This is a genomic window from Acinetobacter sp. CIP 101934 (genome assembly GCF_000369585.1).
Classification (GTDB): domain Bacteria; phylum Pseudomonadota; class Gammaproteobacteria; order Pseudomonadales; family Moraxellaceae; genus Acinetobacter; species Acinetobacter schindleri.
This window is the reverse complement of sequence record NZ_KB850094.1, coordinates 2,377,884-2,435,554: the sequence shown is the minus strand read 5'-3', so window position 1 is coordinate 2,435,554 and position 57,671 is coordinate 2,377,884. Positions and strand designations below refer to the sequence as shown.

Below are 57,671 nucleotides of genomic sequence, written 5' to 3'. Positions count from 1 at the left end.
CTTGATCCAGCAAGCGATTGAGCGTGGAGAAATCTATGCGGACTATAATTTTGAATTGATGCTGGACTGTTTGTACGGGCCGATTCACTACCAGATTATCTTTTTTAACAAAATGCCGGATGAGAATTATATTCGCGCGCTGGTTGCACTGAACCTACAGCCTGCAAGACCTCAGGCCTGATTTTAGAATTTTCTGTATATAGTTGGTTTTTATGTCTAGCACGACAGCTCCCTTATGGAATCGCTCATTTATTTTGTGCGTACTGAATAATTTATTTCTGTTTACCTATTATTTTGCCCTGATCGCGATTTTGCCAATCTACATCACCACGGATCTGGGTGGAACGGTGAAAGAAGCGGGCTTGGCGCTGACCTTATTTTTGGTGTCTTCTATTGCCATTCGTCCTTTTTCAGGTTTGATTATTGAGAAATTGGGTAAGAAACTGGCGATGCGTGGGGCAGGACTCCTATTTGCGCTGTTTGCCTTTAGTTATCTGCTGATTGATAGCATGAGTTCATTACTGATCGTGCGTTTTCTGCATGGTATCTGGTTCAGTATTTTGACTACGGTGACCGTACCGGTAGCCAATGACTTTATTCCGGATCAGCGTAAAGGGGAAGGTATGGGCTATTTCGTCATGTCGACCAATCTGGGCGTAGTATTTGGTCCGCTGATTGCTTTAACTACGATTCAGTTCACCAGCTTTCAGATGCTGTTTGGCATTCTCGCCGTCCTGATCAGTTTGGGATTGATTTTTAGTTTAATCTTGAATATTCGAGAGCTGCCTCAAGCGAAACTAAAAACCGCAGAAAAATCGCGATTAAGCTTGCAGGATATTATTGAAACTAAAGTCCTGGCTGTGAGCTTTGTAGCACTACTTACTGCATTTGCTTATTCCAGTATTACCAGCTTTATTACGGTCTTTGCAGAAACCAAGCAGCTGCTAGCCTATGTCAGCCTGTTCTTTATTGTCTTCGCGTTGTCCATGTTGCTGGTACGTCCTTGGGTCGGTAAGTTTTATGACAGTAAAGGTCCAGACGCCGTGATCTACCCATCATTGATCTTTTTTGCCTTAGGTCTGGTGCTGGTCACTTTAGTCAATAATCAATGGATGTTGTGGCTCTCCGCTGTTTTCATTGGGATTGGCTATGGTTCACTTTTCCCATGCCTGCAAACTCTGGCGATTCAGGCTGTGGAGAAACAGCGTATGGGACATGCCATCTCAACCTTCTTTACCTTGTTCGATCTTGGTTTGGCAGTCGGGTCTGTAATGATGGGTATTTTTATAGCGCATTGGGGGTATCAAACCACATATATGTTATGTGCGATGATCGTGATATTGACTCTGCTGGTCTATCGATACACCATATCCAAAAAACGAACAAAAGTAGCGATATAACAGGAATAAGAACATGGAACTTAGACATTTACGTTATTTTTGTATGGTTGCACGCGAACTCAACTTTACTCGTGCTGCGGAAAAGCTAAATACAGTGCAGCCTTCTCTTAGCCAGCAGATCAAAGATCTGGAACAGGAAGTTGGGGTCAAGCTATTAGAACGTTCTAACCGTAAAGTTGAGCTGATCGAAGCAGGAGAGGTATTTCTCAAAGAAGCTTTGCAGAGTCTGGAACATGCTGAACGGGCGATCCAATTGGCTCGCCAAGTCGCAGAAGTGGAAAAAGAGCATCTGGATATTGGTTTTGTACCTGTGGCAGAAATGAAAATTTTCCCTTACATCATGCCGAATATCCGTGCGCATTTTCCGGATTTAAAAGCCCAGTTCCATAGCTTGACCGATGCTGAACAGTTCTCATGGCTTCGCCAGGGGACAATTGATATCGCTTTTACCCGCTATCCAGATCCTTCAGCAGAATTTGAATCGATCAAGATTTTTGATGAGCCATTAACCTTGATCGTACCGCGCGACTCCGATGTAAGAGATATACCTGCCTTAAGTATCAAGAATTTTGCAGGACGTAACTTCGTGATCAGTGATGAACAGGCTTCACCTCAGCTCTTTAATATCATCCATGAATTTCTGAAGAATTCCGGTATTAAGGTCAATGTGGTACAGCATTCCACCAATATTTTGCTGAATGTGAATCTGGTCGGTATGGGAGTAGGCTGGAGTTTAGTACCGGCTTATGTCATTCCGTTATTAGGTGAAAATATTGTGGTGAAAAAGACCATCGAGCCGCTCCCGATGATTGGTTTGTATGCGACTTATCGCAAGGATCAAAAACATGAAGTGATTAACCTGATCCTGAAAGTGTTAAAAGAAAAATTCTGCCTGGATTTATTTTAATTTAGGGAGAGGGATCGGCTAGGGAAACCGACACAGATGAGGATGAAATGATTGGTAGCATATCCTCACTCATTACGCTCTAAAATAACGCTATAGTCAGGGAATAAAATAAACCATAGGTCCACGATTATGATGACCTTATATAATAATCCGCAGTCTCGCGGCCTGACTTTGTTGCCCTTGCTGAAAGAGCTGGAAATTGAAAATCAGCTTGAGCAGATTGAAATTGCTTATACTGAGATGCACCAGCCAGCTTATGAGCAGATTAATCCCATGGGCAAGGTTCCATGTCTAGTGGATAACGATATTGTCATTTCAGAAATGGCAGCAATTTATGTCTATCTGGCAGATAAATATCGGGAGAAAGGTCTGGCACCTGCACTAGATGACCCTAAACGCGGGGCTTATCTGAAATGGATGTTCTTCTGCCATGGTCCTTTGACTGAATATATTGATATCAAAAACCTCAAGGTACTTCAGACAGAGATCGAAAAGAATCGTAGAAGCCTGAGCTTTGGTCACGAAGATTCTGTGTTTAATTTCCTTAAGCAGGGAATACAGAAAGCGAATCCGTATTTACTTGGTGAAGAATGTTCGGCTGCAGATTTATATGTGGCTTATTGTTTAATCTTTGCTATTTCCTCCGAAATATTACCGCCTTTTGAGGAGTTCAAGCCTTTTTTACAGCAGATGGCGTACCGTGATTCACTCAAAGATATTCCATGGTTTCAGCGATACCGTACTTAGCTGAAACCTTATTTATTGTCATCCATACATAAAAAAAACCACGCCGTAGCGTGGTTTTTTAAGTCAGGTCAATTATTATTTAACATGAAGCTTGTTGAACAGCGCCTTGCTTGTGCTTTCCATAGATTGAGGAATGGCAAGAGCTGCTACGAAGCGGTCTGGACGCAGGATGACGATAGAATCTTGGGTCTTGCCAAACCATGTACGGATATCAGTGCCGATATCACCAATGGTAATAACATCTTCATATTGCTTACGCTGTTGATTAGACAGCTGAACCGCAGGAATGACCTGAATGAACTTCACGCCAAGTTTTTTCCATTGCTGCATTGATTCCTTGCTTAAGCCCCATTTCGGATCTACCCCCCAGGCAATGATGGCAAAGTCATTGCCAATGACTTCATCCAGTAATACAGTTTCACCAGATTCCAGTTTGACCTGTGGCTGAATGAACATTTTGCCAACTGGAGAATCTTTCTGAGCATTCGCCAGTAACGCACCATCATGATATTTCGGCATTGGTTTAAAGCGCATTTCCAGCAAGTACTGTTTGATTGGCTTAATATAGTTCAATGCATAGGCAATACCGTCACGCACAAAACCTTGCCATTTTTTCGGTGGCGCAAGCACATGGCCTGCCATGACTGAAAGATCGATCATCGCTTTGGCATGGTCCTTACGTTCTACCTGGTAAGAGTCCAGCAAGTCTGGGCCTGCTTTGCCTTGTACCACTAGAGCCACTTTCCAGGCTAGGTTAAAGGCATCACGCATACCGCTGTTATAGCCTTGACCTTGCCATACAGGCATGATGTGCGCAGCATCACCGGCAAGCAGAATACGGCCGGCACGGAATTTGTCCGCAATACGCGCATTATGGGTGTAAACACGCTGACGGATCACTTCAATACCATCAGTATTTGGCAGGACTTTAGACAATAGTTTGGCAATATTTTCTGGCTTGCTCAATTCTTCCTGCGTTTCACCTGGCATGACCATGAATTCAAAACGACGGATACCATGAGGCAGGGCAGCAGATACATAAGGACGCACCGGGTCACAGCACAGGTAAATATGCGGGGTTGCCAATGGGTCATTGTCAATATCGATCACAATCCACTGGTTTGGTGCAGTTTCCCCCTCAAATGGAATATTTAAAGTACGACGCACATAAGAGTTGCCGCCATCACATGCGATCAGGTATTGCGCGCGTACAACTTCCGAACCACCATCTTTGCTCTGAACATTTAGTGTTACGCCGTCAGCATCTTGGCTGAAATGAGTCAAGTGACGAGAGAACAGTACTTCAGTTTTCTTATACTTTTTTAGACCTTGCAGTAGAACATTGTCTACCTGTGGCTGAATAAATGCGTTACGGCGAGAGAAGCCAAACTCACGCGTCAATGGTTGAATATCCGCAAAACAGCGACCTTTCGGAGTCAGGAAACGCATCGCATGGTTGGGTGTGGTATGTGGAAGGACCTGATCCACCAGACCTAATGATTGAATCGTACGCAATGATTCATCATCAATGCCAATTGCACGAGGGTAATCAATCAGGCTGTCCAGCTGTTCAACTACAGTGACCTGTACGCCCTGTTTACTCAGGTAGTTGGCAATCGTCAGACCTACCGGACCTGCACCCAAAATGGCTACTTCAGTTGTGTAATTTGCATTGCTCATCGCAAGGTTCCTTAAATCCGTCCAGAATGAAGTTGATTAAGGGCTAAATCCAAAGTCTAAACAAGCTATGCCATAGTCGGTGCTACATAGTTATAATGCATGGTGAAAAAACAAATTTAATATTTATGTTATTGATAAACAATATAATTTATAAATATATCTCATAGTCTAGAGTGATTTAATAATCATCATTTATTATGATGGAAAGCAAAAAGAGCTTAGAAAAATGGCTGAATGCAAAGGTCTGCAATCAGCCATTTAAAGTTCCTGTAGAGTATGGACCATAAATCCACTGGAGAGTTACCCAACAGGAGCTATGAGTACCCGAATGAACGGCTACTCATTATCGGTAAAAGCAAAATTGCCTTATTGAGCAGAGGATGCTTTTGGTGTTTTAGTTGCAGGTTCAGCAGCTGCTTCTGAAGCTGGTTGTTCTGCAGTCGCCGGAGCAGTTGCAGCTTGAGTTTCAGGAAGCTCCTGAGTACTCACGACAACTTTTTCTTCTTCAGTTGTTGTTTTGCTATCTGTGGTTTTAGTTGCTGCGAAGCTAGTTGCCGCTGCTGCGCTGAGTGTGGTTGCAAGTAGAATTTGAGCATAGTTCATGTTTGGCATCCTTATAGGTTTTATTCACAAGTCATTTATTGCGTTGACCATCACATCAACACAACAGGGGCTTATGCTAGGGGCTGAAAATTCGTACCGCAATTGATTTAACAGAAGCTATAGAATAATGTGTACGTCCGGTATACAAAACTCAGGGTTATGTTTTATTTTTGTTAAATTTAACCCCAAAAAATCAATTAAAATGTTTTAAAACATTTCATAAATGGTTAAATTTTAAGCTTATGTCGGTGGTTGTCTACGCTGAAAATTGGTAAAAACTGACAGAATTGAAGTTTTGAGGAACTTAATAGTTACGTTAGTAAATTAACTCCCTGCAAGCCAAATGGCATTGTTATAATGTATCAATTTCCTCATTTTCATCGCTATGTGAGCTCGCCTTGAAACTCCTTTCTCCTTCATCTGCAGTGCCCGTGCACATTATTTCCGGTTTTTTAGGGGCAGGAAAAACCACATTGCTGAAACATTTGCTCAGTCAAAAGCCGGAAAATGAAGTCTGGGCAGTATTGATGAATGAGTTTGGTCAGATTGGCGTGGATCAAGCCTTATTACCACAAGATGAAGGCTACGCCGTCAAAGAGCTATTGGGTGGCTGTTTATGCTGTAGCAGTCAGTTGCCAATGCAGGTAGCATTGTCGCGATTATTATCCGAATCCAAGCCAGATCGCCTGTTTATTGAACCAACCGGGTTGGGGCATCCAGCGCAGTTATTGGAACAGCTCACAGAACCGCACTGGCAGACTCATCTGAAGATGCAGGCATTAATGACTGTCGTCGATGGTTCGCGTTTGCATGATCAGGTCTGGACGACCCAGAACCTGTATGCCGATCAGCTCAAGGCTGCCCATATTGTCATTGTGTCGCATACCGATTTAATGACTGCAGAAGATCAGGAAAGTTTGAAACAGCTACAGCAAGAGTACCAGGCTTATAACCAGGTCTGGTTATTTAGTGCAAATGGCCAGATTGATATTGAACAGCTCAAGCAGGACTATATCGGTTCTGTTCGTCAGATTCAGCCCTTGTTAAAACAGCAGCGTTCCCTTGGCGCAGATGCGGTTGCAGTGAAAATCCAGCAGCTACCTTATCATTATGTGGAATCCGCACAAGGTTATGCAGTGGCTGGTTGGAAGTTGCCAAAACGCTGGCAGTTTGATTTTTATGATCTGCTTGATTTGCTCTGTGAACAGCAGGACTGGCTACGTATCAAAGGGATTTTTAATACCAATCAGGGCTGGAAAAGCTTTAACTTTAATCCGGAGCAGTTTAACTATCAGTCAGCAGAAGAGGGTATTGATAACCGGGTCGAGATTATTTACCAGACTGAACGTGACTGGCTGAATTTTGAAACTGCGCTGATGCAATGCCGGATTGATGCGGAAGCAGGACATTCTGCTGGCTAAATTTTCTGGAATGGCGATAAATCTGTTCAGCAAAATCGATATAAATCTTATATGCTAGGCGCCAAATTTGAGGATTGTGTTATGGCGCTTAAAGCAACGATTTACAAGGCTGACCTGAATATTGCCGATATGGATAACCATCGTTATGAAGACTATCAGTTAACGATGGCATTGCATCCTTCGGAAACCATTGAACGTCTAATGGTGCGTGTTTTGGCTTATGCACGTTTTGCTGGTGAAGCGCTTGAATTTACTAAAGACCTGTTTGAAACTGATGAACCTGCTCTCTGGGAGAAAGACCTGACTGGTCAACTGATACAGTGGATCGAAGTCGGCTTGCCCGATGAAGATAAGGTCAAAAAGGCAAGTGCCCGTTGCAAGAAAGTTGCAGTCGTGGCTTATGGTACTTCTGTTGATGAATGGTACAAGCGCAGTTCTAAACTGAAGACCCTATCCAATGTGGAAGTGTGGAAGCTGTCTCCGGCCAGTACCGAAGCGGTACAACAACTGTGTGAACGCACTATGCAGTTGCAGCTAAACATCATGGATAGTGAATGGACTTTGATTGGCGATCAGGCACAGGCTGTAATTGAGTGGGAACAGTTACAATAACAACTCACAAGGATGCAAGTTTCGACTTGTATCCTCGCCCCAATATTTCGTATATCTGGAGAGAATAATAAGTTCCAGGGACGAAGCATGTATCATGAACTTTATGATTTGCTGTTAGCAGTCGTGATTGGTGCGGTTATTGGAGCAGAACGGGAATATCATAGTAAATCTGCCGGACTGCGTACAATGATCATGGTCAGTCTGAGTTCCTGTCTATTTACTATTATTTCCTTAAAAATCGGCGTCGCCAACCCCGACCGTCTGGCAGCCAATGTCTTAACTGGCCTGGGTTTTCTGGGAGCCGGAGTGATTTTAAAAGATGATAACCGGATTTCTGGTATTACCACTGCAACTACGATCTGGATGACAGCTGCACTGGGCATGGCAGTCGGTGCCGGCTATGAACTGTTAAGTGTCTGGGCAACGGTGATCGTGCTGATCGTACTGGTTCTACTGGTCTATGTACAACGTGGGATTGAGCATCTGAATCAAGAACGTAACTACGAAATTGTCTGTCCTTTTGAGCAGCATGAGCCGGATCATTATGAAAAACTGTTTAAACAATACAAATTAAAAGTCATTCATTCCAGCCAGCAAAAAATTGACCGGCGGATCACAGGCCGCTGGATCCTGATGGGTTCGGCTAAAAATCACCAGAAATTAACCCAGTATTTATTACAGGATAAGAAGATTCAGGAACTCAGCTTTTGATCCATTGCAGTTAAAGTCTGAGGAATTTGGCTCAATCGTGTTTATACTAGGGCTATTTGCAAAATGAAGGATATTGGCGATGACCAAAGAACTAGAAATTATTGACCTGGTGGTGGGTGAAGGTAAAGAAGCGGTAAAAGGTGCACTGATTACCACGCATTACACTGGCTGGCTGGAAGATGGAACCAAGTTTGATTCATCGCTGGATCGTGGTAATTATTTTGAGACGGTCATCGGCACTGGTCGTGTGATTAAAGGCTGGGATCAAGGCATTATGGGCATGAAAGTAGGGGGCAAACGTAAGCTGATCGTACCTGCTCATCTGGCTTACGGTGAACGTAAAATGGGGAACATTATCCCGGCAAATTCCAACCTGATTTTTGAAATCGAACTGTATGACGTTAAAACACGTGACTGATATTATGTGACTTTCTGAACAGTACAATATGTCAGGAATTCAGCAGCAGGATAGCTCGTCGGTTATCCTGCTTTTTTATATGAAAAATCATTGGCAATATCCAACATTCCACGTACATTAGAATTAATAACAGTAGCTACAGGATGGCCTTTTTGCTCAGGTTTAGGGAGATTATGCTGATATTGGCATCGTGGTTGATGCTGATATTTTTGATGGGGACTACACGGATCGTGTGGGCTCAATATGATGCTGCTCCAGAATCTTATTTCCTAGCTCATCAGAATGAGGTCACCGAACTAAAATTTGATGAAGATAGTACCACCTTGTTGCAAGGCAAATGGCAGTTCTATCCACGTCAGTTCATTGAGCAACCAGATCCTGAACTCGAATCACAAGTAGTTGAACTTCCAGCTTCATTCAAGACTCTCACCGGAACCAATGCCACTTATGGCACTTTTATTAGCCATTTTAAAATTCCCAAAAAATTTATCGGACAACGTTTAGCGATTCAGATTCCGAGTCAGTATGGTGCTTATAGCATTTATTTAAATGGGGATATCTTGCTGCGTCTTGGTAAAATCAGTAAAACCCCGACAGGGCAGGTGACTGAAAAGGCACCTAAGATCGCATCTTTTGTGCCACAGAATGAATATTTTACCTTAAGTATTCAGGTTTCCAACTATACTAATTTACATGGCGGACTAGAAAAGCCGCTGAAAATTGGCCCCTCTGCGACCATTAATCGACAGTTTATGCTGCAAATGATGAGTATCGCCGTGGTCTGTGGCACAGTGCTGGGTGTAGGACTATTTACCATTTTATTTTCCCTGTTTCGCGGATCTGTGGAGCGAAATAGCCGCAGTGTATTTATTTTTGGCTTATTTATTATTTTTTTGGCACTGCATAATCTGTTTTCTGCGCCGCATCCATACGCCATTGTGAGTAAAATCAGTTGGCTATGGGGTGCTCGTCTAGAATATCTGTTCACTTTTCTGGCGATCTTATTCTTCCTGAGCTACATGTACCTGTTTAAGCCGCGTTATATCCGACGTTCAATTTATTACGTAGGGGCGGGATTACTAATTTTTAATATCGCAGTAACCTTGTTTAGCACACCAGAAGTTTTTGAGCGTCTGGCTTTGTATAGCGTTATCTATGGTCTGGTGATACTGGGTAATTTTATTTACGGGTTTTATGTGACACTTTCTCAAGGAGATGAATATTCGTTCACTAACCTGTTTGCCATCATCTTTTTGTGTGTGACCTTTCTTAATGATTATCTGGTATTACTGAATGTAATTGAGAGCGTGCATCTGTCATTTATTTCGACCAGCCTGTATGTCTTGATCATTATGTTTCAACAATCTCGTAATTATGCCCATCAAACCTACTATACCGAGCGACTGAATAATAAATTAATGGTATTGAACAGTTCACTGGATCAGAAAGTTCGAGAAAGAACAGCACAGTTACATGAACTGAATACCAAACTGCAGTATCAGATTAATGTCGATGCATTGACTGGCGCCTATAACCGGCGTGCCTTAAATGAAGAAATCCAGCGCCTGTTTAATCAGACCATTCAACATCCTGAACAGACCTTGTCCTTTGCCATGATCGATGTGGACTACTTTAAAAAATATAATGATTACTATGGTCACTTAAAAGGTGATGAAGTATTGCAACGGCTGGTTCAGGTGATTCAGCAGGTTCTGCCTAAACAGGGATATCTAGCGCGTTACGGAGGGGAAGAATTCGCAATTCTGTTACATGATATGCCGATTGCGGAAGCCCGGGAAATTTTTGAAATTGTCCTGCTTGCAGTGCGGGCAGAGCAGTTAGAGCATGATAACCGCGGGGATGATAAAGATTATGTCACTGTGAGTATAGGGGTTGCCTATATGGATGCTCATCATCCTTATGCGGATATTCATACACTAATGAAAACAGCAGACCAGCATCTGTATGAAGCCAAACTTGCAGGTAGAGACCAAATCAAAAGCAAGGCTGTGGCAGCCTGATCAGAACTGAGGATAGGTGCTGGAAGATAAAGCTTTGAACAGGTGCAACGCAGGCTCATCCTGCATGTGGGGAGAAATATTCTGAAAACCAAGTTTAGTATAGTAGGGCAATGCAGTTCGTGTGGTTTCAATTTCGAGACGGTCAATTTTTTTAGGTGTCATAAAATCCAGCATGTAATAAAATAACTGTGTTCCATATCCCATGCGCTGCATACCGCTACTTACATAATGCATGCGGATTTCTCCCTGATCACTCACCATCAGAAAACCGACCACTCTGTCATGTACGGTATACACCCAGCAATCATTATATAGCATTTCCACAATCAGGGTGGAATGGGTAAATGCTTCAAGCCAGGTTTGTATACGGGTTTCCTCGCGTTGATGATCCATGACACAGGAGCGAATACTGTCATGAACAACGTGTACAATTTGAGGAATATCCTGAACCTTTCCTTCACGAATCATAAGGCAAATTTAACTAAACTAAATAATAACGAGTGTTTCATTTAGCAGCATCTAGAGTATGAATGAAAGTCTAGGATTGTTATATTTTTAGGGAATTTTCCGGCAAAAAAACTCTTTATACAGCGTTTCTGTGGCGCATTTGTGTGGCTTGTTTAAATTTTCAGACAGTGTGTATTGATTTTTATTCGCATTTCCATTAGAGCTAAATTCTTTAGTCAGGATAAAAAATATTTTAGAGGTATTAAAGAAATCATACTGTAGTGGGCAATATAAAGTTTTCGAAATATTTTGAAATGACTAAAGTTGGGTATTTTTCAATCAATATGTTATGGTTTGTAAATGAACTGTAATTGAGTAGATCTGTAGTTACAGATTGAAGATAAGAAAAATGAATAAGAGGCTTAGCCTATGGTCAAAGTAATGCTTATTATCTGTAGTGTTTTGGTGATGTATGTTGCCTGGATAATCGCCTTCAAAATCTATAAAGCCCGCTATCATGGTCAGCGCTTAAAGCCTGAAGCAGTGCAGCCGTCTTCCCAAGATCAAACGTCTATTTCTACTGCACAAAAGCCACATGAACTGGCTATGACGGTAGATGCTTATGAGCTAGAACTGTTCGATGATATCGCTAAAATGTTATTTAAGCAGCCCGCGATCATTACTGAGCGTACTCAGGCTCAAGGGTTACAGCAGAAATGGTTGAATCGAATGCCGTTGCAGACCAATAGTGTGATCCGAAAAATGGACTTGGGAGAGTGGTCTATTTACTGGAATTTTTATGGTCAATCCATCGAGTATTATGTGGGACGTTACGGAGTTTTCTATACGCATGTGGACCGGCATGGAGAAGAACATCGATATGAACATCGTTTCGAGTCAGACCATGCACATTGTGCCTAATAAAGTTTTGAATGAATACAGATAACTGTTCAGGTTGATGTAATCTGTTTGGTCTATAACTTTCTTAACTATTAATAGCCCTCATTCTTGTTTTTTGTCTATTGATGAAGCAGTGCATATATTCTATAGGATCGAGGTCCTCAGCTATATGTCACTGTGCAAATATCCCTCTCTGTTATTCGCAAGCAGTCAGCATGCTAAAATCTGCTTTTGTCAGGAGCACGACAATGCTGATTGACTTCCGGCAGGCCCAACTGGGTCTTTTTATCGAATTGGCATGGAAAATTCAGGCACAGCCGCAGCAGTATCTCCAGTTTGATTCGGTATCAGATTTTTATAAGGCTACCTGGTTGAATGATTTTCCGAAAGGTACGACCTGGTATACCTCTGGGCTGGATGATGGTGCAGATGAGTTTGAAGCTGTCATTTGCTATCCTGGAGCCAAGCTGATCATCAGTAGTGGAGTGAAAACTCAAGTGTGGTTAAAGGTGGATGATTGACTTATGTGCCTTAATTTACCTAAACACTGCATAATGACTCTGGATCAGAAATTCAGTTTAATACTGTCGATATACAGCAAAGTTATCTGATCCTAAATTTGGCTTTATAATAAGCTTCCCCAATACAAGCCACATCCACAATTTAAAAAATAAAAAGGAAAACCACATGGCACATCAATTTACTGTAAAGGCAAACATCAATGGTGTTTCTATTGATGAATTTAAACGTCTGGTCAGTGATATCAGCATGCACGAAGCGGTCTGTCGTCGTATTCCGGCGCAGAACATGGAGATTCTGATTTCTGAGAAACAGGGTGAAATCTATACCTTGAAACGTGCATATAACTTGGACGTGAATATTCCAGATATCGCAAAAAAACTGTTACGTGATGCTTTTCGTCTGCAACGTACCGACATCAGTAATCTGGAACATTTAACTTCTACAGTGGAGCTTGGTGCGAACCTGCCAATCGAAGCGACTTGCCAACGCGCAGTAAAAGGTGATGAACGTCAGATTGAGTTTCAACTGGACTGGACCGTAAAAGTAAAGGTGCCATTGGTCGGCGGCATGCTGGAAAAACATGCGGAAGGCGAAATCCGCAAATTTAGCCAGATTGAAATCAGTATCATTGAAGATGAAATCCGTAAAAGCCTGACTGCCTAAATGGCAAGAAGGTCAAAGAAAGAGCCCATATTTGGGCTCTTTTTTATCACAATATTTTATTGATCAGACTACCGATTTTTCAAATTTACTTCTGTAAATCAGGGCAGTGAACAGGGTCACCAGACATACAGTCCAGACATAGTACATTGCACCAATATTGCTATACAGGCTAAGCCATTGTACGAGTGGCAAGGTAATTCCGCCGGCAATGGCATACGCCAGATTGTAAGAGAAAGAAATCCCGGTAAAGCGGATCTGTGCCGGAAACATTTTCACCATGCTGTAAGACACCATCCCGACTGTACCGGAGCTTAAACCTAACAACATATACAGCATGAACACGGTTGACGGTGCAACATGGCCTAGGCTGTTATAGAAAATGCCCGCCATAGTCGCAACTAGAAGAGAACCAAACAGAATGACACGCCCAGCACCAAAACGATCGGCCAATATACCTGCCAGTACACAGCCCACCATTTGCATCACAATCGCCGCACTTTGCATTTTGAAAGCATCGGCACGTTCAAAACCAAAAGCACCAACCAGCAGGTTTGGCATCGCCAGAATCAGCACCACTACACAGCCCGTCAAGAACCAGGTAAAAAGCATTCCAATCACGACACCGGTTTTATGCTTTGCCAGAACCTGTTTCACCGGCAATTCTTTTGCCAGTTCTTTTTTGGCCTGCATGGCTTTAAATACCGGTGTTTCTTTCAGGTAACTCCGCAGGTACAACGCTACAAAACCAAAAATACCACCGAGGATAAAGGGAATACGCCATGCCCAGTCTTTAATTTCTGCTTCAGAGAACTGTAAGGAAATAAAGAGTGACATCAAGGCTCCCAGCAGAATCCCGAGTGACAGGCCTGCGGTAAGCACACCATTGGCAATCCCGATACGGCGTTCAGGGACATGTTCAGAAACAAAAGTCCAGGCAGCAGGAATTTCACCACCAATGGCAATTCCTTGTAGCACACGCATTAACAGCAACAGAATTGGCGCTGCATAACCAATGCTTTCAAAGGTCGGCATGACCCCGATCATCAGGGTAGGTAGTGCCATTAATAGAATTGACAGGCTAAACAGTCGTTTACGTCCAATTAGATCACCAAAATGTGCCATCACTACACCGCCCAATGGACGGAAGAAATAACCCGCAGCAAAAATGCCGTAAGTATTCAACATGGCCCAGAAAGGACTGAGTGTGCTGGGGAAGAACAGCTCTGAAATGAGCTTGGCATAAAACACATAGATGACAAAATCATAAAACTCGAGCGCGCCGCCCAGTGATGAAAATCCAAGAGTGCGTTTATCTGCTTGTGAGAGGCGCGGAGGTGCATCCATGCTGAAATCCTTAATCCATTGCTGAGTATTTATTTGATTTTAAAAGAAACATTTTTTATTGAATAATCAATCTTTCTTTGTTCAAAATAAACTAAAAGTTATAAAAAAAGATATTTATAAAATGCTTTGGAATAATAAAAGTTGAAATTGAGCAAAGAACTGAACTAAAAAATAGAGATGACTTATTTTAGTTCGTATTGATGTTCTTTGCTGATCAGGCTATTCGTTTAAACAGTTTTCAGTGATACAGATTACAAAAAAATCTGCTTTGGAAGGCGCTAAAACTGGTCTATAAAGAGTAGAGGGACTGCCTTAAATAAAGAGAGATTTGACATGACTGTGTTAACCGTGGCCAGGCAAGGTGAGGCAATTTTAGGACTCGTTGCAACTGCTGTGGCAGATTCGGAATTCGGCAGTGAGTGGCTGTATCAGCTCAATAAAGCCATGATGGATACCATGCTTGACCGTCAGGGGGTAGGTATTGCTGCCCCGCAAGTGCATATTTCCAAGCGGATCATTATTGTTGCTTCACGTCCAAACCTGCGTTATCCCGAGGCACCGTATATGGAAGCAGTGACAATGCTCAATCCGGAAATTGTACATGTTTCTGAAGCACAAGTTCTGGGTGAAGAAGGCTGTTTGAGTGTGCCGGATCAAAGAGGCAAAGTTGCCCGGGCACAAGATATTCGGGTGCGTTATTACACCATGGAAGGTGTGCAGGTTGATGCTGAATTTAGTGGCTTTGCTGCACGGATTGTGCAGCATGAAATCGATCATCTGAATGGAATATTATTCACTGAGAGACTTTGAATCTAAGACTTAAGGCTTTTTAATGGCAGTGCCATAAGCAAAGACTTCCACCATTCCACCTTGCATGCCCAGTTCTGTAGTACTCAAGCGTAATCCCATAATCTGAGTAGCACCGATTTTCTCAGCTTCACGCTTCAGGCGAACAACAGCTTCCCGGCGTGCACGTTCCACAATACTTTCATAGCTGACCAGACGTCCACCCAAAATGTTCTGAATATTGGCAATCACATATTTAAAATAATCATGGGAAATCACTACATTGGAGCTAATCAGCTGACCTTCAAATTCTGAAGTTGTAAAACGGTGAGTATCCAGCACAATATGAGCAAGCCGTACTTCCTGTTCCGCCAGCTCTTTTAGATGTTTTCGTTCATAATAACGACCAAAGCCAAAACCTACCGAAAACAGCAGGGCAAAAACGACAAACTGAAAAATCAGGTTATCCATAGCTTATCCTGCTGACGGGAAGGGATCTGGAAGCTTTGGAACATTCGGCTCCACTACCACCGCTGTACCATATACAAACAGTTCAGATGCACCTTGGGCGATGTTAGACGTTGAGAAACGAATGCCGACAATTGCATTGGCACCCATCTGACGAGCTTTTTCAATCATCCGGCTCATCGCTTCTTGGCGCGATTCTTCCAGAAGTTCGGTATAGGCAGTCAGCTCACCGCCAACAATATTTTTCAAACCTGCGAGCAAATCACGGCCAACGTGTTTACTACGTACCGTACTGCCATAGACCACATCGATTTGACGGCTAATAACATGTCCCGGGACGGATTCCAGATTACTGAGTAGCATAAGGGATAGAGAACCTGATTCTGTTGCTTTGAAGATAAGAAACTCCAAGATAAAAAGCAATAAAAAAGCCCACCGAAGTGAGCTTTTTCAATAAGATCGAAAACCGAGACTTACTGCTGATTTGCCTGTTTACGTTCAGCTGTAGATGGCGGGTATTGAATCGTATCTGAGGTATTGGTTTTTAAACCACCACCCAGAGATTTGTACAATTCTACCTGGTTGTTCAGGTTCGCCTGTTCCAGCAATAACAAGCCTTGTTCGGCTGCATATGAAGTACGCTGTGCATCTAAGACAGTTAAATAGCTGTCAATCCCAGCACGGAAGCGGGCATTGGACAGACGATATGTCGTATTGGTTGCATCCACCAGACGACGTTGTGCAGCTAAACGGTCGCCAATGTTCTGACGCACTGCTAGTGCATCGTTGACTTCACGGAAAGCAGACTGAATCGATCTTTCATAATCAGACAGCGCGATTTGCTGGTCTGTTTCTGAAATTCTGATATTTGCTCTACGTGTACCCCAATCGAAGATCGGAATATCCAGACTAGGACCCAGCGACCAGACGAAACTTCCTGATTTAAACAGATCGCTTAAGTCAGCTGAAGCATAACCTGCAGAACCAGTCAGACTGATCGTTGGGTACAGACGCGCACGGGCAGCACCAATATTGGCACCTGCAGCAGACAGACGATATTCAGCTGCACGTACATCCGGACGGTTAATCAGCAGATCACTTGGTAAACCTGCACCTAGTGCCGCATTAGAGGTAATGCGGGTAACACGTTGTGCCGGTAACAGGTTGGCCGGTACAGGTTGACCTACAAGTAGATTTAGCAGGTTTTGTGCCTGAGCCACCTGGGTGCGATAGTTGGCAACATCATTACGTGCAGTTTCAACAGAAATCTGTGCCTGACGAACAGGAACTTCACTGTCGATGCCCACATCGAAACGTTTCTTGTTGAGGTTAAAAGACTCAAGCTGGGTTTGCAGGGTTTGATTGGCAAGCTTCAAGTTAGCATTGGCAAATGAATAATTTAACCATGCCTGTGCTACCTGACTGATCAGCGAGATTTGTGTTGCATCACGCGCACTCGCAGTGGCCAGATAAGTATCTAAAGCATTGTCTTTCAAACTGCGTACACGTCCCCAAAAGTCCAACTCATAAGCAGTCACACCTAAACCGACGTTATAGCGTGTTTGTGCGCCACCGCCTTGATCTTGACGTAATACACTGCCACTTGCACCAATGGTAGGTAACTGGTTGTTTTCGGTAATTTGATAGGCTTGTTGGGCACGTTGGATATTCAGCGTCGCTGTGCGTAAATCACGGTTATTGTTCAATGCCATATCTAAGACTTGTAACAAGCGTTGATCGGCAAAGAAATCTTTATAACCTTGTTCAGCCACTGAAGTACCCGATGCAGCAGTATAGCTGCTTGGAATACTTGTCTGAGCGACGGGTTCTGGCCCACGCATACTTTGACAAGCTGTCAAAGCAAGCGCGAGGGCAGAAACCGCAATACCACGGCCTGTATGCGACCATAAGTTTTGCATCACGATACATGCTCCTGATGATTTTGTTGTTTTGGTTTGTATTTAAAGATACTTCTAATCCAAACATAGAATACAGGAATAAAGAAGATCCCTAACAAGGTTGAGCTAATCACACCACCTAAAACACCATAACCGACCGAGTGTTGGCTACCTGCACCCGCACCTGATGAAAGTGCAAGCGGCAATACACCAAAACCAAAGGACAACGTGGTCATAATGATTGGACGTAAACGCATTTTTGCAGCATGCAAAGTCGCTTCAAACAGGTCTTCACCTTTTTCTTGTAGCTCTTTGGCAAATTCCACAATCAAAATCGCGTTTCTAGCAGATAAACCAATCACGGCAATAATTGCCACTTGGAAGTAAATGTTGTTGGATAGGTTCGGGTTTTTGAACAAAATCATGCCCCCGAAGGTAAGCAATAACGCTCCGACAATACCCAACGGTACCACCAAGAGGACTGAGAATGGAATAGACCAGCTTTCATACAAGGCCGCCAAACATAAGAATACAATCAGTAATGACAGTGCATAGAGGAATGGTGCCTGATCGCCCGATTCACGTTCTTCAAGCGATAAACCTGTCCATTCATAATCAAAGCCATTTAAGCCCATAGACGGTAGTTTTGCGACAATTTCTTCCATCGCTTGCATGGCTTCACCAGAGCTGACACCTGGCGCAGGTGAACCCTGAATGTTCTTGGCAGATACACCGTTATAGCGTTCCAAACGCGGTGAACCATAAGTCCATTCACCTGTTGCAAAGGCAGAGAATGGCACCATATCACCACTATTGTTGCGGACATACCACTTGTTCAGGTCTTCAGGCATCATGCGAGAGTCTGATTCAGCTTGAACATAGACTTTTTTCACACGACCACGGTCAATGAAATCATTGATATACGAACCACCCCAAGCCATGCTCATGGTGCTGTTGATTTCAGCAATGCTGACACCTGCCGCACCTGCTTGCGCTTGGTCAATAATAATACGGTACTGTGGTGTATCTTCCTGACCATTTGGACGCACCCCCATTAAGCGTGGGTCTTTCGCTGCTTCACCCAACACTATATTACGTGCCATGGTGAGTTTTTCGTGGCCATTGCCCGCAGCATCTTTCAGTTGCAAGTTAAAGCCTGAGCTGACACCTAATTCTGGCATCGCAGGAAGCTGTAATGGCATGATGTAAGTCGCATCTTTCACAATCATGTTCAGTGCCATACCACGTTGGATAATTGCACCAATTTGTGATTCAGGGCTGGTACGCTCACTCCAATCTTTTAACTTAATGAACGCCATACCTGCGTTTTGACCAATCCCTGAGAAAGAGAAGCCCGAAACACTAAATACCGATTGCACATGCTCTTTTTCATTTTCTCTGAAAAAATTAGACATGCTGGTCATGGTAGCTTCAGTACGTTCCAAGGTTGCATTTGGTGGGAGTTGTACCAATGTCATCACCACACCCTGATCTTCATCAGGTAAGAATGATGATGGTAGTTTTTGGAACAATAACACAATAATGCCCAGTACCACTGCATATAAAACCCCCGAGAAGATTTTATGATGCGTCATGCGGTTAACACCGCCTTGATATTTAACTGAGAGCTTATCGAAACTGCGGTTAAACCAGCGGAAGAAACGTGCAAAAATACCGTTGCTTTCTGGCTTGTTTGGATCGTGCTGTTTAAGAATCGTGGCACACAGGGCAGGGGTAAAGGTCAATGCTACTAATAGTGATAGCACCATTGCAGTCACAAGGGTAATGGAGAATTGACGATAAATAACACCTGTCGTCCCACCAAAGAATGCCATAGGTACGAATACTGCAGACAATACCGAGGTAATCCCGATCAGTGCGCCTGAAATCTGTTTCATCGACTTTTCAGTCGCCGCTACAGGGTCAAGATGTTCTTCGACCATGACACGTTCTACGTTTTCCACCACGACAATTGCGTCATCGACCAATAAACCAATCGCCAATACCATGGCAAACATGGTCAGAGTGTTAATCGTGAAGCCAAACATATTGATTACGGCAAAAGTACCCAGTACCACCACAGGCACGGCCATGGTTGGAATAATTGTGGCACGCCAGTTCTGCAAGAACAGGAACATCACAATAAAGACCAAAATGATCGCTTCAATTAAAGTTTTAACAACACTCTTAATCGAAAGTTCAATGAATGGTGTGGTATCAAAGGCCAATTCATCCTTTAAACCCGCAGGGTAGTTTGGACGTAACTGTTTGAGACGTTCTTCCACAGCAGCAGCAGTATCTAGGGCGTTAGCACCTGTAGACAATTTAATTGCGACACCGCCTGCAGGCTTACCGTTGTATTTAGAAATAAACTGATAGTTGTCTGCACCAAGTTCAACACGCGCAACATCACCCAAGCGAACCTGAGCACCTGAAGCTGTATTTTTTAGAAAAATATTTCTAAACTGCTCAGGCGTCTGCAACATACTTTGCGCAGTTACCGTCGCATTCAAAGCTTGACCTTCAATTGCAGGTGCACCGCCCAATTGACCTACCGCAACCTGTGCGTTTTGGGTGCGAATGGCTTGAGCAATATCACTTGGTGTGACTTGCAAACTTGCCATTTTGGCAGGATCCATCCAAATACGCATTGCGTATGAACCACCAAAGACTTGAAGTTCACCAACACCTGCAACACGGCTAAGTGGTTCAGAGATGTTTGAGTTTACATAGTCATTAATGTCTGACGCCGATAGGCTTCCATCTGGAGAGTAAAATGCAAGAACCTGCATAAAGCTCGCACCAGACTTGGTGACTTTTACACCTTGACGTTGTACATCTTCAGGTAAAAGCGCCGTTGCCGATTGCAGTTTGTTCTGTACTTGAACTTGAGCAATATCAGGATCGATGCCTTGTTCAAAGTTCAAGTTAATAGACGCTTGACCATTACCCGCACTGTTTGAAGAGATATAACGTAGACCATCCAGACCATTCATTTGTTGTTCAATGATTTGTGTTACCGTGTTTTCCACAGTTTCAGCAGATGCACCCGGATAGGTTGCAGCAATGGTGACCGTTGGCGGTGCAATGGTCGGATATTGGGCAATTGGCATGTTGGTGAGGGTAATAACCCCCGCCAGCATGATCACCAATGAAATCACCCACGCAAAAATGGGGCGATGAATAAAAAAGTGAGCCATTAACGTCTACTCCTTATGTATTTGAAGTAGTTTTTGGTTCAGTGGCTTGGGCTTCTGAGGCTGGTTTTGCATCACCCGATTTTGCTGGTGCAGCAGGTGCGGCTTGTGGAGCAGCGCCTTGAGGCTGGTAAGGTTTAGCCACGACCTGTTGTTCCGGTTTTACTTTCGCAATACCATCTACAATCACTTTATCACCCGGCTTCAAACCTTCAGTCACGATCCAGTTTTGGCCTTGTGTACCCGCAGTAGTGACTGGGCGTGGGATTACCTTATTATCAGCACCCACTAACATCGCCATAGCTTGACCGGTAGGCGTACGTGTTAATGCTGCCTGAGGAATCAGGTAAGCATTTGGTACTTCACCCTGAACGATTTGCGCAGTAGCAAACATACCTGGTAGCAACAGGTGATTCTTGTTCGGGAATACTGCACGCAGTGTCACTGTACCAGTTTCTGGATTCACGCTGGCATCAGAGAATGCTAAACGGCCTTCAACCGGATAGATGCTGCCATCTTCCAGTTTTAACTTCACACGTGTGTTATTAGAGCTGTTCAGGTCACCTTTACTCAACTGCTGACGCAGACGCAGCAATTCCGCGCTTGACTGATTAATATCTACATAGATTGGATCCAGACGCTGAATGGTTACCAGCGGCTCTGGCTGGTTTGCAGTTACCAGCGCACCTGCAGTGATTGAAGAACGGTTAGTCTGACCAGAAATTGGCGCACGTACAGTTGAATAGCCTAAGTTAATTTGAGCATTACGCAATGTTGCACGGTTCGCATTCAAATCAGCTTCAGCCAGTTTAACCTGCGCTACAATGTCATCATATTCCTGCTTGGAAATCGCGTTAGTACCAACCAGTTGACGGTAACGACCTTCTTTAACACGTAACACGCCCAGATTTGCCTCAGCACGTGCAATTGCTGCACGAGCATTGTCCACTGTGGCACGGTTAGTACTAGAGTCGATTTCATACAGCGCCTGACCTTCACGGACATAGCTGCCTTCGCTGAATAAGCGTTTTAGCACGACACCAGTCGCCTGTGGACGTACTTCTGAAATCTCAAATGCTGTTGTGCGACCTGAGAGTTCAACAGACTGCTCAACGCTTTGTGGCTGTGCAACCAGCACACCAACTTCAGTCGGTGGCATTTGCTGTTGAGCACCAGCTTGCTGGCCCTCTTTAGGATCTTTGCTACAGCCAACAAGCGCGATACTTGTTGCTAATGCGCAAACAGTCAGGGCAGGTGCCCAAAGCTTTGCAGACATCATTGTTCCACCTCGATTAGATTTTTATCTAAATTTTTTATTTGTAACTTATTGTATTTAAAAAATTAAATACAATGACAAGATCCAAATAAAACTTATACTCCGGTCGGCGATTACTTTTAGAGGAAACCATATTCACCAAAGGTTTTTTAAAATTCTTATGCCCATCACATCATCAGTTTATGAGGAAGATATTGCTGGCTGATGTAAATCACCAAGCGACATAACTGCAATGGGCAATCTGTATTGTTCAATTTATGAAATATCCAGAAGGCCATACTGAGGCAATGAGAATTTTAAGTCGCCATTTGAGAATAAATCCTCCAAGAATTCCGATACATATAAAATTAAGTTTGCATACTTTTTATACCAAACTGGGGCAATACACCAGCAGATGGTTAAAAGTAATACAAATGGCATGCCATACAGGCACCTTATGGCTGCGGTTATTTAATACAGACAGATCTCTGTGTAGTACTTTATTTATTCAGCAATCAGCAAATCAAACTTGCTATAAGCTGAATCAAGATGAACGAACACACTGAAAATCAAATAAAAAAACCGACAAAAAGCAACAAGTAGGGCATGCCAGATATCCTTGTTCTTTCTAACCGACATGATACCGGTTAACCGTCTGTCCTGAAGTGTACTTGTCAGTACACTTTTTTTCAAGTGTGCGTAATTTATACAAAATCCATATTTTTATTAGGTGATTCTGTTAATAAATCAACAAGAATTGTCTCAGTCTCAACCTTTGCTGGTTGTATGATTTTCGTCAATATCAACATCTTGCTTTGGTGGCCAGAAGAAATCGCTCGGTCGAGTCAGGAAATGGGTCATGACCAGTTTCGCCAGTGGTTTCCATTGTTCAAAACGCACCCGACGTGCACGTAATGCCACAATAATGGTCAGACTAAAACTGACAAACAGGTTGGTCAGACCAATCAGTAGAACACCTAGAAATGACACCACCACCAGGCCAATATCAGGCCCATTAATATTTATCAGTCCTTGAATAAAGTTGGCTGAAGCAAAGGCAATATGACGAATATCCAGCGGTATACCGAGAATAAAACCAATGGTGCCCATACTGCCGAGCATGATCCCGAAAATAAAGTTACCCCCCAAGGCTCCCAAATTACGTTCCATATATTCAGAAAATTTGTTTAAGCGCTCTTGCCCCATCAGGTTAGCCAGACGGGCATGGGCTTTCAGACGTGGTCCGACCTTACGATATACCGCCATATTGTCAAAATAACCTGCGAGCAGGCCAGACAGGAACAGGCAAACCCCGGCAATTGCAGCATGTGGAATCGCAAGTGAAGTAAACGGATTCAGGTCATGTAAGGTCTTGGCCGCTTTGGCATGATTCATTAAAGGTTCATGAAGGGCAGCATCCCACATAAAGGTCAGCAAGGCAGCAACGGGTATGGCAATCGAAATATTCCCGAGGATTGCTACAAACTGGGTCCGGATAATATTCACGATCAATGCAGCCAGTTCAGCAATCTGAGCGGTTTTAGAGCCTTTACGTTGCTGTACGGTAGAAGCCAGTGCAGCTGCGGTCATCGCGGGCTGTTTGGTCGCCACAGTAAAATGCAGCACATGGATGAGCATAAAGCCCAGTGAGTAATTCATGCTGTAGCTAAAGGCTTGCATGAGCGGTGCCATGGTGACACGTGCCATGAGTATCTTCAGGGTAGCCATAGTGGCAATAATGACCCCGGCACCCGCTGCGGCCTTATACATGGCCAGGAAGCCCTGCTTGTCGGTACTTACATAATGCTCTCCAGTTTTGGAAGCATTCTCAGTCACCTGTAAAGCCAGTAATTCACTGTTGGTCGCTAGCAGGGAGCGGACACTACGTTCACTATAAAGTGCTTCAGTAATATCTACCAGAAAATACCCCATAGACTGATAACGCAACTGGTCATCATCCATGATCATATTCAGCAGAATTTCAATCCGTTCCAGACATTGTTCCAGTAGAGCCAGCATATAGGTTAAACTGACACTTACACCAATGCGTTTGGTAGAGCGGCGAATTTTCGCGACAACATCATGACATTGCTCCAGCATCACCATTGCCTGAGAAGCGTCTGGTGGCAGGATGGAATCAACCAGTTCTACATTGTTAAAGCGCTTTTTATATTCCTGAATAAATTCATTGATCTCACGGTTCTGAATCAGAAAAGGCGATTCATATTCCATCAGTTCAGGCTGGGCATTGATAAATTCAGGATGCAGGGCAATACCACTGACGCGATATGACAGGATAGTCAGTGCCTTGATCAGTTCATCTTTAATCCGGGTTTTTTCAGGCTGATTAGAATGGCCCTGATTCATCACGCTAAACAGTCGCAGCCAGTCTTCATCGGCCAGATAGTCGAGCCAATAGCGGTCACTGCGTTCATGAAATACCCGACGCATCAGTTCCTGCAGGCTTTTATCATCCGGAATCATGGGCAGAATATGTGCACCAATACGCTGATTGAGCTGATTCCAGAAACCGTCCAGGGATAAAATACCTGTATCAGAAAACAGGCTGGTCTGTTTGTAGCGGTTAATCACGCGCAGCACAAAGGTCTGCAAGGTAGAAACCGCATTAGGAGTGATCAGTAAAGACTGTAAAAATGCCTGAAATTTTTCTTCGATTTCTTCGGTATTCTTGCTGTCTATTGGTCGTATACGATTCACGAGTTCAATTAACAGGTTTTCATCCAGCTTTGCCTGAGGCTGCTCAAGCTGTTGCTGCATGCTTTGGAAAATATCGAGAAATTTAATATGCATAGGCGAGGTGGGTATCTATTGGATGCGATGAAGCGCAAGTTTGGCCAGGTTAATCAGCGCCTGACGGTATTCAGAATCCGGCAGTAGATCCAGTGCAGCGATCGCAGCTTCGGTTTCTTCAGTCGCACGCTGACGGCAGTAATCCAGAGCACCGGATGCATTGACAATATGAATCACCTGTTCAAGGTGGTCAGTACCGCCCGTTGCAATGCTCTTACGCACAATCTCGAAGTCATCTCCAGAGGTATTCTTCAGTGCCGCAATCAAAGGTAAAGTCGGTTTACCTTCCATCAGGTCATCCCCGATATTCTTGCCCAGTATTTCTGCATCTGAGGTGTAATCCAGAATATCGTCAATGATCTGGAATGCATTTCCAAAGTGACCGGCAAAAGTTCGTAGCGGGGCACGGAACTCTTCTTTACCAGTTAGGATGGCAGCACCTTCAGTCGCCAGTTCAAACAGGCGAGAAGTTTTACCATGAATAATATTTAAATACGTTTCTTCAGTTGTTTCAGGCTGATGTTGCGATTGCAACTGCAATACTTCACCCTCGGCAATTTCACAGGTACCAGTTGAGAAGTCCTTGAGTAAGACCATATTGTTCAGATCAACCAGCAGGTCAAAGGCACGTGAGATCAGGAAGTCACCGACCAATACGGCAGTCTGGTTATTCCAGGTCGCATTCGCAGTTGGACGGCCACGGCGCAGGCCAGACTCATCCACGACGTCATCATGTACCAGCGTTGCAGTATGTAGCATTTCAATGATCGCCGCGAGTTTACGATGCTGATCCAGATCATCTGCGCCACAGGCTTTGGCTGCCAGTAAACACATAATCGGGCGCATACGCTTGCCACCGGCTTCAACCACATGTTTGCTCACTGCCATGACTAAGGCAACTTTTGAAGTAATCCCCTCATTAATGAATGTGTCCATCGCAGCAAAGTCATGTGCCACAGGAGCGAGAATATCTTGCTTAAAGTCGATGGTCATGTGAAAGGAAACCTCTAGTTTGGTAAATCTCAAGTCGGTAGTTTAACAATTTATAACATCCATGAAACATAAGAAACGTACAAACTCCACTAAAAATCAGTTTTTTATGATGAATATAATCCATCCAGCCTGATTCTGGTGGCTGACTGTACTCTATCGATTTACCTTTACGGATCATGTGATCCGAAATTTGTGGCTCAGTATACTACTCAAAAATAACCGTCCGGCTCTGTTGATTTTTGTAGCAAAAAATTGCATGAGTGTCTGATTTTACTAAAATTAGTATAATCTCAAAGAGATGGATAAATGCGTTCATCAATATTTCTATAAAATGGCTTGTTGTTTATACGAATATCCCTTAAAATCTTTGCCCTTGTATAACCCCCAGTGGCGTACGTTTTAAGACCGGTATATCCCTTTATCGGCACGACGACACGGGCATATTTGGAGTACATTATGTACGCAGTAATCCAAAGCGGTGGTAAACAGCACCGTGTAGTTGAGGGTGAAACCCTTAAAGTTGAATTATTGAAAGCTGAAACTGGCGCAACTGTTACTTTTGATGACGTGTTGATGCTTGTAAACGGTGAAAGCATTCAAATCGGTGCTCCAGTGGTAGCTGGCGCTAAAGTAACTGCAGAAGTAGTTAGCCATGGTCGTCACGACAAAATCCGCATCATCAAAATGCGTCGTCGTAAGCACTACCGTAAACAACAAGGTCACCGTCAATGGTTTACCGAGTTGAAAATTACTAGCATTTCAGGCTAATTACTAGGAGTAATGAGACATGGCAACTAAAAAAGCCGGTGGTTCGACTAAGAACGGTCGTGATTCGAATCCTAAGATGTTAGGTGTTAAAGTTTACGGTGGTCAAACTGTAACTGCAGGTAACATCATTGTTCGTCAACGTGGTACTGAATTCCACGCTGGTGTTAACGTAGGTATGGGCCGTGACCATACTTTATTTGCTACTGCTGATGGCGTAGTAAAATTCGAAGTGAAAGGCCAGTTCGGTCGTCGCTACGTATCTGTTGAAGCATAATCTGCGACAATAGAAAAAACCCACAGATTCTGTGGGTTTTTTTATGCTTGAAGATTGACGAGTCAGTCTGAAACATATGGCTGAAGAATAAACGGTGGTCTTCATCATGATGAACAAAAGCAGGGATTTTGCATTAATAACAATACAAAACTTCTTATTTTCTATCATCTTAGTTTTTGAAATTCGTTTAAGATGAGCCATTAGATAAATAGCGATATGCAAATACAAAAAGGTGAGATTATGAATATGCTTCGTAAAACTGTATGTGCCATAACAATCGGTGCGGCAACACTGGCTCCTGTCATGAGCACGACTGTATTTGCCGCAACTGCAGCGACGGAGCAGCAAGCCACTGCCAATCTGGTGAAGCAGCTCAGTAATATCCGTAGCTTAACGGCAAACTTTGAGCAAACCACCAAGATTACCAATCCGAAAGCAACTCAGAAAAAGGGTTTGAGCGCCCAGCACATGAACCAGACCTTTCGTGGTGTGATGAAAGTGCAGCGTCCGGGTAAATTCTATTGGGAAACCACGGCACCTTCGAAACAGACAATTGCTACCACAGGAAAAACTGTCTGGATCTATGACCCAGACTTGCAGCAAGCCGTTCGTCAGAGCCTGGATGAACAAGTCTCCAATACACCAGCATTATTGCTCTCTGGAAACACCAACCAGATCATGCAGTCTTATCGTGTGACACAGCCAAACAAAGGCAAGACCTATTACAAGCTGTATCCAAAGGCAAGTGATGGTGTGTTTGAAAGCCTGACGATCAGCTTTGGCGCTAACAAGGCACCGAGTCTGATGATTCTGGAAGATTCATTGGGTCAAACCACTTATATCAACTTTAGCAATGTGAAAGTGAATGCCAGTATTCCGGCATCTACCTTTAATTTCACACCGCCTAAAGGAACGGATATTATTGATCAATAAGCATCAATGTCAGCAAAATAAAAAAAGCAACCTTCGGGTTGCTTTTTATTTGCCAATAATAGAAATGGATTTGGAGACATTACAAGGTTTGTCTATATCTAGAGATTCAGGCGTTTTAGAATAATCAAAAGTCAAGTCAATTAAATTATGAAATTTCAGGTGCTTAGGATGAAAATGACTACATTTAAAACCGGCTGGATCAGCTGTATTTTATGTTTAAATGTGGGGTTGTTTGCCTGTCAGCCTCAAATGTCTTCAGTCAATGCATCTGCGCAAACAGAAGAAGCAGGGCAAATACAATCCAAAACCATTCCGGTTAAAGGTGTTAATCAGGTCGTGTGCGAAGTAGAGCGTTGTGTGCGCTTTGATCTGCAAACTGTAAATACCAATATGGCTTGGATTGACCAGTATTTTCTAGAGCGTATCCAGCGTACCGAACCAGTTGCCTTTAACAAAGTAAGCAGTGATAAAATCAAAGCAAAGGATCAGCCGAAATTTTTTGAGCAGCGTTCTATTCAGGTCAGTTACCTGAATCAGTATGGTCATCTGGCGACTTTTATATTCAAAACTGCTCATCAGCCTAAACGTGCAGCACAGCCACAATCTCATACTGAATATGTCAATCTGGACCTTAAGCAAAAGAAACGTCTAGCTCTTTATCAAATTATGCTGGGCAATACTGAAGGAAAGTTAAAACAAAGCTTGTATCAAGAAAACAAAGACTGCTTGGATCGTGCCCAAATAACATCAAAGCAATTGGAATTAAGTGACAATTATTATTTTGACAGTCAAGGCTTGGTACTGATTTATCCAGCAGGTGAGTTGAGCAAGTCCACAAGTGTGATGGTAGAATTAAAAGTACCTTATACGGCATTAAATGGGATCATCCGACCTGAATATTTATCCATTTTGCCAAGAACAACCCCTTAAATATTGTGCTAATAAGGCGCAGCCATTCACCAGGTCACTGTATTTTTTGCCGTTAAGAGCTTACACTATAGCCAGTTTTTTTCTTATCTAAAGATTGGCTATGATCGACCCGAAATTACTCAGAAATAATATTGAGGCTGTAAATTTAGCCTTGGCAAAACGTGGTGTTCAACTGAATGTCGAAGAGTGGGCATCACTTGAAGCTCGCCGTAAAGAAATTCAGTCCAAAACTGAATCGCTACAAGCTGAGCGTAATGCGGGTGCGAAACAAGTTGGCCAAATCAAAAAAGCCGGTGGCGATGCGTCTGAAATCATGGCACGCATGTCTGCAATTGGCGATGAAATTAAAGCAGCAGAAGCAGCACTGGCTGAATTACAAGCTGAGCTGGAAGAAAAATCCCTGTCTATTCCAAACTTGCCAGATGAATCTGTTCCTGAAGGTAAAGATGAGTCTGACAACGTGGAAATCCTGAAATGGGGTACACCACGCGAATTTGATTTTGAAATCAAAGACCATACTGACCTGGGTGAAATGATGGGCGGTCTGGAGTTTGAAACAGCAACTAAATTGACTGGTTCACGTTTCAGCGTTCTTAAAGGTCCTTTGGCGCGTCTACAACGTGCGTTGACTCAATTCATGCTGGATACGCACACTACCAAAAATGGTTATACCGAAGCTTATGTACCGTATTTAGTAAATGCTGATTCGCTACGTGGCACAGGTCAGTTACCCAAATTCGAAGAAGACCTGTTCAAGCTGCAAGGCGAAAAAGAATTCTATTTGATCCCAACAGCTGAAGTGCCAGTAACCAACTTCGTGCGTGATGAAATCATTGATGCCGATCGCCTGCCATTGAAATACGCTGCACATACACCATGTTTTCGTAGTGAAGCAGGTTCTTATGGTCGTGATACCCGTGGCCTGATCCGTCAGCACCAGTTTGACAAAGTTGAAATGGTTCAGATCGTAAAACCTGAAGATTCTATGCAGGCGCTGGAAGATTTAACTGGTCATGCTGAAGGTATTCTGCAAGCTTTAGGCCTTCCATACCGTAAGATCATTCTGTGTGGCGGTGACATGGGCTTTGGTTCAACCAAGACTTATGACTTGGAAGTTTGGGTACCAAGCCAAAATACCTATCGTGAAATTTCTTCATGTTCAAACATGGGTGATTTCCAGGCACGCCGTATGAAAGCGCGTTACCGTGCCGACCAGAAGAAAACTGAATTCGTACATACCTTGAATGGTTCAGGTTTAGCAGTAGGTCGTACCTTACTTGCTGTGATGGAAAACTACCAACGTGCAGATGGTTCAATTGAGATCCCTAAAGTATTGCGTCCGTACATGGGTGGTGCAACTTACATCGACTAAATATCGGTGTATGCACCAAAATGTGCATGAAAATTGCTTAGACAGTCAGATCTAAATATTTGAGGCTTTTCGTGGATATTTTCCCAATCTCGTTAAAGTTGCAGCAGCAACCCTGTCTGATTGTCGGTGGTGGACATATTGCGTACCGAAAAGCGGTATTGCTACAGAAAGCAGGCGCAGTTATCTCGGTAATTGCACCTGAAATTGAAGCAGCTCTGCTTGAGATTGTTCAAGCAACTGCTGGCCAATATGTTCAGGCACCTTTCAATCCTGAAATTCCATTACGCTCTTATCGTCTGGTGATTGCAGCGACTGATGATGCTGAAGTCAACCGTCAGGTCTTTAATGCCTGTGAAGCTGAAAATGTTCTGGTGAACAGTGTAGATGATCCACCGCATTGCCGCTTTATGGTTCCGGCGATTATTGACCGTTCACCGCTGGTGATTTCGGTGGCATCAAATGGCACGTCACCAGTGTTATCCCGTCAGATTCGTACCCAGCTAGAAACCACCATTCCATATGGTATGGGTAAACTGGCTGAATTCTCAGGTAAGTGGCGTAGCGCGGTAAAAGCCAAGATTGCTAATCCAGATGAACGCCGTATTTTCTGGGAAGAGCTTTATGCTAGTCCTTTGAAAGAACAGGTCTTTAATGACAATCTGGCTGAAGCTGACCACCTGATTGAACAGGCGCTACTGGAATGGCAAAAGCCAAAAGGTGAGGTTTATCTCGTTGGCGCAGGTCCCGGTGATCCAGAACTCTTGACCTTAAAAGCATTGCGTTTAATGCAACAAGCCGATGTGGTGATTTATGATCGTCTGGTCTCTGCACCAATCATGGACTTGTGCCGGCGTGATGCAGAGAAGATCTACGTCGGTAAAGCACGATCTAATCATGCAGTGCCACAAGAAGGGATCAATGCCTTATTGGTAAAATATGCCAGTGAAGGTAAGCGTGTCTGTCGTCTGAAAGGTGGTGATCCGTTTATCTTTGGCCGTGGTGGTGAAGAGATTGAAGAACTGTTCGCTGCGGGTGTGGCTTTCCAGGTGGTGCCAGGTATTACCGCGGCTTCTGGCTGTTCAGCCTATGCCGGTATTCCACTGACTCATCGTGATTATGCGCAAAGTGTACGTTTCCTGACAGGTCACTTAAAAGAAGGTTCACCCGAGCTGCCTTGGAGTGAACTGGTCTATGAAAACCAGACTTTAGTGCTGTATATGGGTTTGGTTGGGCTGGAAAAGATCTGTACGCAACTGATCGCGCATGGCCAGCGCCCGGATATGCCGGTGGCCTTAGTGTCTAAAGGCACTACGCCTGAGCAAAAAGTAGTCATTGGAACGCTCCAAGATATTGCATCTAAAGTCTCTGAGCACCATATTCAAGCACCAACTTTGACCATTATTGGTGAAGTGGTGCGTTTACGTGAAAAACTTAAGTGGTCGTAAACGACCACTTAACTCCCCCAAAAGTAGAGAAAAGCTGTGATCCATGTTGTTTTATATGAGCCTGAAATTCCTGCCAATACAGGTAATATTATTCGCCTATGCGCAAATACGGGAGCACAGTTGCATTTGGTCAAGCCGCTGGGCTTTGAACTGGATGACAAGAAGCTAAAACGTGCCGGTCTGGATTACCATGAATATGCCAATATGCAAATCTGGGAAAATATTGAAGAATGTCTGGCAGATTTAGCTTCTCAAGGCATTGGTACAGATGCGGTCTATCCATTGACAACTAAAGGTTTTGAAACCCCACATACTTCAGACTTGAATCGTCCTGTGGCTTTGTTGATGGGGCCGGAAACACGCGGCCTGCCAGAAAATGTGCGTATGATGTTCCCGAAAGAACACTGGATCCGTCTGCCAATGGCTGAGAATTCACGTAGTCTGAACCTGTCCAATGCGACAGCAGTGATTGTGTACGAAGCCTGGCGTCAGCAGGGTTTTAAAACGCTTTAATTAGTTTCTTTTTTTAAGAAAAGCTGCCAATTGGTGGCTTTTTTTGATTTGTGTAACAAGTCTTGTGCAGTGGTTGGTCATTGGGCTTATCTTAGGTATAAATAGTTGAGAACACAAAAAAAGGAAAAGAACTTGAATAAGGGGTGGATCACAGCAAGTTGTGTGGTTTTATTAATGTTTAGTGGAGCAAGCCAAGCACAGCCAGAACCACAACAGCCTGCAGAAGAAGTAAAACCGCTCACTCAGGAGGAAATCAGGCAGGGTATGGCAAAGATGCAGCAGCAACTGAATGAGCGTATTGAAGCTTGGGGTAAAACCCTTAGTAAAGATGATTTTGAATGGAGTTGGCGCGGAAGGATTCTGAATCAATCAAAACGTCAGGAAGTCTGTAATATCTTCCAGGGTGTCGTAAATGAAACCTATCATCTAGCTGAACAGAACAAGGCGCGTTTGAGCCTTGAAAGTCAGGAGGTTTTAAAAAATCGTAATCTATTTATCGAACGGCTTGGTTATAAAGACAATATTGTTGATACCCGCATGGGCTTTAACTGTCGTCTAAAATGATTTTGAACTGAACTAAAAAATAAACAAATCAGAACTAAAAAAGGCGCACTAAGCGCCTTTTTTATTTGAATAAGAAGGATATTATTTATCATCAAATTCATTGTGCTGAGGAGCAGGGTGCTTGAAGCCTTTGGTCTTATAACCCAGGTACAAGATACCGCCAAATGCCCAGATCAGACCGTATTTAAGCGAAGCTTCGTCGACTTCTAGCCATAATGCAAACACTGAAATGAAGCCAAGTAAGGGAACGACGACAAAATTCATGATCTCTTTGGCACTCTTCGTGCGGCCATCACGCAGTGCATAACGTGAAATCACCGACAAGTTGACGAAACTGAATGCAGTTAACGCACCAAAGCTGATCAGTGACACGACAAAGTCAAGATCCATGAAACCAGCAGTTAAAGCAACTGCACCAGCGATCAGGATGTTGTATGACGGTGTGTAGTTTTTCGGACTGATGTGACCAAAGATTTTTTTGTTAATTACGCCATCACGACCCATTACGTACATCAGACGAGACACACCCGCATGCGCTGAAATACCAGAAGCCATAACTGTCACAATCGCAAAGTAAAGTACCACTGTCTTAAATGCCACACCACCTACTGCTTGTAAAATATCAGGCTGTGTTGCAGCGATATCTTCAAAGTAGGTTTTTGGATCATTCGGGAAGAAGATCTGCATGAAGTAAGTACTGATGATGAAAATGATACCCGCTATTAATGCAGTCAAGAAAATCGCTTTAGGCAAAGTTTTTTCAGTATCTTTGGTTTCTTCAGCCAGTGAACTTAAAGAGTCAAAACCTGTAAAAGAAAAGCACAGTAAGGTTGCACCGGTAATCAAGGCAGCAACAGAGGTGAACTCATTCCAGAATGGCTCTAAACTCCATAATTGATACTTTGCATCGACTAATGTGCCGTCTGCATTTACACCACCTTCCAGAAGTTGATAAACCATCCAGGTGAAGTATGCAATGACGCCCAACTGTACAAATACAATCATACTGTTGAAGTTGGCAACAAATTTTGCACCGCGGAGGTTAATCGCAGTCATGAACGCTGTTAAACCAATGACCCAGACCCAATGATTCATATCTGGGAAAAGTGCTTCCAGATAAATCACAGCCAAGATGATATTGACCATCGGTGATAACAGGTAATCTAGTAATGATGACCAACCCACCATGAAACCAACATTTGGGTGGATGGATTTTTGGGCATAGGTATAGGCCGAACCCGAAGATGGGTAGCGACGAATCATATGACCATAGCTCAAAGAGGTTAACAAAATTGCAATCAGTGCAAAAATGTAAGAGGTAGGAACGTGAAAGTTACTTTCTTCAGATACCAGACCAAAAGTATCAAACAAGGTCATGGGTTGAATATAAGCTAAACCGATAATAATGATGTGCCAGAGTCCCAGCGTTTTTTGCAGTTTAGCTGCCGATTGAGTCCCAGAGAAATTTGTCAACGGCGTTATCCTCTTAATCGTTGATCAAGGATCAGTCATATTGAATAAGGATCGTTTGAGACGAACGATCCCCCCTACAAATTAAGCAAAAGCGCGCCAATCTACTCTAGAATGAACATTTTTGCTAGCAATTTTTTTGAGATTACTACAGCATGAAATATGCCAAAATTATCATGATTGATGATGAAATTTTCATGCAAGATAAAAGCCTGATGCTTAAAAAAACACCAGGCTCTAAATTTTCGCTATATTCGCTTATTTTTCAGGAATTACCAAGCTTTTTTTAAGATGGTTTTCAAATCTTCCAGCGTGGCTTCTTTCGGGTTATAAATGATGGAACCATCATTTAATGCTTTCTCGGCAACTTCATCCAGTTGTGCCTCAGAAACCTTGCCTGTTTCACTTAATGTACGTGGTAATTTAGTCAGGCTATAAATACGGTCACGCATCGCCTGAATGGTTGCAATCGCTTTATTGGCACGCAGATGCCCCGGGGTCTGTGCATAGATATCCGGGCCAGCCAGTGGCAGAAGCAGCTCTGCAATCTTGCCACCATTCACTTCCTTGTTGTATTCCAGGACATAAGGCAGGAACAGGTTCATACATAGTCCATGCGGCAAGTGAGCCACCGCACCGAGCGCATGACCGAGTGAATGCACCAGACCAACCATCGAGTTCGAGAAAGCGATCCCAGCCATGGTAGAAGCTTGTGCCAGTTCCAGACGACCTTGAGCATCAGACGGATTATCCAGCACCTTAAACAGATTCTCACTGACTTTCTTCACTGCTGCAGTGGCATAAGCATCTGAAATCGGATTAGCTGCCATACAGGTATAGGCTTCAACCGCATGGGTCATCGCGTCCATTGCAGTCATTGCCGTTAAATGCGGTGGCAAAGTCTGGGTCATACGTGGATCAAGAATTGCAGCATGCGGCATCAGATAATAAGATGCGAACGGCATTTTCAGGTTCTTTTCAGTATCCGATACCACTGCAACCATGGTTACTTCAGAGCCTGTTCCAGACGTGGTTGGAATCACGAAAAATGGTTTTAAGGGCTTTGGCAGGTTATGTGCGCCAGAATATTTAAGCAAGTCATCACCACCTTCAGAGACCAGAATGTTGGTCGCTTTTGAGGTATCGATAACTGAACCGCCACCGATGGCAATAATCGCATCGCAGTTATTGTCACGATATAGTTGTGCAGCACGACGTACTGTACCTAAGCTCGAATCGGGTGGGACATCATCAAAAATCGCTGCAATCTCTGCATCCGTCGATTCAAAAGCAGCTTCAATCGGCACAAGCAGGTTATTGGCACGTACGCCTTTATCGGTAATGATGAGTGGACGTTTGGCACCTAAAGTCGAGAGTTCAAACGGAATATGTTCGAGCGCAGCATGACCGGCAATCACCTTGACTGGACAGAAAAATTCATAATAAGGCTTGGTCATGTTAGGCACTCCGTTTCAAATAAGATTGAGCAATTTTTAAATAGATGCTGCTTGCTTCAGTTAATTTTTCTTTCAGGCTGAGATTACTTGGATATTCTTTGACAGCCAGTTGTGCCACCATTTTCGGCAAAATCAAGGCTTCCATTTTATTCAGACAACGCACCAGACGAATAGCATAAGAGATATCACCATCGGCAATCATGCGGTCATGGGCAAAGGCCTGTGAGGTACTTTCCTGAAATGAAAAGACCAAAAAGGCATGATGCAGATGCTTAAAAGTGATCGTAAGGTCAGGTGCAGTGTCCATAGATTTCACGAGTTCAAGTTGCTTCTCTTCAGTAACCCGGGCAATAAATGCCGGGCCGTGGGGGAAGACTTTCATGGAAAGACTGAAATTCGCCGGAAACTGGGCAACTTCCTTTTTGATTTCTTCATCGACCTGGCTTGCCATGACTAAGCCTCTGCCAATCACATCCATCATGAGTTTGACATAGGCCTGTTGCAAAGCAGGTTTAACGGATTTAGTTGCAATCACGTGATGATCCCTACCTGGAATATTATTGGTTTAGAGTAATTACTCTAATTTATTTATTGTTGAAATGCAAAGGCTTTATCTTTGCTCGACGCTAACGTCCTTAAAGTAACCGCTGCTGGTTAAAGTTTCAATAATTTCGACACACAAGTCAGCAAATTTTGGCGGGTTGTTGACCAAGTCGTTAATGCGGACCATTTCCAGTCCTGCATAGCCACATGGATTGATGGTATGGAAACCTGTCAGGTCACAGTCAATATTCAAGGAAAGACCATGATAGCTGCGACCTTTACGGATTTTAAAGCCGAGGGAACCAATCTTCCGTTCATTGACATAGACACCGGGTGCATCCGGTTTGGCATAGGCTTCAATATCATGCTTCTTGAGTAGCTCAATCATCAGGTTTTCGGCATAAGACACCAACGTACGGACATTCCAGCCAAGACGGTTCAGGTCAAACATAAAATACGCCACCAGCTGGCCCGGACCATGCCAGGTCACTTGACCGCCACGATCGGTCTGAATTACCGGAATATTGGATGACATCAGAATATGTTCCGGCTTACCCGCTTGCCCTTGAGTCAGGACATCATGGTGCTGCAAAATCCACAACTCATCCGGGGTGTTTTCATCACGGTTTTCAGTCAGGGCTTTCATTTCCAGAAAGCGGTCTTCATAGGGAGTCAGGTCATTATATTGACGAATAATCAGGCAGGGTTTTTGAACCGCATCAGTCACAGTGTGCGTCCTTGGAAAGATTAAAAAATACTGCCAATAATTATAATGATTTCAGCGGCAGATAGGGGAGTGATTGCTCGTCATTGTCTACAGTAAATTCATAAGCATAAAAAAAACACGCCCATAAGCGTGTTTTTTTATGTACCTGGCATGAAGCAAAATCAGGTTTAAAGCGCAGTTTTGATCAGCGGACAAGCGGCTAAGTCGGCATAGACCGCATGAACTTGTTCCAGTTCTAGAAAACGGAGCTGTGCAGTGATCGAATGATATTTACCTGTACGTGAAGGCGTAACGGTCATTTTACTGCCATCAAATTCAGGAAAATGCTTTACAAAGATCTCATTTACGGCCTGATGCAACTCAATACCAGCAAGGCCAATCAGTTTGATCGGATAGTCCATCGGGAACACCCAGAGATGTTCCTGTAATTCGCGAGAAGGTGTACGGTCTAACATGGTAGTCCCCTTATTTGAAACGCCTGCAATCATGCAGGCGTTTGGGTCTGTCTTGGCTAGTTAAAATGGAGACCCTGAAACAAATTTCAAGTCTCCAGAACAAGCATCAAATCTTAATCATTCTCAAGGAATGAACGCAGGTGTTCAGAACGGGAAGGATGACGCAGCTTACGTAAGGCTTTCGCTTCAATCTGACGGATACGTTCACGGGTTACGTCGAACTGCTTACCTACTTCTTCCAAGGTATGGTCAGTTGGCATGTCGATACCAAAACGCATTTTCAGGACTTTCGCTTCACGTTCAGTCAGGTTTTCCAGTACTTCACGCGTCGCTTCTTTCAGGCCTTCTGACGTTGCCGCATCCACAGGAGAGGTGATGTTGCTGTCTTCAATGAAGTCACCCAAATGCGAATCTTCATCATCACCGATCGGTGTTTCCATCGAAATCGGTTCTTTGGCGATTTTAAGTACTTTACGAACCTTCACTTCATCCATTTCCAGACGTTCGCCCAGTTCTTCCGGAGTCGGTTCACGGCCCATTTCCTGAAGCAATTGACGAGATACACGGTTGATCTTGTTAATGGTTTCGATCATGTGTACTGGAATACGGATAGTACGTGCCTGATCCGCGATTGAACGGGTAATCGCCTGACGAATCCACCAGGTTGCATAAGTCGAGAACTTGTAACCACGACGGTATTCAAACTTGTCTACGGCTTTCATCAGACCAATGTTACCTTCCTGAATCAGATCCAGGAACTGCAAGCCACGGTTGGTATATTTCTTCGCAATCGAAATGACCAGACGTAAGTTCGCTTCAACCATTTCTTTCTTGGCACGGCGCGCTTTCGCTTCACCCACCGCCATACGTTTGGCGATGTCTTTGATGTCACGAACTTTCAGATCAAGTTCTTTTTCAATGTCTGCAATCTTTTGCTGGAATGCCAGCACGTCAGGGCGTACTTTTTCCAGATAAGCTTTTTGATCGGCAGGCGCTTTCGCAATTTGCTCATCTAACCAGGCTGGATTAGATTCCTGACCTGGGAAAGAAGTACGGAACTGGGTACGATCCATACGGCCACGACGGACTGCATAACGCATTACTTCACGTTCTGCACTACGGATCTGGTCGTGGGTACCACGAATCATTTCAGAAATGATATCGAACAGGCGCGGTGTGAACTTGAACATCATGAACACAGTAGCTAAAGCTTGCAGTGCCTCTTCTGCTTCTTTGCTGTTGCGGCCATGCTTTTCAATGACAGCCTTGGTATTTTTCCATGCATCTGAAAGTTCAGCAAAGCGAACTTTAGCGATTTCTGGATCTGGACCTGAGTCACCTTCAGAATCGTCATCACTGTCAGACTCTTCTTCATCTTCCTCATCATCCAGTTTTACATCTTTGGTTGACTTGGTAGTTGCTTCTTCATCTTCTTCGATGTCAGCGACTTCTTCCAGCACTTCTGGAATATCATCATCAGTTTCAGGGTCTAAATAACCTGAAAGCAGGTCGGCCAGGCGGCGTTCGCCAGCTTCATAATCTTTGTATTCTTGTAGTACAACTTCTACGGCATTTGGCCAGTAAGCAATGGAGTGAAGAACGTCACGGATCCCTTCTTCAATACGTTTTGCAATGCTGATTTCGCCTTCACGCGTTAAAAGTTCAACAGTACCCATTTCACGCATATACATACGTACTGGGTCAGTTGTACGACCTGGCTCATTTTCTACAGATGCAAGTACTGCTGCAGCTTCTTCTTCTGCAACTTCATCGGCAGCTTCTGCAGTATCCTCAAACATCGCATCATCAGATTCAGGCGCGCGATCATGTACCGGAATGCCGACGTCATTCAACATCTGAATGATATCTTCAATCTGTTCACTTTCTGTGATGGAGTCCGGGAGATGATCGTTAACCTCAGCGAAGGTTAAATAACCTTGTTCTTTGCCTCGGCTAATCAGAGCCGCTACTTGCGAAGTAGGGGAAGTCATATCGCTCATCTTTGCTTACTCTTCGTTGAATCTGTGACAGTAAAAAATCGTACAGCTCTGCACGATTTAAGCTCGTTAAATTTATTGAATAGCCTACATATTTCATCAGAGTATTCAGCATTAAGGCTGTCTGACAAAATATTTAAAATGAAATTCAGTAATTTAAGATGGGGATGAATTTGTTATTTTCAAGTCCAGCCCCGGCGTATCTGTATCTGACCAAAAATATATAGTCAAAAAATATAAGGACGCAGGGTGGATTATATCATGCCATACAATTTACTTGGAAAAAAAGCCCTAATTACAATTTTAAGGTACTAAAATTTAAATAAAACTTGACAAGTATTTTTAGGCAAGATAAATAGCGCCTAGGACCCTTTACATTTTTCACAATGAGGTAGTTTTAGTGTCTTCTACAGATTTTGAACTAGATGATAACTACGGTGATGATGATGTTAGCTTCGATGAGGCTTCCAGTAAGCTCAGCGCAAAAGAGTCGTTGGAAAAACGTCGTCTGATTGATGACCTGTTGACTCAACGCCGCCTCGAGCGCGAACTCAAAGATTTTGACTACGACTTCGACGATGACGATGACTTCGACGACGAAGATTAAGCAATTCGGATTTAGCATGGCCTGAATAAATGCTATGCTAGGCCTTTCGGAATTTCTAAGTTTGGATATTAGATGAGTGCTTTAGATTTAGACCTGTTGAGTGACTATCTGGATGGCGACCAAAATGAGTATGGTCTGGATTTCGCGGCAACTCACGGTTTCCTGTGTGCAATTGCAGTAGGTCCGCAGTTTGACAGATGGCTGGATGAGCTTTTTGATAACAATCAGAAAAAAGTTCCAGCAGCAATCATCGAACAGGTTAAAGTATGGCTGGAGTCTATCCGTCAAAGCTTGGCCAATGAAGAAGGCATCACTTTCCCGTTTGAAATCGAGGAAGCAGATACCGAATCAAGTCTTGGTGACTGGAGTGTGGGCTTTGTTGATGCCATGTTCCTGAACGAAGAAGCATGGTTTGCAGAAGAATTTGAAGAACAACTGGTGGATTTAACCCTGCCAATCATGGTCTTCAGTGGGATTGATGAAGAAGACCCACAAATGGAAACTTTCCGTCGTAACGGCCAGTTAATGGACGAGCTTGCGGAAGAAATTCCAGAAAACCTGAATGAATTGTACCTGATGTATCATACACCAGATTAATTCTCCCAAATCAAAAAAGCACCTTCGGGTGCTTTTTTCATATCTGCTTTTTATATCTGTGATTTTAAGCTAAGCAACTATTTTTTAGCCTGTTTTTTGGCTTCCAAACCTTTAAGTGCGCTTTTACTCATCCAGCCGAAACATAAGGCAAGGACAACATATTGAATCGCCAAGCCTAGCAGCAATACGCTTATCCAGATGCCAAAAGATAAAGATTCCAGCATGCCGAGGATAATTTCCCGTTGTTCTGCAATACCCAATATTGATAAGGATAAGATCAAGCCAATGAGTACGCTAATGCCCAGACAACCCCAAATTAACTGTTTTTTCTCTATAGCACTTGGTAGACGCTGTTGATCCTGAACAAATTTGATCGCTGCCGCTGCCCCTGCACCGAATAATGCCGGGATGGCAGTGCTGCTGCCAGGCAAATCGATAAACATATTTAAACCAGCGACAATCAGAATCGCGACCAGATAAACTATAGTGAAATAGCCAAAATATTTTTTAATCATCATTTTTATCTCGAATATTGTGTTTTTATTGTTGTTGCTTGTGTGGTTGAAAATGGGAAAAGCTATACCAACAAGTTTGTTTATTTTAATAATTTGCTCGAATATTCAGCAAGATAAATTAAAAGAATACGACGAATGTCACGTGAAGCATAGAAGGATCACGTGACATGATTTGAACTAGATTGAAATTAAGCGTGTTTCTTTGGCTGTTTAGCCAAGCTATAGCGGGTATAGCCATGATAGGCGACATGAAACAGGGCGGCATGCAAGGCAATCAAGGCAACGACAATAAATGAATTTGGGCCTCGGCCTGTATAATTCATTCGGCGCAGAATTTCCTCGGTATAAGGGTGCAGCCAGATCATCACCAAGATAAAAATAAAGCCAAGGCTCATGGCAATAATGGTAGAGCCCCAGACCAAGGTATTTTTTTCCTTGGCGTCAGGTACACGCAGTTCCTTATGCACAAAATGCCGGGCACTCAAGAATGCTGCTGCAATTAATGCAGGAATGAAGATAATGGCACCCAAGTTTAACCAATACACAATCATGCCGACCAAAACCAGCAAGGCAAGATAAACGGCTGCAAAATATTTAAGATAATGCGACATCGTTCTGGCCTCCTTAACAGGACTTACTATTCAGGATGGACGATTTTTGCGTTGATGTCTACGGTACAGAACCCAGCCGATAATAATCGCTACAATTGCAATAATGATATAACTGACCTTGCTAAAAATCTGATGCATCAAGTTCTGATTTTCGCCGAAATAAAATCCAATACAGGCCAGAAAAGTCGTCCAGATGATTGTTCCCAAGCTGCTATAAAACATGAATTTCCAGAAGGGCATACGACTCATTCCAGCAGGAATACTGATCAGGGAGCGCACTGCGGGAATCATACGTCCAACAAAAACAATGCGATGACCATACTGCTCGAACCATGCTAAAGATTTTTTTACATCATCAGATTTAATAAACAGATATTTACCATAGCGGTCGACAAATCTGAAAATCGATTCATGACTGAATTTATAACCAATCCAGTAAAGTAAGGCAGCAGCCAGCAGGGAGCCGAGGCAACCCGCAATGATCACGCCGACCAGTACTAATTGACCTTGGGACGCGGAATAGCCCGCAGATGGCATAATGATTTCAGAGGGAATAGGCGGGAAGACATTGTCGAGGAACATGAGCAGGGCAATACCCCAATAGCCCAGCTGTTCCATAATAGAAATAATCCAGTCAGTTAGATTCATAAGCAGCAGTTAATTGAAAATACTGCTTTTATCCTACGGAGTATTCCAGAATGGGTAAAGTAGATAAATTGTAGATCGCACAAATCAGCTATGCGTGAGGGTATAGATATAAACTCGACGCAGCAGATAGGCACTGAATACTGGCAATATACTTAATAGCAAAAATTGCACGATGCCAGTGTTGATGTGATAGCCAATAAATAGCGCTAAGATCGCACCAATAACAGTTCCTAGCACAACAATAAAAAGATGTGATTCATGTTCCAGCTGGTCCATGACTTCAACAGTCCGCTGTACTTTTACTTGATCCTTGCGTTGAAACTGAACAATATTATCTTCATATTTTGCGTAGGATTTTGCCATTTTGTGTTCCTTTTCATATAAAAAATATATTTAGTAATTAAACACTTAGGTGGAAAATGATTACTGTATATAGATTATCAAGACTTTTTCTTTTTAAAGGGGAATCTTGGTAAAAGCGTGTTGAGATTTTTATTTAGATTGTGAAGTTTGTGTAAAAAAAAAAGCCCTCAAATGAGGGCTTGTATACATCTAGTTACATTCTACACATTATAAACGTTTACGTTTTGCAGCGAGGATTTGTGACTGGCGCATACGGAAGCCTTCTTTTTGCTTCTCAGTTGTTTTGTCAATACAGTACACACAAGATACACCGTGTTCATAGCTTGGTAAGGCTGCTTCCTCGGGAGTGAGTGGCCAGCCACATGCATGACATTTAGTATTTTGACCTTCTTCCATACCGTGAGTCACGGCAGTACGGCCATCAAATACGAAACATTCACCTTCCCATAGACTCTCTTCTGGTGGGGTTTCTTCCAGATATTTCAAAATACCACCTTTCAGGTGATAAACCTCAGTAAAGCCTTCTTGAAGAAGTAAAGAGGTTGATTTTTCACAGCGGATCCCGCCTGTACAGAACATGGCAATTTTCTTGTCTTTGTGCTGTTCCAGATTCTGTTTTACGTATTCCGGGAATTCGCGGAAAGTTTCAGTTTTCGGGTCAATCGCACCCTTAAATGTACCGGCCTTGTATTCGTAGTCATTACGGGTATCGACCAGAATCACGTCATCACGCGCAATCAGCTCGTTCCATTCTTTAGGATCAAGGTAATGACCGACAAGATCACGTGGCTTAACAGGTACCCCTAACGTCACGATTTCTTTCTTCAGTTTGATCTTCATTTTACGGAATGGCTTGTCAGAGCTATGAGACTCCTTGTATTCCATTTCGTTGAAGCCTTCGTTTAGAAGGAACTGATGTACTTTGTCGATGGCTTCACGGTTACCTGCAACGGTACCGTTAATGCCTTCGCCTGCCACAATTAGAGTACCGCAAAGGTCGATGGTTTTTACCAGGTCAAGGAGGCGTTGCTGAAGACCTGCGGGGTCTTGAACTTCCTTAAATTGATAAAGTGCGGCAACAACCCAACCAGTCGTCGCTTGCTGTTCTACAGGTGCAAGCTGTTCTACAGTAGCGTTCATGGAATACTCCAACGTAGCATGATATTTGAAAGGCGCACATTTTAACGTGATTTGCATGATTATGCGAGTAAAACCCATAGCATTTATAGGGACTTCAATTCATGCAGGAGAGCGTGTATAGTCTTGCCCGACCCGGTATTATTACAGACCTGCCTGTGCTGAAATGATCAGCAATGTTGGAGTAAGTTTTGAGTTCAGATCGTCGTATTGCATCTTTAACCCCATGTGCAGGGCGTTGCTCGACCGTATTTGGTGATGCGGTATGTCGCGGTTGTCGCCGTTTTAATCATGAAGTGATTCAGTGGAATACCTATACGGCTGAACAGCATAACGCAGTATGGCAACGTCTGGATGCTCAACTTGATCAGATTCTAGTCCCGATGCTGCCTCTGGCAGATATGGCCCATGTCGAGAAATTTGTATTGTCCAAGCGGGTGCGGTTGCGTGATGATGCCAGTAAAGGGCGTAAGCTCTATCATGCATTAAAATTGTGTGAAAAAAACCGGCATTTGACTGATGAGAGTGGCCTAGGCATTCATTACAAACAGGTACGTCCGATTTGGGATGAATTTGAACGTCGAGTATTGGCATTGGCAAAAGCCAGTTATGATCTGGCATTCTTGCGTGCTGATGGGATGAGTCAGCATCTGATCCAGATGGAAGAAGAGGACGAGTAGGTCCTCTTTTTTTATACTGACTATATTAGACAAGGAGGAATGGGGTGAATATTACCGAATATCTGCTGTATTGTCTGGCCGTAGTAATCATGATCGCGACACCCGGGCCAGTAATGTTACTGGTCGCTAGTGCCGGGCTCAAAGGCGGCTATAAGCATGCCTTGCAGACTATTTTCGGGACTAACTTTGCCTCACTGGTTCTGATTGGTTTATCCATTCTCAGTCTAAAAGGTCTTCTGGTTGTTAACGAAAATTGGCTGAATGGCATTAAGCTACTTGGCTGTTTGTATATTGCCTGGCTGGGAATTCAGATTTTCAGGGAAGTCTGGCAAGGGCAGGGATCAACTGGACCACAAAGCCTGCAGCCTGTACAGGGCGGCTTTCGTACCGGTTTTCTGGTAGGTATTTCTAATCCCAAGGATATTATTTTCTTTGCCGCCTTTTTTCCGCAATTTATAGGCATTAGCCCAAACCTCGATTTAAGCTTGGTGATTCTGACAATCAGCTGGATTGTTCTGGATTTCCTCACCCTGTCACTGGTGTATCTGGGGTTTCAGCGATTATCTCGGTCTCAGCTTTATCCGCATTTACTGGGGCTATGCGGCTTGATCTTGTTAATGGTTGCACTGTATGGAATTTATTCCATCTTCAGTTAATTCAATCAATATACATGACACAAAAAATCCCGAACCAAATGCCGGGATTTTCTTTTTAAATAGACTTATATATTGTGTTGCTGGCGATACTTTACCAGTTCGTCAATAGTAATTACGATTAGTTGATGCGTCTGTGCATATGACAGAACCTGAATACCAGAAGCCATGCTGCCATCCGGATTAGTCAGTTCACACAACACGCCGGCAGGTTTTAAACCAGCCAGACGCGCAAGGTCAATAGTACCTTCAGTATGACCACGCCGGGTTAAGACACCACCTTCACGGGCGCGTAATGGGAATACATGACCAGGACGATTCAGATCACTGGCAACTGCCCCGTCTTTAATCGCTGTTTTAATTGTAGTCGTGCGGTCTTTGGCAGAAACACCGGTTGTTACACCCTCTGCTGCTTCGATACTTACAGTAAAGGCAGTTTTAAACTGACTAGAGTTATCTTGTACCATTGGTGGCAACTCTAAATGATTTGCCAGCTCATCAGTCAGACATAAGCAAACGATGCCTGAACCATCACGAATCATACGCGCCATGGTTTCTACAGTTAAAGTTTCAGCTGCCACAATCAGATCGGCTTCATTTTCACGGTCAAAATCATCCATGACCAGGACAGGTTTGCCTTGGCGGAGATCTTCGAGTGCCTGAAGGATACGTTGTTCAGCAGGGGCTAAAGCAGAAAAGAAAATTTCGGGTTGAATCAAACTTGACATTGAAATGCTCACCTAAACTAAAAATATGATTGAACATTTCAGGACTGAGTGAAAATAGGCTTATAGCAAAAACAGGTGTATGCACGGCATACAGCCTTGGTGCTGCTTTCGTCTTCTTTCATCCGGACTATACCGTCGGCTCTGGATTTGCACCAGATCTGCAGATCAATCGAAATTGACCGCTCGTGGGCTGATTCAAGCCTGATTATAACAAGCTGAAATTACCACCGGTGGGGAATCACACCCCGCCCTGAAGCGATGTAGGATCATTATAGTCCTGATTTTAAAAAAATGGGATGGTTGAAATGGAAAGTAATTTGCAGAATTTTAGATAAACAAAACAGATAATCTGAATTACCCAAGTTTTTAGCAAAATACTGGAAACATGCTATGGTGTGAGGAAGATTAGAAATCCTTCAATCATTCTAACAATGCATAAAACTGAGCTGATTCGAAATAATCAATTTTCGCCCTTGCTGTTCTGCAATGTAGAAGTACTACGTTATTTAAAAATCTTGGGCTTGGCACTCATCACGGTCAGTTTGCTGTATTTAATGGCAGCGAACTGGTGGATGCTACCGGATCCGGTTCAGCTGGCAATCCCGATGCTGATTTTATTCTGTAGTGCAGCAGCAAGTATTTACTTCGACCAGCAGGAATGGGTGAGACAGAGTCTGGATACGGTATCTGGTCTCATGCTGGGTTTAAGTCTGGCAGTGATTGGGCAGATTTATCAAACTGGCGCAGATAGTTATCTGTTATTTCTGCTCTGGTCAGCCTTGCTCCTACCATGGCTCTATCGCTTCAATATTGGCATTTTTGTCATGCTTTGCGTAGTGAGCCAGCTGATGTTGTATCTGTATTTTAAACAGAGCTTCTGGATGGGAAGAGCAGAAGGGTTGTATTTGCTTGGTCTAAATTTGCTGACAGCACTTAGCTTTGCGTATGCCATGCGCTATTACTCGCTGCTACGTTTTCTGTTTATCACATTTGTGATCGTGATTTCGATCAGCAGCATGATGCAGTTTACCCATCACTTTAAGCTGATCTATTTAGCTTCTTCAGTTGTTTTACCGACAGGTGCCGCATTTTATTTTTATAGGAAACATCAGGCGCTAGAAGCCATTCTTCTCATTGCAGGTTTGGCTGCCAGTGTGAGCTTATGGGTATTTGAACTGGTTGAAAATCAACTGACCAATTCAGCTGCTGGGCTATTTATGCTGGCTGTGCTGATTTTTGGCTGGTTTGCCTTAATCAGTTTTGCTTTAAATAGAATTTTTCCACAAACCAAATTCTCCGTGATTCCTCTGGCACTCGGTGCCTGGATTTCCGGGATTATTCTTGCAGTCCTGTTACTGACTTACTGGGAAGCATTTTCAATCTTAATGGGGATCATCTTTATAGGCATCGCCTGGAAACTGCAGGGTCAGCAGCTTTCAGTTTTTATGCGCCAGTTTGCCTATTGCTTATGGATCTGTGGTCAGGCAGCAGTTTTAATTCATACAGAACTGCTCACCGACAGTATGGTTGTAGTCTTGCTGCTGCAATTATTAATACTGGGGCTTACTATCATCAAACGGATGCACTGGTCTATTTTGACCCTGCAGCTGCTGATTACCCATGCATTAGCAATCGTGGTTCTGATCTTAGAAAATTCTTTTAAACATGATGATATCGTGATCAGTATCATACCCAGCTTGAACTATGTCATTTTCATCGGACTATTCCTAACAGCTCATTATTGGCAATCTTCGCATTATCAGAAAAGTATCTTTCTCTGGATGATTGCCATGCTGACAGGTTCAGCGGTGGTTCAGGCGGTAACCGGATTAGAGCACTGGCAGAGCATCGGACAGATCAGCTTTGACCAAATTCTGCTGTTTTATATTCTTCCGAGCTTATTGTTGTTCAGTTTTATTTGGCAAAACTGGCAACAATTTTCTGAAAAATGGCTGTGGTTAATTCCGGTTCTGGGTTTATTACTGATCCTGTTGGGCTATTTTGAAATTTTTATCATTATGCTGCTCATGGCTTGGGCTGTAGTCTATCAGCAACGAATGATTCAAGCCCTATCGATTTTATTGCTGATCTTTTGGTTATGGATGCTGTATTACAATCTGGGGCTGAGTTTCCTGGTAAAGAGCCTCACGATTTTCATCTCAGGTCTCATGGTTTGGTGCATGGTCTATGGCTTAAAGCAGGTAAGGATTAGATCTGGTCAGGAGGAAACTGCATGAAAAAGTTTCTTCCTCTGATTCTGGCCGGATTCAGTATTCTGATCTTTGTGGGGCTGATCCTCAAACATGAACATCATTTAGCGAACAGCCAGTCCATCTTTGTTGAGCTTGCTCCGGTCGATCCGCGCTCAATCTTGCAAGGCGATTATATGGCACTGAATTATGAGCTGCATTTCGAGGGTGATGCTGAAGCTGACCGTGGAGAAGAGGGTGGTTTAGCGGATAAGAAAATTGCAGCCTTAGAAAAGCGTATTCAGGATCAGACACATCTTTTAAGCTATGTGCAGCTAGATGATCAGCATCGTGTGATTCAAACCAGCTTGGATGAAAATCTTTTAAAAACTCATCAGGGAACTTCCGCGCGTTTGCTTCTAAAAAATCCTTCCAATCGATTAGCCAATTTATATCCGGCAGCGAGTAGCTTTCTGTTTGCAGAAGGATTGGAGCCGTGCTATCGCAACGCAAAATATGCCGAGATTAAAGTTAAAGATAATGGACAGGCTTTATTGGCGAATCTGGTGGATCAGAATCTGCGAGCTTTAAATTGCGAAAGCCAAAAAGACTGGGTACAAGGCGGTTAATTAAGATCTATTTTTAGAAGTATTTTTCAATAAAAAAGCCCGCATATTGCGGGCTTTTTAAAATCTTGGACTTAAGCTACTTGCACAGGAATACAGTTCGCTGTGTGGCTGACTGTATTGTTTGGGTTAGCATAAACTAAGCGAGGCTGATGGGCATTCGCTTCAGCTTCAGTGAAATCGCCAAAGGTTGCAATAATCACGATATCGCCTACATCGGCTTGATGCGCAGCGCCACCATTGACTGAAATGATGCCTGAATTGTCTTCGCCACGAATTGCATAAGTTGCAAAACGTTTACCATTGGTCACGTTCCACACATGAATTTCTTCGTATTCACGAATGCCAGCCAAATCCATCAAAACGCCATCAATTGCACATGAACCTTCATAGTGTAGTTCTGCATGTGTAACGTGAGCACGGTGAATTTTGCATTTTAATAAACGAGATAGCATGGCTAGCGTCCCCTGAGTTGACCTAAGAGTTTGATCATTTGGTTAAATCAATCTTGCTTGCTGTATGGTGAACAATCGAGCAAACGCATTTTGCTCTGAAATGCGTAAGATGGCAAGAAAGATTATTCAACAATTTATAGAATGATCAGTTTGGTTTATAGGCATTGATTTGGTTCATGGCCTGTTGTACTTCACCATTGACCAGCATCTTGATGCGATTCATGGCATGTGCAATCGCGTCATCCATTAAAGTCTGCTCACTGCTCGGTGCCTTACTCAGTACATGACCGGACACGCGTTCCTTAGAACCTGGGTGACCAATACCGATACGTAAGCGATGGAAGTTCGGACCGATGTGCGGCACGATATCGCGCAAACCATTGTGACCACCATGACCACCGCCAGTTTTCAGGCGAATGATTCCTGGATTCATATCCAGCTCATCATGTGCGATCAGGATTGACTCAGGAGCGATATTATAGAATTTGGCAAAGGGAACAACACTTTTACCAGAAAGATTCATGAATGTTGTTGGAAGAAGTAGACGAACGTCTTGGCCTTCGATATTACCACGACCGCTAAATCCATTGAATTTTGGGTCTTTTTTGAGGGAAATGCCATATTGTTCGGCAAGGCGTTCTACGAACCAGAAGCCTGCATTATGGCGGGTCTGGGCATACTCAGAACCTGGGTTGCCCAAACCTACAATCAGTGAAATATTTGACACTAATTTACACCATCAACACTTATGCGCGTTTGAAGTCAGCGTGCATAGGTGTGTTTTTAGCTGGGTGACGTTGAAGCGCTTGGATTTTAACGCTTTCAGTTTTGCCGTCGATGTTGATTTCAACAACTTCTTCAAAGAAAGCATTGCTTTCTAAAGCTTTAACAAGCTCACGAAGTTCAAGAGTAACAGCTACAGGAGCAGCTTCGCCACCGTAGATGATCGCTGGAACTTTAGCAGCATGACGAAGGCGGCGGCTCGAACCTTTCCCTTGTTGTGCTTCTTCACGTGCTGCTGCGTTTAATACGAAGTTTGCCATGATAGACATCCTATTTAAGTTTAAATGAACCAGACTTGCGACCAGTCCGGTGATAGAAAGCCCCGCCAAATGGCAGGGCTTTGGAAATTCAGCGCTATATTATAGATAAGAATCGAACATTGCGCTAATAGATTCTTCGTTGTTAATACGACGAATTGTTTCAGCAACCATGCTTGCTACTGAAACCTGGCGAATCTTACCAAGAGATAAAGCTTCTTCTGAAAGCGGAATGGTATCAGTTACAACCAGTTCGTCGATTACAGAATTTTTAAGATTCTCAATCGCTTTACCAGACAGTACCGGGTGAGTTGCGTAAGCCACAACTTTACGAGCACCGAAAGTTTTCAATGCATCAGCTGCTTTGCAAAGCGTACCCGCTGTATCCACCATGTCATCAACAATGACACAGTCACGATCTTTTACATCACCAATCAAATGCATCACTTGTGATTCATTCGCTTTTTGACGACGCTTATCGATGATTGCCAGGTCGATATCACCCATCTGTTTCGCAACAGCACGAGCACGTACTACACCACCCACGTCAGGAGAAACAACCATCAGGTTATGATGCTGTTGTTGACGTAAGTCAGCAAGCAATGCTGGAGTACCGTAGATGTTGTCTACAGGGATATCGAAGAAGCCTTGGATTTGGTCAGCATGAAGGTCGATCATCACTACACGGTCAATACCCACAGTCGTCAGCATGTCTGCAACAACTTTCGCGGTAATTGGTACACGGGTAGAACGAGGACGACGGTCTTGACGGGCATAACCGAAGTAAGGAATAACGGCGGTAATACGACCAGCACTTGCACGACGCAGCGCGTCAGCCATCACGAGGACTTCCATTAGGTTGTCGTTCGTTGGGGCACAAGTAGGTTGTACGATAAATACGTCTTTACCACGTACATTCTCAGTGATTTCTACAGCAATTTCACCATCAGAAAAGGTAGAAACAGATGCAGCACCTAGAGGAATGTGTAAATGGCTTACGACTTTTTGAGCGAATTGTGGATGCGCGGTTCCACTAAAAACGACAAGATTGGGCATGAAGCACCCTTGGCGGTTAGGAAATATGGGAATAGATGGCAGGGGTAGCTGGATTCGAACCAACGGATGGCGAGATCAAAACCCGCTGCCTTACCACTTGGCGATACCCCTAATGCGGCAGAACTTTAATATTTTTGCGGTATTGTGTCAAGGTAAATTAACACTCTTACTGCAAAACCATGTCCTGTCTTTTTTGAGAAAATGGCAGGGGCGGCTGGATTCGAACCAACGGATGGCGAGATCAAAACCCGCTGCCTTACCACTTGGCGACGCCCCTACTACAGTACATCTACAGGTGAAAAATGGCAGGGGTAGCTGGATTCGAACCAACGGATGGCGAGATCAAAACCCGCTGCCTTACCACTTGGCGATACCCCTAACAAACCTTAAAATGACGTAATGGTGATTCTTGTAAACTATTCACCAGGTAAGCTTTACATGGTGCATTTTCAAGAACATTGGTTACATTCATCTTTTCAGTTACTTCGATAAACACGCAGGCACCTGTACCTGTAAGCTTTGCAACACCGAACTGGTCGAGATACTGCATTGCTTCATCGACTTCAGGATATAAGCTTCTTGCCAGTGGCTCAAAGTTATTTCCGAAATCAGATGGCGTTATCTGATAGGCGCAAAATTTAGAGCTCTTCGTGTCTCTTGTCAATGTTTTTTGTGAAAAAAGCAGTTGAGTGCTGATAAAACAGTCAGGTTTGAGCACAATGAACTGTTTTTGATCTAAGTCAATGAATGTTAAGTGTTCACCGATGCCTTCTGCCCATGCATTTCGGCCATGAACAAAAATCGGCACGTCTGCACCAAGCTTGACACCCAGTTCAGCTAACTGCTCAATTGTTAGCCCACAATCCCAAAGCTGGTTTACTACAATTAAAGTGGTGGCAGCATTCGATGAACCACCACCCAGTCCTGCACCCATCGGAATATTTTTTTCCAGACGGATTTTTAGACCGGAATAAGCTTTTGCATAAGATTTAAGCACCTGAGTCGCACGATAGATCAGGTTTTGTTCCAGATCGACAGATGCCAGCCCTTCAATCTGAATCTGTTTATCTGCAGTTTGCTCAAACTCCAGCCAGTCGCACAAATCAATCAGCTGAAAAATACTTTGCAGCTCATGATAACCATCTGGTCGGCGACTTGTAATGTGGAGAAACAAATTCAGTTTAGAAGGCGAGGGAACACGAATCATGGTTAAGTTTCAATCAAATGCATTAACGATTTTGAATCACCATTGTAATACGGTTTTCACCGCCATTCCCAAGCGTCTGTTTTAAAATCAGGCGGTTTGGCAGACGTGCCTGTGCTGCATAACTGAGATCCACGGTCCAGCCATCTTCAATAATCTGGCTGATGCGTTGAGTGTCGTCTTTTTGCAATTGGGCGTTGCTGGTCGCAGGACGAGCCTGTACCCAATCGACCAGATGGGTAATCGGTGCCTGCCAGCCGGTTGCACGTTGCAGTAGCTCTTCTGGTGTAGCAGCTTGAATCAGACCTGTTTTTGCACTATTCAGTGAAACTTGACCAGGTTGGCCAGAGATCTGGGTTTTGCCTACGCCCAGAATACCCGTCAGTTCAATATCAAATTGTTCCTGCTGCTGTGCCCAGGTGAAGAAGGCACTGCCACTTTGTTGTGGGGTACGCACACCAATCTTGCCTTGGAGCTGGAATTCATTTTCAGCAGTTGGAATTGATGCAGTAGCAGGTTGTTTAGGTTGCGCAATCTGCTGACAACCGGTCAGAATCAAAGTGCCTGATGCAAGGAAGCAACAGGCCAGCTGGCTAAGCTTAGGCATAATAGAATTAACTCGTTTTTATCGGTGGTGATAACAATAACGAATGAAGCTGCTTTAATTCAGGATCATCCGGATAATTTTGTTGTAATTGTTTAAAGACTTGTTGGAATTGTTCAATATCACCGTTCATGTACAGTGAGCGAGCCAGTCGTACGCCAATTTTTGCGCTCGGATTCAGGTTGTAGGCTTTTTCCCAAGCTAGAGCAGCATTAGCAAAGTCATTCTGCTGATAGCAGATAAAGCCGAAGGTGTCTAAAATTGAGGCTTGTTCAGGAGCATATTCCAGGGCCTGCTCGACATAACGACGGGCTTCTTCCAGACGACGGTTCTGCATTGCCAGTGTATAGGCATAGGCATTCAAATAAGCTGGATTATTCGGTTCAATGTCCAGTAAGCGTTTCAGCAACTGATCGAGCAGAAGACAATCCTGATGTGGATCTAACAATAGTACTTGAGCATAGACCAGTTCTGGATCATCTGGCAGGTTGTTACTGGCTTCCTCCAGTAGACGCAGGGCAGCTTTCTTGTTGTCCATCTTCTTTAAGATGTCCGCCTGAGCCAGATACAGGAAACTGGCATGTTGTGGATAATTAACCCGTTCCTGGGTCAGGAAACGCAGGGCATCTGTCAGTTTTTCCTGCTTGCTGAAGATAGAGATCATGTTACGCCTGGAAACGGTATACAGGCTGCCATCCACCAGACGGTAATAGGCCTTGGCAGTTTCATAATGCTGCTTACGCTCGGCATTGATCGCCAAATAATAATAAGCTTCATTCTGATACTGATCTGAGTAGCGCAGTTCGACCAGATATTTTTCTGCTTTGTCGTACTCTTCAAGGTCAATACTGGTCAGGCCTGCAATAAATAAGGCCTCTTCATGCGTAGGCCATTTTTTTAGAATAGTTTCCAGTTTTTGCAGGGCTAATCTAGTTTCATTGAGCTTGATCAGGTATTTGACTTCAGCCAGGCGCACTTCGATATTGTTGCGGTTTTTGTTGCTGGCTTTTTCATACCATTTTAAGGTCTGTTCCTGGTCATCTAAGGCCTGTAACAGATTGGCCTTCAGCAGAATATAGCCCGTAGATCTGGGACGCTTCTTTAGAGCACGATTAATGGTCAGCAGTGCCTGTTCAAACTGACCATTCTGGGCTTCCAGTCCTGCGACCAGGACAAGAATAGAGGGGTTATTTTTGGCTTTGCTGGAACTGAGTGCCTGTATCAGATAATTTCGATCTTCAGTATCTGTTGGGACGATTCCTGCAAGAATTTCTTCCAGATCGGCACTGTCATCAATCTGTAGAATTTTATCTAAGGTTTCTGCTGCCAGTTCATATTCGTGGGCTTTTAAGGCGATATGCGCCAGATAGAACATTGCTGGGACATCTTGTGGTTCCTGAACTACCCAATGTGTCGAAATATCAAGGGCTGCACGCAGATCATCATGTTCCAAAGCAACATTCAAGGCACGCTGTTTTACTGTGGTGGAATTGCTCTTGATGGCCAGTACAGTATAGTTATGTAGTGCAGTTGGAATGTCATTGGAAGCTAAAGCAAACTCGGCGATCATACTCTGTTTTATTGCTTCATAATTTGGGTTGGCATGGTAAACTGTTCCTGCTGCCTGAAGCTGGGCAGTGGAAGCCATGCTACCCACAAGTAAGAATGTGGTAGAATATTGCTTAATTGTATGGCCGTGACCACGGCTGTTGATATATCGCAATTTTTTCTTGATCCAAGTAATGCTTTTTATGACACCGATGTTGCACAATAGCATAAATTTAGTGAAATGATGACCTGATATGTCTTTCTTTGCATTGGGTGTCAACCATCAAACTGCCTCTGTAGAACTTCGTGAACAAGTCGCTTTTAATCCTGAAAAATTAAGTGTCTTGCTTGCTGAACAAAGCCAGCACCCTGAGCTGAATGACATGGTGGTGGTGTCTACATGTAATCGAACTGAAATCTACGCGATGTCTGACAATGTCGACATGGTGCTGAACTGGCTCGCCCAAAAAAATGGGGTCGATGTCAAGCAGCTGCAAAACCATGTGTATCGCTATGAAAATGCTCAGGCAGTTACACATCTGATGCGTGTCGCCAGTGGTCTGGATTCACTGATGTTAGGTGAACCGCAGATTCTGGGACAAGTAAAAACCGCTTTATCCTTGGCTAAAGAAGCTCATACCGTTTCGCCAAACCTCAACCGTATATTTGAATATGCCTTCTATGCAGCCAAACGTGTGCGTTCGGAAACTGCAGTGGGGAGTCATGCCGTATCGATGGGGTATGCGGTGGCACAGCTGGCGATCCAGGTTTTTTCCAAGCCAGAAAAACTGACCGTCATGATTGTTGCCGCAGGTGAAATGAATAGCCTGGTGGCCAAGCATCTGGCGGAAATGGGTGTCGGTAAGGTCATTATCTGCAACCGTACCCGCGCACGTGCTGAAAGTCTGGCACAGGAAATCGCGCATCGTGTCGATGTTGAAATTATTGAATTTGATCAGCTGGCAGCGAACCTGCATCGTGCTGATGTCATTTCCAGTTGTACCGGTAGTCTGCATCAGGTGATCCATTTTGCTGATGTCAAAGCGGCATTAAAGAAACGCCGTTACCAGCAAATGCTACTGGTTGATCTGGCTGTACCGCGGGATATCGATGCCAAGGTTGAAAAGCTGGATGGAGTCTATCTCTATGGTGTCGATGACCTGCAAAGCGTGATTGAGGAAAACCTGGCACAGCGTCGTCAGGCGGCGGTTGAAGCGGAAGTAATGGTCAATCAGCTGGCAACTGAACTGGTTACCCAACAGAAAGTAAATCTGGCAGGTGACACTATTCATGCCTATCGTGACTATGGTGAACAGTTACGTGAAGAAGAACTGGCCCATGCCATGCAACGTATTGCCAAAGGTGATCTGGCTGTAGAGGTACTGGTAGATTTATCACATCGTCTGACTCAAAAGCTGCTACATCCCACTTCGATTGTGCTGCGTGAAGCGGCCAAGGTTGAAGACCCAAGCTGTTTTGAGATGGTACAGCATACCTTGCATGAGGTCATGCTAAAACGCCGTAAACCAAAGCACTAGATATTTTCGATCCAATAAAAAATGGAGATCTACATAGATCTCTATTACTCAACTTAAAAATAAGAAAATTATTCTTCAAGCAGTGTCATGGTACGCTTCCGGTCAATCTCAAAAATCTGTAACTTCAGATTCTTCATTTCTTCAATACTGCTAAATTTCTTCGACTTAATCTTGTTTTTTAAACACTGATATTGCAGCTTGGTCGAGAAATCAGCTGCCAGCTTGTCTGCCTGTTCAGGAGAAGAGGTATAGTCGCTGACATTGGCATGTTGCAGGATGTGCTGTAATTCATGGTGATGTGCGGCACAGGCACCGAGTACATAATAAGTCGACAACTCTGGATCATCCGGTAGATCATCAAAAATCACATTCAGAATATTCAGGATCTTGTAGAGCAGTTGATCCGGTGAAACCAGAGCACGTAGCGGCTCAAAATGAATATACAGATAGGGATGATTCAGCAAGATCGCAATTACATATTCTTCAGCATCAATCTTGGTACTAAAGCTTAAGCTGGCATCGTTATTAACCTTGGGTTGCCATTTGCGGTTAAAACCCAGTTTTTCCCGGAAAAACTGTTGCAACAGATAGCGATAAGAACCTTGCTTTGGTAATAGCTCGGTCAGCTGACGCAACTCTGCCATGACCTGGCTTTTACCCTCAGGTGTGGTCACATCATGGTTTTGGGCCAGATGAGCAAATACAAAATCGGATAACAGCGGAGCCTGATCTAATAGACGGCGAAAGTTTTCAATGCCTTCACGACGGATCAATGAATCTGGATCATGGTCATTTGGCAGTACAAAGAACTTCAACTCACGACCATCATTGAGTAACGGCAGGGCAATCTCAAGTGTACGTCGTGCCGCTTTCTGACCGGCAGCATCACCGTCAAAGGCAATCGTGATACGATGATTCTGCTTGAACAGGATATTCAGATGTTCGGTATTACTGGCAGTACCCAGTGTCGCCACAGCACCATGAATGCCATATTGTTGCAAGGCAATGACATCCATGTAGCCTTCGACCATCAGCCAGTCTTGGGCTTTCTGCTTACGGCCCTCATACAGACCATACAGCAACTGGTTCTTATGGAAAACTTCCGAATCCGGCGAGTTAATATATTTTGGTTTGATCTCATCATTTAGGGCACGGCCACCAAAGCCGACCACGCGACCTTTCGCATCCCGAATCGGGAAAATTACCCGGTCACGAAGCAGGTCGAAATCACGACCATTGTCGCTGGTACGAATCAAACCTAAGAGCTTGAGACCTTCAATATCCTGCGGGAAAGCTTTTTCCAGGTGCTGCCAGTCTTCCGGTGCATAGCCTAAGCGCCAATAGGCAATTGTTTCAGCACTGAGGCCACGTTGGCGGAAATACTGCTGTGCACTGGCACTATTCGGTAACTGGCGCTCATAGAATTGTGCGATATTTTCCAATAGGTCAAACAGGTTGCCTTCCTGAGGCGCGTCCTGCATTGGCATTTGCTCAAAAGCAGCAAACGGATCGCTATAGTAATCCTGTTCAGGATTCTGAAACTCTGCAAAAGGGTCAAAACTGGTGACCGATGCAGTATCACTGGCAGTTGAAGGTGCCTGATTCTGATTATTGGATGTA

59 protein-coding genes, 3 tRNA genes and 1 riboswitch (2 of these 63 cut by a window edge) are annotated in these 57,671 nt (G+C 43.7%); of the genes, 28 read left to right on the top strand and 34 right to left on the bottom strand.

The genetic code is table 11. The features are described from left to right. The 4 genes from F899_RS11960 to F899_RS11945 form a co-directional block, all read left to right on the top strand. On the top strand, positions 1-181 hold the 3' end of the coding sequence (locus F899_RS11960) for a TetR/AcrR family transcriptional regulator (protein ID WP_171063863.1). 383 nt of this gene lie to the left of the window's left edge; only the last 181 of its 564 coding nucleotides appear in the window; its start codon lies off the left edge, out of view; its stop codon occupies positions 179-181. Between the two features lie 31 nt (positions 182-212). Next, positions 213-1,400: an MFS transporter gene (locus F899_RS11955; protein WP_005222985.1), complete on the top strand. Its 1,188-nt coding sequence runs from the start codon at positions 213-215 to the stop codon at positions 1,398-1,400. A 13-nt stretch (positions 1,401-1,413) separates the two neighbouring features. After that, positions 1,414-2,307, top strand: a complete 894-nt coding sequence (locus F899_RS11950) for a LysR substrate-binding domain-containing protein (RefSeq protein ID WP_005222983.1) — start codon at positions 1,414-1,416, stop codon at positions 2,305-2,307. A gap of 129 nt (positions 2,308-2,436) precedes the next feature. Then, positions 2,437-3,054: a glutathione S-transferase family protein gene (locus F899_RS11945; RefSeq protein WP_005222981.1), complete on the top strand. Its 618-nt coding sequence runs from the start codon at positions 2,437-2,439 to the stop codon at positions 3,052-3,054. Between the two features lie 75 nt (positions 3,055-3,129). On the opposite strand, the gene F899_RS11940 is transcribed toward F899_RS11945, so the two are convergent. Continuing rightward, positions 3,130-4,734, bottom strand: a complete 1,605-nt coding sequence (locus F899_RS11940) for a bifunctional 3-(3-hydroxy-phenyl)propionate/3-hydroxycinnamic acid hydroxylase (protein WP_005222979.1) — start codon at positions 4,732-4,734, stop codon at positions 3,130-3,132. 366 nt (positions 4,735-5,100) lie between these two features. Further along, a complete protein-coding gene (locus F899_RS11935; protein WP_004814820.1) occupies positions 5,101-5,337 on the bottom strand; it encodes a hypothetical protein in 237 nt (78 codons plus the stop codon). A gap of 398 nt (positions 5,338-5,735) precedes the next feature. On the opposite strand from F899_RS11935, the gene F899_RS11930 reads away from it, so the two are divergent. The 5 genes from F899_RS11930 to F899_RS11910 all read left to right on the top strand — a co-directional run bounded on the left by F899_RS11930 (position 5,736) and on the right by F899_RS11910 (position 10,520). Continuing rightward, positions 5,736-6,758 carry a CobW family GTP-binding protein gene (locus F899_RS11930; protein WP_005222977.1) on the top strand — a complete coding sequence of 341 codons (1,023 nt, stop codon included), beginning with the start codon at positions 5,736-5,738 and terminating at the stop codon, positions 6,756-6,758. Between the two features lie 81 nt (positions 6,759-6,839). Then, positions 6,840-7,370 (top strand): YaeQ family protein, encoded by a 531-nt coding sequence (locus tag F899_RS11925; RefSeq protein WP_004814824.1) that lies wholly within the window; start codon positions 6,840-6,842, stop codon positions 7,368-7,370. 87 nt (positions 7,371-7,457) lie between these two features. Further along, the gene (locus F899_RS11920) at positions 7,458-8,081 is read left to right on the top strand and encodes an MgtC/SapB family protein (RefSeq protein ID WP_004814826.1); all 624 of its coding nucleotides are present in this window, start codon (positions 7,458-7,460) and stop codon (positions 8,079-8,081) included. A 79-nt stretch (positions 8,082-8,160) separates the two neighbouring features. Beyond that, positions 8,161-8,499 carry an FKBP-type peptidyl-prolyl cis-trans isomerase gene (locus F899_RS11915; protein WP_004891857.1) on the top strand — a complete coding sequence of 113 codons (339 nt, stop codon included), beginning with the start codon at positions 8,161-8,163 and terminating at the stop codon, positions 8,497-8,499. 173 nt (positions 8,500-8,672) lie between these two features. Continuing rightward, on the top strand, positions 8,673-10,520 hold the full coding sequence (locus F899_RS11910; RefSeq protein ID WP_005222975.1) for a sensor domain-containing diguanylate cyclase: 1,848 nt from the start codon (positions 8,673-8,675) through the stop codon (positions 10,518-10,520). Here the strand turns inward: F899_RS11910 and F899_RS11905 are convergent, their stop codons facing one another. Then, positions 10,521-10,988 (bottom strand): GNAT family N-acetyltransferase, encoded by a 468-nt coding sequence (locus F899_RS11905; RefSeq protein ID WP_005222973.1) that lies wholly within the window; start codon positions 10,986-10,988, stop codon positions 10,521-10,523. It lies immediately after the preceding gene. A gap of 408 nt (positions 10,989-11,396) precedes the next feature. On the opposite strand from F899_RS11905, the gene F899_RS11900 reads away from it, so the two are divergent. From F899_RS11900 to F899_RS11890, 3 genes are all read left to right on the top strand, one after another. Continuing rightward, entirely contained in the window at positions 11,397-11,888 is a 492-nt protein-coding gene (locus F899_RS11900; RefSeq protein ID WP_005222972.1) for a hypothetical protein, read from the top strand. 227 nt (positions 11,889-12,115) lie between these two features. Beyond that, entirely contained in the window at positions 12,116-12,388 is a 273-nt protein-coding gene (locus F899_RS11895; RefSeq protein WP_005222971.1) for a hypothetical protein, read from the top strand. A gap of 166 nt (positions 12,389-12,554) precedes the next feature. Next, positions 12,555-13,052 carry a DUF2505 family protein gene (locus F899_RS11890; protein ID WP_005222970.1) on the top strand — a complete coding sequence of 166 codons (498 nt, stop codon included), beginning with the start codon at positions 12,555-12,557 and terminating at the stop codon, positions 13,050-13,052. A 63-nt stretch (positions 13,053-13,115) separates the two neighbouring features. Here the strand turns inward: F899_RS11890 and F899_RS11885 are convergent, their stop codons facing one another. Next, positions 13,116-14,396 carry an MFS transporter gene (locus F899_RS11885; RefSeq protein ID WP_005222968.1) on the bottom strand — a complete coding sequence of 427 codons (1,281 nt, stop codon included), beginning with the start codon at positions 14,394-14,396 and terminating at the stop codon, positions 13,116-13,118. A 333-nt stretch (positions 14,397-14,729) separates the two neighbouring features. Between F899_RS11885 and def the strand changes: the two genes are divergently transcribed. After that, positions 14,730-15,206: a peptide deformylase gene (gene def / locus F899_RS11880; RefSeq protein WP_005222966.1), complete on the top strand. Its 477-nt coding sequence runs from the start codon at positions 14,730-14,732 to the stop codon at positions 15,204-15,206. 9 nt (positions 15,207-15,215) lie between these two features. Here def and F899_RS11875 read toward each other — a convergent pair whose 3' ends face one another. The 7 genes from F899_RS11875 to sdsA form a co-directional block, all read right to left on the bottom strand. Further along, the gene (locus tag F899_RS11875; protein WP_005222964.1) at positions 15,216-15,653 is read right to left on the bottom strand and encodes a YbjQ family protein; all 438 of its coding nucleotides are present in this window, start codon (positions 15,651-15,653) and stop codon (positions 15,216-15,218) included. A 3-nt stretch (positions 15,654-15,656) separates the two neighbouring features. Further along, the gene (locus F899_RS11870) at positions 15,657-16,013 is read right to left on the bottom strand and encodes a YbjQ family protein (protein ID WP_005222962.1); all 357 of its coding nucleotides are present in this window, start codon (positions 16,011-16,013) and stop codon (positions 15,657-15,659) included. A 110-nt stretch (positions 16,014-16,123) separates the two neighbouring features. Beyond that, positions 16,124-17,569: a multidrug efflux RND transporter AdeIJK outer membrane channel subunit AdeK gene (gene adeK, locus F899_RS11865; RefSeq protein ID WP_005222960.1), complete on the bottom strand. Its 1,446-nt coding sequence runs from the start codon at positions 17,567-17,569 to the stop codon at positions 16,124-16,126. Then, positions 17,569-20,748, bottom strand: coding sequence for an efflux RND transporter permease subunit (locus F899_RS11860; RefSeq protein ID WP_005222958.1), 3,180 nt, complete (start codon positions 20,746-20,748; stop codon positions 17,569-17,571). The genes adeK and F899_RS11860 overlap by 1 nt, the downstream gene beginning before the upstream one ends. A gap of 13 nt (positions 20,749-20,761) precedes the next feature. Further along, positions 20,762-22,024: an efflux RND transporter periplasmic adaptor subunit gene (locus F899_RS11855; protein WP_005222956.1), complete on the bottom strand. Its 1,263-nt coding sequence runs from the start codon at positions 22,022-22,024 to the stop codon at positions 20,762-20,764. Positions 22,025-22,768: 744 nt separating this feature from the next. Further along, positions 22,769-24,811, bottom strand: a complete 2,043-nt coding sequence (locus tag F899_RS11850; RefSeq protein WP_005222955.1) for a site-specific recombinase — start codon at positions 24,809-24,811, stop codon at positions 22,769-22,771. Between the two features lie 15 nt (positions 24,812-24,826). Then, positions 24,827-25,804 carry an All-trans-nonaprenyl-diphosphate synthase gene (gene sdsA, locus F899_RS11845; RefSeq protein WP_005222954.1) on the bottom strand — a complete coding sequence of 326 codons (978 nt, stop codon included), beginning with the start codon at positions 25,802-25,804 and terminating at the stop codon, positions 24,827-24,829. Between the two features lie 456 nt (positions 25,805-26,260). Here sdsA and rplU point away from each other — a divergent pair, with 456 nt between their 5' ends. The 8 genes from rplU to F899_RS11805 all read left to right on the top strand — a co-directional run bounded on the left by rplU (position 26,261) and on the right by F899_RS11805 (position 32,603). Then, positions 26,261-26,572: a 50S ribosomal protein L21 gene (gene rplU / locus F899_RS11840; protein WP_004814860.1), complete on the top strand. Its 312-nt coding sequence runs from the start codon at positions 26,261-26,263 to the stop codon at positions 26,570-26,572. Between the two features lie 19 nt (positions 26,573-26,591). Further along, positions 26,592-26,846 carry a 50S ribosomal protein L27 gene (gene rpmA, locus F899_RS11835; RefSeq protein WP_004814861.1) on the top strand — a complete coding sequence of 85 codons (255 nt, stop codon included), beginning with the start codon at positions 26,592-26,594 and terminating at the stop codon, positions 26,844-26,846. 240 nt (positions 26,847-27,086) lie between these two features. Next, positions 27,087-27,779 carry an outer membrane lipoprotein periplasmic chaperone LolA gene (gene lolA / locus F899_RS11830; protein WP_005222953.1) on the top strand — a complete coding sequence of 231 codons (693 nt, stop codon included), beginning with the start codon at positions 27,087-27,089 and terminating at the stop codon, positions 27,777-27,779. Between the two features lie 174 nt (positions 27,780-27,953). Further along, positions 27,954-28,709 (top strand): hypothetical protein, encoded by a 756-nt coding sequence (locus tag F899_RS11825; RefSeq protein WP_005222952.1) that lies wholly within the window; start codon positions 27,954-27,956, stop codon positions 28,707-28,709. A gap of 100 nt (positions 28,710-28,809) precedes the next feature. Beyond that, positions 28,810-30,081 carry a serine--tRNA ligase gene (serS, locus tag F899_RS11820; RefSeq protein ID WP_005222951.1) on the top strand — a complete coding sequence of 424 codons (1,272 nt, stop codon included), beginning with the start codon at positions 28,810-28,812 and terminating at the stop codon, positions 30,079-30,081. Positions 30,082-30,152: 71 nt separating this feature from the next. After that, on the top strand, positions 30,153-31,526 hold the full coding sequence (gene cysG / locus F899_RS11815) for a siroheme synthase CysG (protein WP_005222950.1): 1,374 nt from the start codon (positions 30,153-30,155) through the stop codon (positions 31,524-31,526). A 36-nt stretch (positions 31,527-31,562) separates the two neighbouring features. Then, complete coding sequence (locus tag F899_RS11810) at positions 31,563-32,039, top strand: tRNA (cytidine(34)-2'-O)-methyltransferase (RefSeq protein ID WP_005222949.1); 477 nt, start codon at positions 31,563-31,565, stop codon at positions 32,037-32,039. Between the two features lie 174 nt (positions 32,040-32,213). Then, entirely contained in the window at positions 32,214-32,603 is a 390-nt protein-coding gene (locus F899_RS11805) for a hypothetical protein (protein ID WP_051061900.1), read from the top strand. An 81-nt stretch (positions 32,604-32,684) separates the two neighbouring features. On the opposite strand, the gene F899_RS11800 is transcribed toward F899_RS11805, so the two are convergent. From F899_RS11800 to rpoD, 6 genes are all read right to left on the bottom strand, one after another. Then, positions 32,685-34,076 (bottom strand): APC family permease, encoded by a 1,392-nt coding sequence (locus F899_RS11800; RefSeq protein ID WP_005222946.1) that lies wholly within the window; start codon positions 34,074-34,076, stop codon positions 32,685-32,687. Between the two features lie 269 nt (positions 34,077-34,345). Beyond that, on the bottom strand, positions 34,346-35,530 hold the full coding sequence (locus F899_RS11795; protein ID WP_005222936.1) for an iron-containing alcohol dehydrogenase: 1,185 nt from the start codon (positions 35,528-35,530) through the stop codon (positions 34,346-34,348). 1 nt (position 35,531) lies between these two features. Next, complete coding sequence (locus tag F899_RS11790; RefSeq protein ID WP_005222934.1) at positions 35,532-36,065, bottom strand: hypothetical protein; 534 nt, start codon at positions 36,063-36,065, stop codon at positions 35,532-35,534. Between the two features lie 75 nt (positions 36,066-36,140). Beyond that, complete coding sequence (gene lipB, locus F899_RS11785) at positions 36,141-36,800, bottom strand: lipoyl(octanoyl) transferase LipB (RefSeq protein ID WP_005222932.1); 660 nt, start codon at positions 36,798-36,800, stop codon at positions 36,141-36,143. Positions 36,801-36,967: 167 nt separating this feature from the next. After that, entirely contained in the window at positions 36,968-37,255 is a 288-nt protein-coding gene (locus F899_RS11780) for a YbeD family protein (protein ID WP_004814884.1), read from the bottom strand. 113 nt (positions 37,256-37,368) lie between these two features. Beyond that, the gene (gene rpoD / locus F899_RS11775) at positions 37,369-39,255 is read right to left on the bottom strand and encodes an RNA polymerase sigma factor RpoD (RefSeq protein ID WP_004891926.1); all 1,887 of its coding nucleotides are present in this window, start codon (positions 39,253-39,255) and stop codon (positions 37,369-37,371) included. Between the two features lie 397 nt (positions 39,256-39,652). Between rpoD and F899_RS11770 the strand changes: the two genes are divergently transcribed. Both F899_RS11770 and F899_RS11765 read left to right on the top strand, forming a co-directional pair. Further along, positions 39,653-39,859, top strand: coding sequence for a PA3496 family putative envelope integrity protein (locus F899_RS11770; RefSeq protein ID WP_004814888.1), 207 nt, complete (start codon positions 39,653-39,655; stop codon positions 39,857-39,859). Positions 39,860-39,931: 72 nt separating this feature from the next. Further along, positions 39,932-40,456, top strand: coding sequence for a YecA/YgfB family protein (locus tag F899_RS11765; protein WP_004814890.1), 525 nt, complete (start codon positions 39,932-39,934; stop codon positions 40,454-40,456). Between the two features lie 77 nt (positions 40,457-40,533). Here F899_RS11765 and F899_RS11760 read toward each other — a convergent pair whose 3' ends face one another. The 5 genes from F899_RS11760 to F899_RS11740 form a co-directional block, all read right to left on the bottom strand. Beyond that, positions 40,534-40,974 (bottom strand): ABZJ_00895 family protein, encoded by a 441-nt coding sequence (locus tag F899_RS11760; RefSeq protein ID WP_004891928.1) that lies wholly within the window; start codon positions 40,972-40,974, stop codon positions 40,534-40,536. Between the two features lie 185 nt (positions 40,975-41,159). Next, positions 41,160-41,582: an ABZJ_00895 family protein gene (locus F899_RS11755; protein WP_004891931.1), complete on the bottom strand. Its 423-nt coding sequence runs from the start codon at positions 41,580-41,582 to the stop codon at positions 41,160-41,162. Positions 41,583-41,612: 30 nt separating this feature from the next. Continuing rightward, the gene (locus tag F899_RS11750; protein WP_005222928.1) at positions 41,613-42,230 is read right to left on the bottom strand and encodes a DedA family protein; all 618 of its coding nucleotides are present in this window, start codon (positions 42,228-42,230) and stop codon (positions 41,613-41,615) included. 84 nt (positions 42,231-42,314) lie between these two features. Further along, complete coding sequence (locus F899_RS11745) at positions 42,315-42,593, bottom strand: hypothetical protein (RefSeq protein WP_004814898.1); 279 nt, start codon at positions 42,591-42,593, stop codon at positions 42,315-42,317. Positions 42,594-42,800: 207 nt separating this feature from the next. After that, entirely contained in the window at positions 42,801-43,733 is a 933-nt protein-coding gene (locus F899_RS11740) for an oxygen-dependent tRNA uridine(34) hydroxylase TrhO (protein ID WP_004814900.1), read from the bottom strand. A 188-nt stretch (positions 43,734-43,921) separates the two neighbouring features. Between F899_RS11740 and F899_RS11735 the strand changes: the two genes are divergently transcribed. Further along, positions 43,922-44,410 carry a DUF1289 domain-containing protein gene (locus tag F899_RS11735; protein WP_005222926.1) on the top strand — a complete coding sequence of 163 codons (489 nt, stop codon included), beginning with the start codon at positions 43,922-43,924 and terminating at the stop codon, positions 44,408-44,410. Positions 44,411-44,454: 44 nt separating this feature from the next. Beyond that, positions 44,455-45,066, top strand: a complete 612-nt coding sequence (locus F899_RS11730; protein WP_005222924.1) for a LysE family translocator — start codon at positions 44,455-44,457, stop codon at positions 45,064-45,066. 65 nt (positions 45,067-45,131) lie between these two features. Here the strand turns inward: F899_RS11730 and ribB are convergent, their stop codons facing one another. Beyond that, positions 45,132-45,791 carry a 3,4-dihydroxy-2-butanone-4-phosphate synthase gene (ribB, locus tag F899_RS11725; protein WP_004814903.1) on the bottom strand — a complete coding sequence of 220 codons (660 nt, stop codon included), beginning with the start codon at positions 45,789-45,791 and terminating at the stop codon, positions 45,132-45,134. A gap of 106 nt (positions 45,792-45,897) precedes the next feature. Then, a riboswitch (FMN riboswitch) is annotated at positions 45,898-46,052 on the bottom strand. Positions 46,053-46,222: 170 nt separating this feature from the next. Here ribB and F899_RS11720 point away from each other — a divergent pair. Both F899_RS11720 and F899_RS11715 read left to right on the top strand, forming a co-directional pair. Continuing rightward, a complete protein-coding gene (locus F899_RS11720; RefSeq protein ID WP_005222921.1) occupies positions 46,223-48,028 on the top strand; it encodes a DUF2157 domain-containing protein in 1,806 nt (601 codons plus the stop codon). Beyond that, positions 48,025-48,609: a GDYXXLXY domain-containing protein gene (locus F899_RS11715; RefSeq protein ID WP_005222918.1), complete on the top strand. Its 585-nt coding sequence runs from the start codon at positions 48,025-48,027 to the stop codon at positions 48,607-48,609. Before F899_RS11720 ends, F899_RS11715 begins: the two co-directional genes overlap by 4 nt. 71 nt (positions 48,610-48,680) lie before the next feature. On the opposite strand, the gene panD is transcribed toward F899_RS11715, so the two are convergent. The 10 genes from panD to F899_RS11665 all read right to left on the bottom strand — a co-directional run bounded on the left by panD (position 48,681) and on the right by F899_RS11665 (position 54,688). Then, positions 48,681-49,061, bottom strand: a complete 381-nt coding sequence (panD, locus tag F899_RS11710) for an aspartate 1-decarboxylase (protein ID WP_004280606.1) — start codon at positions 49,059-49,061, stop codon at positions 48,681-48,683. 145 nt (positions 49,062-49,206) lie between these two features. After that, positions 49,207-49,788 carry an aminoacyl-tRNA hydrolase gene (gene pth, locus F899_RS11705; RefSeq protein ID WP_004814907.1) on the bottom strand — a complete coding sequence of 194 codons (582 nt, stop codon included), beginning with the start codon at positions 49,786-49,788 and terminating at the stop codon, positions 49,207-49,209. A gap of 19 nt (positions 49,789-49,807) precedes the next feature. Further along, positions 49,808-50,104 carry a 50S ribosomal protein L25 gene (rplY, locus tag F899_RS11700; protein WP_005222917.1) on the bottom strand — a complete coding sequence of 99 codons (297 nt, stop codon included), beginning with the start codon at positions 50,102-50,104 and terminating at the stop codon, positions 49,808-49,810. Positions 50,105-50,203: 99 nt separating this feature from the next. Next, positions 50,204-51,157 carry a ribose-phosphate pyrophosphokinase gene (locus F899_RS11695; RefSeq protein WP_004891961.1) on the bottom strand — a complete coding sequence of 318 codons (954 nt, stop codon included), beginning with the start codon at positions 51,155-51,157 and terminating at the stop codon, positions 50,204-50,206. A 36-nt stretch (positions 51,158-51,193) separates the two neighbouring features. Next, positions 51,194-51,268: transfer RNA gene (locus F899_RS11690), tRNA-Gln, on the bottom strand. A 91-nt stretch (positions 51,269-51,359) separates the two neighbouring features. Beyond that, a tRNA-Gln gene (locus F899_RS11685) sits at positions 51,360-51,434 on the bottom strand. Between the two features lie 26 nt (positions 51,435-51,460). Beyond that, positions 51,461-51,535: transfer RNA gene (locus F899_RS11680), tRNA-Gln, on the bottom strand. Then, complete coding sequence (ispE, locus tag F899_RS11675) at positions 51,534-52,364, bottom strand: 4-(cytidine 5'-diphospho)-2-C-methyl-D-erythritol kinase (protein ID WP_005222915.1); 831 nt, start codon at positions 52,362-52,364, stop codon at positions 51,534-51,536. The genes F899_RS11680 and ispE overlap by 2 nt, the downstream gene beginning before the upstream one ends. Positions 52,365-52,386: 22 nt before the next feature. Continuing rightward, positions 52,387-52,968 (bottom strand): lipoprotein insertase outer membrane protein LolB, encoded by a 582-nt coding sequence (gene lolB, locus F899_RS11670; protein WP_005222913.1) that lies wholly within the window; start codon positions 52,966-52,968, stop codon positions 52,387-52,389. Positions 52,969-52,975: 7 nt separating this feature from the next. Then, positions 52,976-54,688 (bottom strand): tetratricopeptide repeat protein, encoded by a 1,713-nt coding sequence (locus F899_RS11665; protein WP_005222911.1) that lies wholly within the window; start codon positions 54,686-54,688, stop codon positions 52,976-52,978. A gap of 79 nt (positions 54,689-54,767) precedes the next feature. Here F899_RS11665 and hemA point away from each other — a divergent pair, with 79 nt between their 5' ends. After that, positions 54,768-56,051: a glutamyl-tRNA reductase gene (gene hemA, locus F899_RS11660; protein ID WP_005222909.1), complete on the top strand. Its 1,284-nt coding sequence runs from the start codon at positions 54,768-54,770 to the stop codon at positions 56,049-56,051. Positions 56,052-56,119: 68 nt separating this feature from the next. Here hemA and F899_RS11655 read toward each other — a convergent pair whose 3' ends face one another. Then, positions 56,120-57,671: the 3' portion of a DNA primase gene (locus F899_RS11655; RefSeq protein ID WP_005222907.1), read on the bottom strand. Its footprint extends 383 nt past the window's final position; only the last 1,552 of its 1,935 coding nucleotides appear in the window; the start codon falls outside the window, past its right edge; the stop codon is at positions 56,120-56,122.

Coding starts and splice junctions, on each gene's coding strand:
- panD (WP_004280606.1), bottom strand. CDS start 49,061: ATGCTATCTCGTTTATTAAAATGCAAAATTCACCGTGCTCACGTTACA.
- rpoD (WP_004891926.1), bottom strand. CDS start 39,255: ATGAGCGATATGACTTCCCCTACTTCGCAAGTAGCGGCTCTGATTAGC.
- F899_RS11950 (WP_005222983.1), top strand. CDS start 1,414: ATGGAACTTAGACATTTACGTTATTTTTGTATGGTTGCACGCGAACTC.
- F899_RS11920 (WP_004814826.1), top strand. CDS start 7,458: ATGTATCATGAACTTTATGATTTGCTGTTAGCAGTCGTGATTGGTGCG.
- sdsA (WP_005222954.1), bottom strand. CDS start 25,804: ATGACCATCGACTTTAAGCAAGATATTCTCGCTCCTGTGGCACATGAC.
- F899_RS11910 (WP_005222975.1), top strand. CDS start 8,673: ATGCTGATATTGGCATCGTGGTTGATGCTGATATTTTTGATGGGGACT.
- F899_RS11750 (WP_005222928.1), bottom strand. CDS start 42,230: ATGAATCTAACTGACTGGATTATTTCTATTATGGAACAGCTGGGCTAT.
- adeK (WP_005222960.1), bottom strand. CDS start 17,569: ATGCAAAACTTATGGTCGCATACAGGCCGTGGTATTGCGGTTTCTGCC.
- rplY (WP_005222917.1), bottom strand. CDS start 50,104: ATGGCAAACTTCGTATTAAACGCAGCAGCACGTGAAGAAGCACAACAA.
- def (WP_005222966.1), top strand. CDS start 14,730: ATGACTGTGTTAACCGTGGCCAGGCAAGGTGAGGCAATTTTAGGACTC.
- F899_RS11905 (WP_005222973.1), bottom strand. CDS start 10,988: ATGATTCGTGAAGGAAAGGTTCAGGATATTCCTCAAATTGTACACGTT.
- lolB (WP_005222913.1), bottom strand. CDS start 52,968: ATGCCTAAGCTTAGCCAGCTGGCCTGTTGCTTCCTTGCATCAGGCACT.
- F899_RS11760 (WP_004891928.1), bottom strand. CDS start 40,974: ATGATGATTAAAAAATATTTTGGCTATTTCACTATAGTTTATCTGGTC.
- F899_RS11780 (WP_004814884.1), bottom strand. CDS start 37,255: ATGTTAGACCGTACACCTTCTCGCGAATTACAGGAACATCTCTGGGTG.
- F899_RS11935 (WP_004814820.1), bottom strand. CDS start 5,337: ATGAACTATGCTCAAATTCTACTTGCAACCACACTCAGCGCAGCAGCG.
- ribB (WP_004814903.1), bottom strand. CDS start 45,791: ATGTCAAGTTTGATTCAACCCGAAATTTTCTTTTCTGCTTTAGCCCCT.
- F899_RS11870 (WP_005222962.1), bottom strand. CDS start 16,013: ATGCTACTCAGTAATCTGGAATCCGTCCCGGGACATGTTATTAGCCGT.
- F899_RS11745 (WP_004814898.1), bottom strand. CDS start 42,593: ATGGCAAAATCCTACGCAAAATATGAAGATAATATTGTTCAGTTTCAA.
- F899_RS11695 (WP_004891961.1), bottom strand. CDS start 51,157: ATGCCCAATCTTGTCGTTTTTAGTGGAACCGCGCATCCACAATTCGCT.
- rplU (WP_004814860.1), top strand. CDS start 26,261: ATGTACGCAGTAATCCAAAGCGGTGGTAAACAGCACCGTGTAGTTGAG.
- F899_RS11945 (WP_005222981.1), top strand. CDS start 2,437: ATGATGACCTTATATAATAATCCGCAGTCTCGCGGCCTGACTTTGTTG.
- serS (WP_005222951.1), top strand. CDS start 28,810: ATGATCGACCCGAAATTACTCAGAAATAATATTGAGGCTGTAAATTTA.
- F899_RS11900 (WP_005222972.1), top strand. CDS start 11,397: ATGGTCAAAGTAATGCTTATTATCTGTAGTGTTTTGGTGATGTATGTT.
- rpmA (WP_004814861.1), top strand. CDS start 26,592: ATGGCAACTAAAAAAGCCGGTGGTTCGACTAAGAACGGTCGTGATTCG.
- F899_RS11720 (WP_005222921.1), top strand. CDS start 46,223: ATGCATAAAACTGAGCTGATTCGAAATAATCAATTTTCGCCCTTGCTG.
- F899_RS11825 (WP_005222952.1), top strand. CDS start 27,954: ATGACTACATTTAAAACCGGCTGGATCAGCTGTATTTTATGTTTAAAT.
- F899_RS11895 (WP_005222971.1), top strand. CDS start 12,116: ATGCTGATTGACTTCCGGCAGGCCCAACTGGGTCTTTTTATCGAATTG.
- F899_RS11925 (WP_004814824.1), top strand. CDS start 6,840: ATGGCGCTTAAAGCAACGATTTACAAGGCTGACCTGAATATTGCCGAT.
- F899_RS11955 (WP_005222985.1), top strand. CDS start 213: ATGTCTAGCACGACAGCTCCCTTATGGAATCGCTCATTTATTTTGTGC.
- F899_RS11860 (WP_005222958.1), bottom strand. CDS start 20,748: ATGGCTCACTTTTTTATTCATCGCCCCATTTTTGCGTGGGTGATTTCA.
- F899_RS11875 (WP_005222964.1), bottom strand. CDS start 15,653: ATGGATAACCTGATTTTTCAGTTTGTCGTTTTTGCCCTGCTGTTTTCG.
- F899_RS11915 (WP_004891857.1), top strand. CDS start 8,161: ATGACCAAAGAACTAGAAATTATTGACCTGGTGGTGGGTGAAGGTAAA.
- F899_RS11715 (WP_005222918.1), top strand. CDS start 48,025: ATGAAAAAGTTTCTTCCTCTGATTCTGGCCGGATTCAGTATTCTGATC.
- F899_RS11765 (WP_004814890.1), top strand. CDS start 39,932: ATGAGTGCTTTAGATTTAGACCTGTTGAGTGACTATCTGGATGGCGAC.
- ispE (WP_005222915.1), bottom strand. CDS start 52,364: ATGATTCGTGTTCCCTCGCCTTCTAAACTGAATTTGTTTCTCCACATT.
- F899_RS11855 (WP_005222956.1), bottom strand. CDS start 22,024: ATGATGTCTGCAAAGCTTTGGGCACCTGCCCTGACTGTTTGCGCATTA.
- F899_RS11740 (WP_004814900.1), bottom strand. CDS start 43,733: ATGAACGCTACTGTAGAACAGCTTGCACCTGTAGAACAGCAAGCGACG.
- F899_RS11940 (WP_005222979.1), bottom strand. CDS start 4,734: ATGAGCAATGCAAATTACACAACTGAAGTAGCCATTTTGGGTGCAGGT.
- F899_RS11850 (WP_005222955.1), bottom strand. CDS start 24,811: ATGCATATTAAATTTCTCGATATTTTCCAAAGCATGCAGCAACAGCTT.
- F899_RS11885 (WP_005222968.1), bottom strand. CDS start 14,396: ATGGATGCACCTCCGCGCCTCTCACAAGCAGATAAACGCACTCTTGGA.
- hemA (WP_005222909.1), top strand. CDS start 54,768: ATGTCTTTCTTTGCATTGGGTGTCAACCATCAAACTGCCTCTGTAGAA.
- F899_RS11890 (WP_005222970.1), top strand. CDS start 12,555: ATGGCACATCAATTTACTGTAAAGGCAAACATCAATGGTGTTTCTATT.
- F899_RS11795 (WP_005222936.1), bottom strand. CDS start 35,530: ATGACCAAGCCTTATTATGAATTTTTCTGTCCAGTCAAGGTGATTGCC.
- lolA (WP_005222953.1), top strand. CDS start 27,087: ATGAATATGCTTCGTAAAACTGTATGTGCCATAACAATCGGTGCGGCA.
- F899_RS11805 (WP_051061900.1), top strand. CDS start 32,214: ATGTTTAGTGGAGCAAGCCAAGCACAGCCAGAACCACAACAGCCTGCA.
- F899_RS11755 (WP_004891931.1), bottom strand. CDS start 41,582: ATGTCGCATTATCTTAAATATTTTGCAGCCGTTTATCTTGCCTTGCTG.